Consider the following 57,671-nt stretch of genomic DNA (forward strand, 5'->3'; position numbering starts at 1 on the left):
TACGCTTTTGGTTATCGGGCCACCAATGACAAAAGCCTGCAACATACGGACGCGCCGTCCGTGCAGATCAAAGTGGATCGAGCCGCTCCTGGCGCCACGCTGCTGGCACCCTTGATGTTCCTGGGCATCAATTTCGGCGACGTACTGACAGCCCAGGTGCCGGGCTATGCCGACATGGCCGAGGGTGACACGGTGCAGACGCTGTGCAATGGGACTCAAGGCCCTGCACACAGGGTCAGCCATGACGACCTGAATACCCGGCCGATGCAGATCGACTTCAGCCGAGAGTTTCTGCAAGGCCTGAACAGTGCCGAAATCGAATTCACCTATCACGTCACTGACCGTGCCGGTAATCAGTCGCGACTGGCCCGGCCTGCAAGGCTTACAGCGAAGTTCGAGAATATTCCTACACTCACTTGAATACAGCCTTATAGACTCCCGCACTCTTTTGAGTGCGGGACATTGCGTAAACTGCCTGTACGAATTCTCTGGTATTTCAGCAGCGTCAACCACAGAGGATTTTCCAATTTAAACTAAGCCTGCCTGCGACCCCGCAGGTGACACGCCTTAAATCCAGCGATTGACAGGAGCATTAGGCTTTTGACCGAAAAACACCTTTACACGGGCCTGCCTGCATTCAAGCCACCCGACGCTCAAGCCAGCACACTTAAAAGCATTGACTGACGTTTTTGCACGAACAATCACTTTAATGAAAAAGTCTTTGATAGTTACAAGGTGAGCCAACCATGGAAGAAACACCCCCGGCAGACGAGCCAACCAACAATCCAAAACCTGAAATAAAACCCGAAAACGAAAACGAAAACGAAGGTAAAGAAGAGGAAGAAGCGAAAGGTGAAGGTGAAGGTGAAGGTGAAGGTGAAGAAAAGCAGACATTTGAATATGAGGACGAGGACGAGGAAGAAGAAAAACCCGTCGACCTCTACCTTCAGCGCTATCTGGACGCCCCTCGCTCACTGCTGAATCTGCCGGAGATCTCTATCAGCCTCAAGCCACCACGTCTCGCTAACGCCAATCCCGAATCGGTCAGCCAGGCGCAGGTCCAGGCCGGCGTCACCGTATTGATTCCCGGCTCGCCGATGATGCGCCGCGAAGATGTCATCGTCATGCATTGGGGCGCTCACACGTGCTCGAACACCCTGTTTCATGACACGATCGCTCACCACGCCGTCTGGTCACCCTGTATTGACTACAGAGCCATCGGCCTTGAGCAGCACGGCCGGCTGGAAATGTACTATGAGGTCTGGCGTGCCGAAGAGCTGATCGGTACATCGCCCTTTGTGCAGGTGCTTGTCGAACCCCAAAAGACCCCCTAAAGGCATCTGTTAAACCCATAAAAAGCCCCCGGTGATCGCTCGCCGGGGGCTTTTTTCACTCAGTCACCTCAGAAAGCCAGGCGCAGCCCGACATTGGTCCCCCAAGGCTGCTTCACCTGCTTGCCATTCATGTAGTCGAAATCGGCATGCAGTTGCAGACGCTCGGACAGCGAGACCGACACGCCAGCCCCCACCTCAGCCCGCGTGCCGGACAGATCATTGTCAAAGCGGCTGTCATTGACCCTGACATCGTTGTGGCGCGAGAACTCCTGAGCCAGCGCCACGCGCACATAAGGCTGCAACACCCCGCCGTCCTTGAGCGCAATGTCGCGACCCACCGACGTACCCACCTTGCCCAGGATCGAACGCGTCTGGCTGTTGCTGGCTTGCAGGCCATTGTCCATCCGATAGCGCTCGCCCTTGAGGGTTACGGCGGCCAGTTGCGCATAAGGCTCGACAAACCAGTCGTCCGCCAGCTTGATATGCCGCCCCAGCTCTACCGAGCCACCAAAACCGGTGTTGTCATAGTCGCCCTTGGCCTTGGTGCTGTCGCTCATCGCCACTTTGGCCTTGTTGCGCAAGCGGTTGAGCTTGAGCACCGCATCCAGGTAATACCCCTGATCCGACAGCCAGGTGGCATAGGTGCCGACATAGACGCTGCCCACCTCACCACGGGTGCCAGCGCTCAGGTCCAGATCCGATTGGCTGTGACCGACCATGACCCCCAGCGACAGTTGCCCGTTGCTGACCGGCACCGGTGCATCCGCCCCCAGGCTGAAGCCCTGTTGCTTCTGCTTGTAATCGATGCCGTCGCCGGTGGTGGCCTGAAAGCGATTGCCATAGCTGCGCATCCAGCCGCCGCCCAGCCCTGTGGTGCGCACCTCGCCCATGCGGCTGCGCAAAGTCGAAAGTTCGCTCATCCAGATAGTCGGCCCGGCATTGAACAGCGCCAGCGCGCTGGCCGTCGAGGGGCTGATCGTGCGGTTTTCACCCACGATGAACCAGTCATTGCCTTGTTGCTCCAGCTGGTAGGAATAGGTGCCCAGGTCCACCCGGCCGCCGACCAGGTTGAATTGCGCATTTCCGCCTTCGGTGTGCACCAGCAGCAATGGTTCAAGTTCAGGCGAGATGACTTCCGTACCGGTATTGCGCATGCGCAGCCCGAACTGACCGTAGGCCTGCCCCTGTACATCAAGCAGGTCGCCATCGCCCTGGTCCAGGTCGATGCGCATGGCAAAGGTGCCGCTGCCGGTCAGGTGATCCAGCGATAAGGTCTTGAAGTCCCCGCCGCCAAAATCCACGGTTCCCCGGTCCAGGGTCAAAGACTTGATGGCATTGTCATCCACCATTGTCCAATGCCCCCCGGAATGGATGGAAAGCTCGTTGCCGTTGACGATATTGCCTGTCAGACGCGCCTGGTTCTGCAGCGTGACATTCAGGGTGCTGGTGTCATCGGCGACCAGGTGGCCGGTGAGAATGCTGTTGTCGACCCTGAACTGGGTCGTGGTATTGCTCAGACTCTCCAGCAGGTTGCCATTGCCCGTCAGCAGTGTTGACTGGTTCTGAATATCTATCTCGGCGCTATGCGTAAACCCATCTCGACCTTCAACCCTGATTGTTGCACCGCCCAAGGCTTCAAGACGAGAAGCATCGACAAGCAGATGGCTGTCAGCTTTCGCAGGATCAAAATCAGGCTGTGTAATATGCACGCTGTAGGTATCACCCAAAATATGACTGCCCGACCTGACTTCCACATTTGCGCCAATCACTCCCAGCCCCCAGCCCAACCAGTTGTCATCGTTATCTTTACGACCAATTGCTTTGACATTAACCAGTACTGCCGAACTTTTATCAGCCGCCAACCCTGCCCCAAGTCCTGCCAGCTCACTGTCTGAAATACTGGCTTTAGCGACATTAAGAATCGCCAACCCCACAATTCCATCATTTCGAACAAAAGACCTTGCTACCTGCAATTCACGCGCGCTCTCTACGCTTGCGCCTTTTAGAACGACCGTCCCCTCAGTCAGTAGGACAGTTGAATCAACCGCCACTAACCTAGTGATCGTCGCCTGACTGGCCAAAAAGCGAGAATTATTGTTTACCCGGTAGGAATAAGCTGGATCAGACGCACCAATTACAACTTCCTCATTATCGATAATCTTCTGTTCTTCTTTCTGCTGCGCCAATACGGGAATGCACACCAGGCCTGCCACAGCCCCTATACCCACTTGACACTTCCAACCCAAAAAACCAAAACCTTTACGCCCCAACATGCACTCACCTCCACGCTAACGAGCCCCTATTCTGCTCATCAGAAACCCCCTACAGACGGTCCTACAAAACAGAATTATGTAGTCCATTTCCTAAGAAACGCATGCAAATGTCCTACAGCAAAAAACCGTCTTACAGACCGACTGCTCAATCTTTAGTCAGCGCTTCAAAAAAATAGTTATTTTCACACCATCCCCATTGACATCGAAGGAGCAGTGCTATTACGTAATTAGCAGATGAGAGCCATTGCACTCCATCCTTCACAGGCGCTGTATTGCAACATCAAGCCTTTACTTAATGGACGCCTGAGCCCTATATTTTTTAAAACTATCATTCGGAAACACAATGAAAACACTACAAACCGAACGCATTGCTCGCAGCCCTCGAACCAACCAAGATAACAACTTGACCCTACCCACTGTCTCGGTTGCCGACCCTGGCGACGGCCTGATCAAGACCATTGATCTTGAGACTGATGTGGTTGTGGAGTTTGCACTCTGGGAAGGTGCACGACCAAAAGACAGTTATCAACTACGCCTCAACGGAAAATTAGTAGGCATTAAAGAGATTTTCGAAACTGTGCCTCCCGTAGGCACTATTCTGCAATTGCACATCCCCGTCGACAGCGAATTGAAAGAAGACGGGCCTTATACGCTAGATTATGAAGTCATCGGCTTTCCGGGTGGCATCCCCTCTCATTCTCCTTCCATGACTATCGTGGTTGATCGGACGCCTCCAGGCACCCATCAATTGGGTTACATGGATTTTCCGGAACAAGCCAAAGACGGCCTGACGGCTGAAGAACTGCGTGATATGGGCGATGTCCTGACGGGTCGTATTTTCGGCTACTCCGGCCTGAAAAAAGGCGACGTCATCAAGACTTATTGGGGCGGCGTAGCAGGCCCCGAGATTACGCTGACCGGTGAAGAAGATGAAAACCAGTCGATTGATGTTGTTTTCACCAAGGCCTTTCTGACCAGCCTGCCAAGTCCGGCAGGCGCCACCTATTACACGGTAACCGACCGGGCAGGCAATATTTCTGCTGACTCGGGAAAAGTGACCATTCCGCTGTTTCTGACCGAAATCACGCCTGACCTGCCTCCTCCGGTGATTGATAACTACGATGGCCTCATCGACCATGCCGACGCCCGTGCTGGTGTCGAGGTCAAGATTCCTGTCTCCGATCTGGTGACAGAAGGTGATCAGATTCTGCTGCATTGGGGGACCGAGTCTCTCGGGCCAGTACCCGTTGCACCAGAGGATCTGGAAGAACCTTTTATTCTTTTTTTCGATGTGCCGTACGCCACCATCGAAGCCGCCAGAGACGGCATTCGCTCACTCAAATACAACGTTATCAGAGGCGGCCAGGTCGTCGGTGTATCCATTGAGCTTGAAGTCAATGTCAACATTGAACTGCCTGTGCCCGGCATGCCGGACACACCAACTGTTCGAGGTGGCAGCAGCACACCGAGCAATGCCGACAACTTTATTGACGTCAATGACTTTGAATTGAACGCCACGATTCTGATCAATTGGAATCCCTCCTTTAAGGCCTCACACATCATTACCGTTTACTGGGGTGGCGCCGAAGTACTCGAACAACCCTACGTCATTACCAATACGGATGTGATTGCGGGCCGCCCTCTGCTTCTGACCGCGCTGAACACGCTGTTCAAACCGGTCGGCACTGGCAATGATATTCGGGTGTACTACACGGTGACGGCCACTGGCAATCCAAACACCTCCACCTCATTGGAGCAAGGCATTGTCGTTCAATCCAAAGATGAACTTCCGGGCGGCCCCGATGGTCCGGACGCACCGGAGTTCACAAACCTTAATGCGGGCGGAGCCATTGACCGTGAAAACGGTGCTCAAGGCACACCGATTTACATCAAACCGTATATCAACATCGAAGAAGGGCATGTCATTGTCTTCAACTATGAAGCGTATGACAGTCTCGTAGGCGGCACCAAGAAGTTTGAGTGGTCGCACACCTCGGCAAGCCTGACTCAAAATGAAGTCGACAACGGTTATAACCTGGTTGTGCCTCGCGACATTCTGGCACGGCATTGCTTTGGCCATATCGAAGCCAGCTTCCAGGTTCGAAGTGATAACGGTCAAGGAAACTCCAAGCGTGTCAATATTTTCATTGACATGCGTCATGGCGGCGTCTGCAACCTTTAACTTTCTAGAGAGGGGATAAGCGCTCCCCTCTTTCCCATCAAGGAACTCATAAAATGAATGCGTTGGTGCCTTCAACCCTACTGCCTGCCCCCCATATTCTCAGCCATTACTCCGAGGGTATCGGCGATGTTGACATAGCGGATCCGTCAAAACCTCTTGAAGTCCTGATTGGTCCTTTGCTTCTAAGCCAACGAGATCGTCTCGATCTTTACTGGGGCGACAATGAAGAAATTATTGACTCTTATACACACTCCCCGGACGCTCCGGACACCAACGGTATGTTTTCGCTCTATGTCGATACCCGCTGGCTGACGCCAGGCACGCCTGCCGTTCGGTATGTCTATACGCCTTTTCCGGGCGGCATTCCCGAACACTCCCCCAGCACCACCGTCACCGTCAAACTCTCCATCCCCGGTGGCCGTGACCCTGACCCGGGCACGCCTTATGAAAACGAAAACCTGGCGCTGCCCATCGTTAACCCTCCAGGCCTGATCACTTCTCCGGAGGGTGTCTCGGTCACGGTTCAGGCTTACGAGAATATGGTCGAAGGCGATGTGCTTTCGGTGTACTGGCATGGCATCAAAATCGAGGTGCCACCCTTGCGCGCCGAACAGGTCGGGCGCGCGGTGGTGGTTGATATCCCGAGGGAAACGGTGATCGAAGCCGGCGACTCGGAAAACATCGTGGTGCGTTATGACCTGCGCGATGTGGTCAACAACTGGTCGCGGTTTTCCTTCCCGACGTATGTCGAGGTCGAGGCCGGCAACTCCACCCTGCCGGCACCGATTGCACCGCAAGCGCCCAATATGGAGCTGGACCTGGACAAACTGGCCGGTGCCGATGTGCAGACCCTGGTGCTGTCGCATCGTGATATCGAGATCGGCGACACCATCAACTTCATTGCCGAACGCAATACAGCCGAGGGGATACCGCTGGCACCCTACACAGCGTCCAAGGCCGTCAGCATCCCGGGCAGTTTCATCGAGTTCCTGATTCCGAACGCGCAGTTTCAGCCCATCGCCCAGGGCCGCGCCCGCTTTAAATACACAGTCAGCAAGGCCTCGGGTGCGCAATTGCGTTCCAAAAGCCTGCCATTGAGCATTCTGGGCGAGGTTCAGCAACTGGCGTTGCCCATCGTGCCTGCAGCTGTGGACGGTTTGCTCGACCCGACCCAACGCAATGTCCAGGTGCAAATACCGCCTTACTACTTCATGGCCGACGGGCATGACGTCACCCTGGTGTGGATGGGCAAGACCGCCAGCGGCACCACTGTCACGCATGAGGAACTCAAGAACCTCAATCAGGATGATGTCGGCAAGACTCTCGCTTTCGTGGTCCCCGATGACAAGGTCGTTGCATTGGCCGGCGGGACACTGGAAGTGCATTACACAGTGACCACTCATGAGCGGGATTTCTTCAAGTCGCCGGTACTCAATCTGCTGGTGGATATCGACAGTAATAATCCCTTGCCAGCCCCGAACGTGGACAAGGTCGATGAAAACGGCGTACTGGACCCGGACGATGTAGTGCTTGAAGCCGTGGTGCGCGTGCTGCCTTACCCGGCCATGGCCGTGGGCGACAAGGTCACCGTGCGCTGGGATGGACGCACCGCCCAAGGCTCCTACAGCACCTATACTGTGATCAATGGCGGTACGGTCAACAAAGAGGTGATTTTCAGAGTCCCGAAAAACTTTGTAGTAGCCAATCTCAATGGCACGGTCGAGGTCTGGTACGACGTGCAACGCGAGGGTCGTACAGCGGTGTCTATCAAAAAGACCCTCACTGTCAGGTCAAAGGCCTTGCCGCCGCTCCCACCCCCCCGCATCAAGGAAGCCCAGGGCAACGTCCTCGACCCCGCCCAGGCCACCCGTGGCGCCACCGGCGTAGTCGACGCCAGTGCCCAGTTGCGCGCCGGCGATCGGGTCACCTTGCAGTGGGAAGGCCCCAAGGGCAGTGACCGTCAGGAAAAACTGATCACCGAGGCCGAGGCCGGCAAGGCGCTGGAACTGGTGTTCGCGTATGCCCTGGTGATTGCCAATGCCGGGCAGACGGTGGCGATCAGCTATACGGTCAACCGGGTCGACGGCCAGGTCCAGACCTCGGACACCTTGCAGTTACAGATTCGTCAGGGCCTGGACAGCCTGCCGGCCCCCGGCATGGACACCGTCGGTGCCGACGGGGTGCTGGTGCCTGCGCAGATCCCCGAGTCCGGCGCAACGGTCCGCGTACGCTACCCCGGCATGGGCCCGCAAGACCGAGTGGTGGTGAAATGGCGTGGCGCGTCGAACCACGACACGGTGGAACAAGTGGTGGGCAGCGCTGCCGAGTTGCTGTTCAACGTGCCCAAGGCCCTGATCGTGGCCAGCAGTGGCCAGTCTGCCACCGTGCTCTACACCGTGTCGCGCGCAGGCCGGCAGGTCGAGTCGGCGCCCTTGTGGTTGTCGGTGTATCAGGGGCTGATCCTGAATACCACGCCTGTGACCCTGAGCGGCAAGGTGTATCTGATCCCGGGTCACCCGGACCTGCTACCGACCCTGCCGGCCGGAACCACAGTGCAACGCATTGCTCAAGGAGGCCAGGCGCCTTACACCTATCGAGCCCTGGACACCCAGGTGGCCAGGGTCGATGGCAACGGGCTGGTCACGGTGCGCGGCAAAGGCACGACCCGTATCGAGGTCAGTGACAGCCGTGGCGAAACCCTGAGCTACGAGGTCAGCGTCACCGGTGTTATCCATTGCATAGGCCTGGGCAGCGGCAGCTTTACCGCGATGTCGAATGCGGCAGCCAGTCAGGGTGCACGCCTGTGCTCGCTCAACGAGCTGCGCGAGATCCATGCCGCCTATGGCAATCGCTGGCCGATGGGCAATGCCATCTACTGGTCCTCGACCGTGGCCACCCAGAACCTGGTCGGCTGGAAATGGTACGCGGTGAAAAACCTGGTCGTAGGTGTGGAGTCCAAGCTGCTGCACAACAAGGCCACCCTGGCTGTCGCGATCCGCTAGAAACAACAGGTTGACCCATGATTTCAGGGGCGCTGCCGTTGTGGCAGCGCCTTTCTCACCATCGCATCCAATCAAGATTTACGCCATGTCAGATCTCGTCCCCATCTCAGGCCAAGCGTTACCCACCCCACAGGCGGGTGATCATTTTCGGGCCTTCATCAATGGCCAGCCCCTGCAGGTCAGTTCCCTGACTGGACGGTTGATGCTGCGGCCCGAGCTTTCGCAGGTTGCCGACCACTGGATCTGGAAAATCATCGCCGAAGGCAAGGTCGGCCAACGGCGCACCAGTATCGGTCTGTTCTTTGATCGCGACCTTGCGCCGGGCACCTACCCGCTGGTGGGCGACTCACCGATCAGGGTGGTCTATAACGAGGCACCGCATTCGAAAAGCGTGATTTACCATTCAGCCCACTTGCAGAGCGGCAGCTTGACCTTGCTGGCGGTCGATCCTCGGCATGGGCGCGTGCAAGGCCGCTTCGACTTCGGCATTTCGGCGGTTGACTTCGAGGTCAACCGGGGTCGTTTTTCGGTGCAGTGCGAATCATGACGCTTCAAGGCTGCAAACAGTGGGCGATGCACTCAGCGGCCTGCGCCAGGCATTGCTCATGGCTCAGGCCGGAAGCCTTCAACGGTTTGAGATCATGGTCGGCGGTGGGCAGCCAGTGCAGTTCGATGCAGGGCGACAGCGTGTAGCCCTGCACCGTCTCTCGGTTGCCCAGCGCGTCACGCTCACCCTGCACGATCAATGTCCTGCACTGCAGCCCGGCCAGGTGCGCCACCCGGGGCTTTTCCGGTTTGCCGGCGGCATAGAATGGATACCCCAGGCACACCAGCGCATCGACCAAAATCTCATCAGCCAGCAAGCTGGCCATGCGTCCGCCCATCGACTTGCCACCGATGGCCAGCCGTCCCGGCACATGGGCGCGCACCAACGCATGCACCTGACGCCAGTGCTCAAGCAACTGGGCCTGCGGATTGGGCGGGCGCTTGCTGCCTCCGGTGCGCCGCTGCGCCATGTAGGGAAACTCGAAACGCAGCACGTTGATGCCCTGTTGCGCCAGCAGGTCGGCCATGGTGTTCATGAAGCCGCTGTCCATCGGCGCACCGGCGCCGTGTGCCAGGATCAGGGTCACGGGTGACTGCGCCTGCGGCGCGACGGCTGCCGTCCATAGCCAGCCGTTGGCGTGCGCCCATGCGGTGTGTTGGCTGTTACTCATGCCTGCCTCTTTATTGATGATGACTCGTCTGGCCTATCGCCTTGCCGATCGGCACAGCCTGACAGCAAGACAACGGCTCGCCCATCGTTCGCGCACAAAAAAGCCCGCATCGCTGCGGGCAAGGTCTCGCATGAAGCCTGGGGGTCAGTCGTTCAGCAACGGCCAGAGGTTGAGGCCGCGCACTTGATGAACGAGCTGGGTGGTCCTGAAGACCGATTTCATTTCCATCGCCTGCAGACTGAAGGTCCGTAATGATTTATCGAGCGTGTCGTGCGTACGCCGGGTACGCAGTAACGTGAAGGTGTTCTTGCGCATGGCAGGCTCCTTATAAAGACTCGTCCGGGGTCTTGCCCTGCACCAGGCCACTGCCCAGTTCGGCGCCGGTCAGCGGCAGGCTGGCCGGGTCGGATCGGGTGCGCAGCTTCATGTTCATCAGCGTCTGTTCGTCTTCGGCACTCAGGTTCACGGTGGCCAGGCCATCGCCGCCGTCGACCGCCGGCTGTGGATTCTCGACATAGTCGAACTCCTCGCCGTTCCAGGGGCCGCGCACAGTGGGCTCGCCCTGGGAAAGATTGAAATAGGTGCGGCTGAATTCCGGCTTGCCTGGCAACTTGCCCTGCGGGAAGTTCGGCTGGATGGCGTGCAGGGCTTTTTCGAACGACAACTGGTGGGCGATTTCCCGTGTCATCAGAAAGCCCAGTGCATCCTTGATGCCCGGATCTTCAGTCACGTTCATCAGCCGCTCATAGACAATCTTGGCCCGCGCTTCGGCGGCGATGTTGGAGCGAAAATCTGCCGTAGGCTCGCCAATGGTGTCGATGTACGCGGCCGTCCAGGGCACGCCGGCCGAGTTGACCAGCGGCGCCCCACCGCCATACAGCAGGGTGGTGATATGGGAGTCGTTACCGGCGCCATTGAGCGAGCGATACAGTTCGCCTTCCTGCTCGACGCCTTCGGCGATCTTGCCCTTGGCTCCGCGATTGAGCATCACGATGATCGACCCGATGACTTCCAGGTGGCTCAGTTCTTCGGTGGCAATGTCAAGCAGCAGATCCTTGCGGCCCGGATCTTCTTCGCTCAGGCCCTGGGTAAAGTAGCGGGCGGCAGCCGCCAGCTCGCCCTGGGCACCGCCGAACTGTTCGAGCAGCAAATTGGCCAGGCCCGGATTGGGTTCAGCCACGCGAACCGTGTATTGCAGACGCTTGTTATGAATGAACATGCTCTTTCCTCATTCTCGTCATCAGGTATCGGTCAGTGTTCAAGCGTGGCCGGGAATCACCGCCTGGTTGCCGCGTTGCCCGGTGCTGTGGACATTCGAAAGTGTGTGAATGAAAAGACCGTGAAGCGGGGTGCGCGGTGACGTGGCCATGCTTGATTTCTCCATGAAAAGCGTGGATTTCAAATCGTCCTGCGTGCAATGGACGCAATAGTTGAGGGGCAGAAGCGCGATGATGTTCAGCAATCTTTCATCAAAAGCCGACGAACGTAACAGGTGGCTATTAGCTGCCATCGCCTGACAACGACGGCGAAAAGCACGCTACCGCTTCGCTTGTAAGCGCTGTGGCGCTATGTCACTGGCCGATAACTTCCCTCGCCGAGGGTTCGGCATTAAGCTTGCGTGCCCCAGGCAATGAGTCCACTGTCTGCACCCGACCCAGAGGGGGGAAAACCTGCTGCGCCTGGCCATCGGCGTTGAAAAAAGCCCGGGCCGGACGCGAGCAAAATTTCCATAGCGCCCATTCGTCACTGTCGGGTGCGGGGGCCACCGAGCGGCAAGCACACCCCATCACCTGCCAAGAAGTCCGGAACCGGTATCAATGACTACAGCAATCAGCCCGACCGCCTACAACTACAAGGTGGTCCGCCAGTTCGTCATCATGACGGTGGTCTGGGGCATCGTGGGCATGGGGCTTGGCGTGTTCATCGCCGCGCAACTGGTGTGGCCCGAACTGAACTTCGGCCTGGAGTGGACCACCTTCGGCCGCCTGCGCCCGCTGCACACCAACCTGGTGATCTTTGCCTTCGGCGGCTGTGCCTTGATGGCCACTTCTTATTACGTGGTGCAGCGCACCTGCCAAGTGCGACTGTTCAGCGACCGGCTGGCCGCGTTCACCTTCTGGGGCTGGCAGGCGGTGATCGCCTCGGCCATTGTCAGCCTGCCGCTGGGCTACACCACCACCAAGGAATACGCCGAGCTGGAATGGCCCATCGCAATCTGGCTGGCCATCGTCTGGGTCGCCTATGCCACAGTGTTCTTCGGCACCCTGGCGCAACGGCGCACCTCGCACATCTATGTCGCCAACTGGTTCTACGGCGCGTTCATCCTGGTCACCGGCATGCTGCATGTGGTCAATCACCTGGCGCTGCCGGTCAGCCTGTTCAAGTCGTACTCCATCTATGCCGGTGCCACCGACGCGATGGTGCAGTGGTGGTACGGGCACAATGCCGTGGGCTTTTTCCTGACCACGGGTTTTCTGGGCATGATGTATTACTTCGTGCCCAAGCAGGCCGAGCGGCCGGTGTACTCCTATCGCCTGTCGATCGTGCATTTCTGGGCACTGATCACCCTGTACATCTGGGCCGGCCCCCACCACTTGCACTACACCGCGCTGCCGGACTGGGCGCAGTCGCTGGGCATGGTGATGTCGATCATTCTGCTGGTGCCCAGCTGGGGCGGAATGATCAACGGCATGATGACCCTGTCGGGCGCCTGGCATAAATTGCGCAGCGACCCGATCCTGCGCTTTCTGGTGGTGGCCCTGGCGTTCTACGGCATGTCGACCTTCGAAGGCCCGATGATGGCGATCAAGACGGTCAATGCCCTGTCGCACTACACCGACTGGACCATCGGCCACGTGCATGCCGGCGCCCTGGGCTGGGTGGCGATGATCACCATTGGCGCCACCTACCACATGATCCCGCCGCTGTTCGGCCGCCAGGCCATGCACAGCATCACGCTGATCCATGCGCATTTCTGGTTGGCGACCGTCGGCACGGTGCTGTACATCGCCGCCATGTGGGTCAACGGCATTACCCAAGGGTTGATGTGGCGGGCGGTGGATGCCGACGGCACCCTCACCTACAGCTTCGTCGCCACCCTGGTGGCCAGCCACAACGGTTATGTGGTGCGGCTGATCGGCGGCGCTTTATTTGCCAGCGGCATGCTGCTGATGGCCTGGAATACCTGGCGCACGATTCGCGTTGGCGACCCGCACGTGGCGGCGCAAACGGCGCTTATCAGCGTGCCGGGAGCGCCGCGATGAGGCACGACATCGTCGAGAAGAATATCGGCCTGCTGACCCTGCTGATGGTCGTGGCGGTGAGCATCGGCGGGCTGACGCAGATCGTGCCGCTGTTTTTCCAGGACGTTGCCCACACGCCGGTCGAGGGCATGAAGCCCTACACCGCGCTGCAACTCGAAGGCCGCGACGTGTACATCGCCAACGGCTGTGTCGGCTGCCACTCGCAGATGATCCGCCCGTTCCGGGCCGAGACCGAGCGTTACGGCCATTATTCGGTGGCCGGCGAAAGCGTCTGGGATCATCCATTCCTGTGGGGTTCCAAACGCACCGGACCCGACCTCGCACGCATCGGCGGGCGCTACTCGGATGAATGGCACCGCATCCACCTGATCAACCCCCGGGACCTGGTGCGCGAATCGAAGATGCCGGCCTACCCCTTCCTGGCCCACAAGCCCGTCGACGCCACCCAGACCGCGACCAAGATGCAGGCGTTGCGCACACTGGGCGTGCCCTACACCGATGCCGACATTGCCGGCGCCGAGAAGGCCGTGCAGGGCAAGACCGAACTGGATGCGCTGGTGGCCTACCTGCAAGGCCTGGGCGTGCACATCAAGAGCAAACGGTGACGAACATGGACATCGGAACGATTCGCGGCCTGGGCACGCTGGTGGTGCTGCTGGCTTTCGTGGGCCTGGCGCTGTGGGTGTTCAGCCCGAGGCGCAAACAGGCATTCGACGAGGCCACCCTGCTGCCGTTTGCCGATGAGCCGGTGCCAGCGCGCAAACCGCAAGGCCCGCAGGCACCCGACGCATGAGCAGCGGCTGGAGCCTGTACATCACCGTCCTGACCCTGGGCACGCTGGCGGGCCTGACCTGGCTGTTGCTGGCCACTCGCAAGGGCGAGCGCAAGGAGCCCGGCGAGCAGACCACCGGCCATGTCTACGACGGCATCGAGGAATACGACAATCCGCTGCCGGCATGGTGGTTCAAGCTGTTCATTGCAACGATTGTGTTCTCGCTCGGGTATCTGTTGCTGTACCCGGGGCTGGGCAACTGGCGCGGCCTGCTCCCAGGTTATGCCTGGCTCGACGCCGGCAGCCAGACACGCTTTGCTGATGGCCAGCAGGGCTGGAGCGCTGTGCATGAATGGGAAAAGGAAATGGCCCGTAGCGACGCACAGTACGCACCGATCTTTGCGCGCTTTGCAGCCATGCCGGTGGAGGCTGTGGCCCGGGACCCTGAAGCCTTGCAGATGGGCGCCCGGTTGTTTGCTGCCAATTGTTCGGTGTGCCACGGCTCGGATGCCAAGGGCGCCTACGGTTTTCCGAACCTGACCGACGAGCATTGGCGCTGGGGCGGCGATGCCCAGTCGATCAAGACCAGCATTCTCAATGGGCGCCGCGCCGTGATGCCCGGCTGGGGGCCGGTGCTGGGCGAGCAAGGCGTCAACGACCTCGCCGCCTGGCTGCTCACCCGCCTCGGCCGGCCGCTGCCCGAGGGCCTCAAGCTCGACCCGGTGGCCGGCCAGCAACGCTACGCCGCCACCTGCATCGCCTGCCATGGCGCCGAAGGCAAGGGCAATCCGCTGCTCGGCGCCCCCGACCTGACCCAGCCCGGGGCCTATATGTACGGCACCGGCTTTGCGCAATTGCAGGAAAGCATCGCCAAGGGCCGCATGGGCCAGATGCCGGCGCAAAAAGCCATTCAGGGCGATGACCGCGTGCATGTGCTGGCCGGCTATATCTACAGCCTGTCGCGCCAGGACAAGACGGTTGAAGTGCCGTGATCATTAAACCGTGTGAAAGGCACTGATCCCATCACGCGACCCCGTGTCGCAGGTCAATCCTACAGGCCCGGCGTATCCTTGCTGTCACCGGCCTTTTCGAACAGCCGCAGGACGTTGCGATGAGCCGTCGAATCCCGCTACACGACATCACCCCGCCAGCCGCTGACGACCCTGGCAGCGTCGACCTGTATGCGGCCCGCCAGAAAATCCACACCAAGGCCTTCAATGGTTTTTTCCGCAACGTGCGCATGATCGGCGGAGCGCTGCTGTTGCTGCTGTACTTCGGCACCGTGTGGCTGGACTGGAACAGCCGCCAGGCGGTGTGGTGGAACCTGCCCGAGCGCCAGTTTCATGTTTTCGGCGCCACGTTCTGGCCGCAGGACTTCATCCTGTTGTCGGGCCTGTTGATCGTGGCCGCCTTTGGCCTGTTTTTTATCACCGTGTATGCCGGTCGCGTATGGTGTGGCTACACCTGCCCGCAAAGCGTGTGGACGTGGATCTTCATGTGGTGCGAGAAGATCACCGAAGGTGACCGCCACCAGCGTATCCGGCTCGACAACGCCTCCGCCAGCGCCAACAAGCTGCTGCGCAAGACCGCCAAACACAGCCTGTGGCTGCTGATCGGACTGGTCACCGGTATCACCTTCGTCGGCTACTTTTCACCCATTCGCGAGTTGTGCCTGGCGCTGGTCACCGGTGCGGCCGATGGCTGGGCGTATTTCTGGGTCGGGTTTTTTACCCTGGCCACCTACATCAATGCCGGCTGGCTGCGTGAACAGGTGTGCGTGTACATGTGCCCGTATGCGCGCTTTCAGAGCGTGATGTTCGACCAGGACACCTTGATCGTCTCCTACGACCCGCGCCGGGGCGAACCACGCGGGGCGCGGCGCAAGGACACTGACAAGTCTGTTCAGGACCTGGGCGACTGCATCGACTGTACCCTGTGCGTGCAGGTATGCCCCACCGGCATCGACATTCGCGACGGCTTGCAGATCGAATGCATCGGCTGCGCGGCGTGCATCGATGCCTGCGACAGCGTGATGGACAAGATGGACTACCCGCGCGGCTTGATCAGCTACACCACCGAACACAACCTGGCCGGGCACACTACCCGGACCTTGCGCCCGCGCCTGATCGGCTATGCCGCCGTGCTGTTGCTGATGATCGGCCTGCTGGCCGGTGCCTTCGTGCTGCGCCCGCTGACCGACCTGGATGTCAGCAAGGACCGCATGCTGTACCGTGAAACCCTCCAGGGGCACATCGAGAACGTCTACAGCCTCAAAGTGCTGAACAAGGATCAGGTGGCCCACACCTATCTATTGCAGGCCACCGGCCTGCCGGCCCTGGAATGGCACGGCACGCGAGAACTCCATGTACCGGCCGGCGCCAGCCAGACCCTGGTGGTCAGCCTGTCCAGCGCCCCGCAGGCGGTGCCGGCCAGCAGCAACGAGGTGACCTTTGTTGCCCGGGACATCGATGACTCCACGCAGCGTGTCGAGGTCCGCAGTCGCTTCACCGGCCCCCAGGTTCGTCAGTAAGGATCGTGCATGAGTGTTTCTCCCTGGTATCGGCATCGCTGGCCCTGGTTCATCCTCGGTCTGCTGGGCGGCTCGGTGACCCTGAGCCTGAGCCTGGTGGTGATTGCCGTGAACAACCCGGTCAATCTGGTCAGCGACAACTATTACGAGGCCGGCAAGGGCATCAACCGCTCGCTGGACCGCGAACTGCTGGCCCGTCGATTGAACCTTCAGGCCCGCTTGCATCTGGATGAGCTGACCGGCGAGGTCGAGCTGCGCCTGAGCGGCGACAGCCTGCCGCCCCAGGTCGACCTGAACCTGCTGTCGCCGACCCAGCCGGCCAGGGACCGGCGCCTGGTGCTCAACCGCAGCCTCGGTGATACCGGGCGGTATGTCGGCCAGCTCGACGACCGCCTGGCAGGGCGGCGTTTTGTCGAAGTGCTGGGCCAGGACGCTCAAGGCACCTGGCGGCTGTTCGAGGAAGAGATGATCGAACCGGGACAGGCGTTGATCCTGGGCGACGAACCGTTGCAGGCTGCTCCTTGATTGCCAGGTCTGTCGCAGGAGCGACCCTCGGTCGCGAAGGCTGCACGTCGAACCCGACGGATGGTTCGATCATGCCGGCCCTTTCGCGACCGCGTAGCATCGAGGCAGGGGCTTCATGATCTCGTCCTGTTATCACTGCGCCCTGCCCGTTTCGTCAGGCAGCCGCTTTAGCGCGGTGGTCCTTGGTGAACCCCGCCTGTTCTGCTGCCCCGGCTGCCAGGCGGTGGCCGAGGCTATCGTCGCCGGCGGGCTGGAGGCCTATTACCGCCACCGCAGTATCGCCTCGAGCAACCCGCAGGACCTGCCCGCGCCGTTACCCGACGAGCTGCCACTCTATGACCGCCTCGACGTCCAGCAGGGTTTCGTGCGTCAGGACGGCACACTCAGTGACACCACCCTGCTGATCGAAGGCATCAGTTGCGCCGCGTGTGGCTGGCTGATCGAACGCCAACTGCGCGCCCTGCCCGAGGTGATCGAAGCGCGCCTGAACCTCAGCACCCATCGCCTGCACCTGCGCTGGCAGTCCGGGGCGTTGCCGCTGAGCCAGGTGATCGAGCGGCTACGGCGCATCGGCTATGTCGCCCATCCGTGGCAGCCGGACCCGGCGTGCGAGCAACTGGAGCGGGAAAACCGCCAGGCCCTGCGGCGCCTCGGGGTCGCCGGGTTGCTGTGGTTCCAGGCCATGATGGCAACCATGGCCACCTGGCCCGAATTCAACCGTGACCTGAGCCCGGAGCTGCATACCATCCTGCGCTGGGTGGCGATGTTCCTGACCACCCCCATCGTCTTCTACAGCTGCGCGCCCTTGTTTCGCGGCGCCTGGCGCGACCTGCGCCACCGGCGGCCGGGCATGGACGTCTCGGTGTCGCTGGCCATCGGCGCCGCCTATGGCGCCGGGGTCTGGACGGCGGTGACCGGCAGTGGCGAGCTGTATTTCGATGCCGTGGGCATGTTTGCCCTGCTGCTGCTCAGCGGTCGCTACCTGGAGCGTCGGGCCCGGCAGCGCACAGCCACCGCCACCCAACGCTTGATCAAGCTGCTGCCAGTCTCCTGCCTGCGCCTGGACCGCGACGGCCAGCCGCAACGCATCCTGCTCAGCGAACTGCACCTCAACGATCGCGTCCTGGTGCTGCCCGGCGCGGTCGTGCCCGCCGACGGGCAGATCATCGCAGGCCATTCCAGCCTCGATGAATCGCTGCTGACCGGCGAATACCTGCCACAACCCCGCAGCCCCTCGGATGCCGTCACCGCCGGCACACTGAATGGCGACAGCCCGCTGACCGTCGAGGTGCAGGCCCTGGGTGGCGAAACGCGGCTTTCGGCCATCGTACGCCTGCTCGAACGCGCCCAGACCGACAAGCCGCGCCTGGCCTTGCTGGCTGACCGCGCCGCGCAACAGTTTCTGCTGGTGTCGTTGCTGGCCACCGTCTTGATCGGCGCGCTCTGGTGGCAGCTCGATGACAGCCGCGCCTTCTGGATCGTCCTGGCCATGCTGGTCGCCACCTGCCCCTGCGCCCTGTCGCTGGCCACGCCCACGGCTCTGACCACTGCCACCGGCAGCCTGCACAGCCTGGGCCTGTTGCTGACCCGTGGCCATGTACTCGAAGGCCTGGCGCAGATCGACACAGTGATCTTCGACAAGACCGGCACGCTCACCGAAGGTCGCCTGCAATTGCGCCGTATCCTGCCGCTGGCCGACGTCGACGCCGAGGCCTGCCTGGCGCTGGCCGCCGCGCTGGAAAATCGCTCCGAGCACCCCATCGCCCGCGCGTTCGGCCCGGCACCGCAGGCCGCCGAACAGGTCGACAGTCATCCAGGCCTTGGCCTGCAAGGTTTTGTCGACGGCCACTGCCTGCGCATCGGCCAGCCGGCCTTTGTCTGCGCCTTGAGTGCCAGCAGGCTGCCGGCGCCACCCGAAACCGGTGGGCAATGGCTTCTGCTGGGCAATCAGCAAGGGCCGCTGGCCTGGCTGGTGCTCGATGACCGTCTGCGCAGCGATGCCCACGCCCTGCTTGCGGCCTGCCGCGCACGCGGCTGGCACACGCTGTTATTGTCTGGCGACAGCTCGCCGAGGGTGACCGAGGTCTCTGCCGAACTGGGCATCGACCAGTCCCTGGGCGGCCTGAGCCCGAGCGACAAACTGGCAAAACTGCAACAGTTGCAGCAGGCCGGGCGCAAGGTGCTGATGCTGGGCGACGGGGTCAACGATGTACCGGTGCTGGCCGCTGCCGATATCAGCGTGGCCATGGGCTCGGCCACCGACCTGGCCAAGACCTGCGCCGACGCCGTGCTGCTCTCCAACCGCCTGCAGACACTGGTTGACGCCCTGGCGCTGGCCCGGCGCACGCGGCGGGTCATCCTGCAGAACCTGTTCTGGGCCGGGCTGTACAACGGCCTGATGCTGCCCTTTGCCGCGCTCGGCTGGATCACCCCGGTGTGGGCCGCCCTCGGCATGTCGGCCAGCTCCCTGGCCGTGGTGCTCAATGCCCTGCGCCTGGGCCGCGTGCCGGCCACTGCCCCATCAACGTCTGTCACGGAGCCGACATGCCTGCGCTCTACATCATGATTCCCGCCGCCTTGCTGCTGGTGGCCATCGCCATTTACGTGTTTTTCTGGGCCGTCGACAGCGGTCAGTACGATGACCTGGACAGCCCGGCGCACAGCATTCTGTTCGACGACCAGGACCCCGGGCACCAGGCCGCGCTGCAGGAAACACCGCCATCCAAGGAGCCGGACCCTCATGCCTGAACTGCTGGCCCTGCTGGGCTCGGCCGTGATGTTCGGCCTGCTGGGCGGCGGGCATTGCATCGGCATGTGCGGCGGCCTGATGGGCGCCATGAGCCTGGGCATCCAGGCGCCGGCCCGGCGCACCCGCTTGCTGCTGGCCTACAACCTGGGCCGGGTGGCCAGCTATGGCGTCGCCGGACTGCTCACCGGCCTGCTCGGCCATGCGGTGGCCAACGGCCCGGGCGCCACGGTGCTACGGATCATCGCCGCGCTGCTGCTGATCGCCATGGGCCTGTACCTGGCCGGCTGGTGGCACGGCCTGACCCATATCGAACGCCTGGGCCGCGGCCTGTGGCGTCGCATCCAGCCGCTGGCCGGTCGCCTGCTGCCGATCACCAGCGTGCCCCGCGCCTTGCTGGTCGGGGCGCTCTGGGGCTGGCTGCCGTGCGGGCTGGTGTACAGCATCCTGTTATGGGCGGCCCTGCAGGGCAATGCACTGATCAGCGCCGCGCTGATGCTGGCCTTCGGCCTGGGCACGATGCCGGTGCTGTTGCTGACCGGGCTGGGTGCCGAACGCGCCCGCAGCCTGCTGCGCCAGCGTGGCCTGCGGGTGGCCGGTGGCATGCTGGTGATGCTGTTCGGGGTGTGGAGCCTGCCGGGGCCGCATCAGCGATGGCTGATGGGGCATTGAGACGTGCCGATTCAGCGCGACTCGCTTCGGTAGGCACTCGGGGTGATGCCCATCTGCTTCTTGAACGTCTTGGAGAAGTGCGCCGAGTCGGCAAACCCCCAATAGGTGCCGATGTCGGTGATCGAGCGGTTTGCGCACGCCGGATCGCGCAGGTCCTGGGCGGCCTTCAGCAGCCGCTCACGCAGGATATAGCGGCAGACACTGTCACCGCGCGCCTCGAACAACCGGTACAACTGGCGGCTGGAAATACCCAGCTCCTCAGCCAGTGATGCCGGGGTCAGGCGCGGTGAGTCGAGCCGTTGCAGGATGATCGATTGCACTTCATGCAGTTGCAGGCCCGGCGAGTGATCACTGACCCGATACTCCAGCACCGACTCGAGCAACGACACCAGCGCCCCTTGCAGGCCATCGCCGTCTTGCGGGCAAGACCAGTGCGCCAGCTCGCCGGCGGCCACCTGGCGCACCAGGGTACCCAGCAACTGACCACAGACGCCCGCGGTCGACAGCTTGCCATAGCGCGGGCGGTCCAGGCCTTTGAACAGCTCGCGCGGCAGGTGAATCGACACATGCGAGAACAAGCCCTTGGGCATCATTTTCACGGCCTGGGCCGAGTCGAGCAGGGCCAGGTCGCCGGCGCGCAGGTCCAGGAAACGGTCGCCCGTCTCGATGGTCATTTCGCCCTGCCGCTGTAGCACAAGGAAACAGTTTTCGGCCGAGTCGCAGGCGGTTGTTCCGCCCGCCTTGGCGATCACGTTGGCATTACTGCGAATGTGGGCGACCGGCGTGCTGCCCACCCGCGTGGTGCTTATTTCACCGATGAAAAGGCTCTGGCAGTGGTCATAGCGGGTTTCGAAACGCCCACAGGCCGCATGCACATTTTCGTTCCAGGCCGACAGCGCTTGACCACTCATGCATCTTTTCTCCAGAACACGCCCTTAAAAAAGGCAATTATTCACGTGAATAGGTAACAAAATTACCTGTGCAGAATGGACAAGCATGGAGCGCGCCAACTCGCGGGTAGACCGGTCAGAAACAGTCATCCTTACTGCAACACACGTCAAAACCTCGACAGCACGGCCGCTTCAGGATCTTGCACATGCTTTAGCGTGCGCTGTACTTTCAACACCGCAACGCCATAGACCGCCAGCACCACCACCGAACAGGCGCCGGAGAACACCAGCACCGCCGGATAGCCGAACTGCTCGATCAGGAAGCCGCCGATGGCCGGACCGAATGCCGCGCCCAGCGACAGGCACAGCGCGCCCAGTGCGACCAGCTTGCCCGAGAGGTCGAACTCGGCCATGACCCCGAAGGTGTAGGCCAGCACGAAACTGATCGAGAACAAAAAGCACAGTGCCCCGACCACATAGGCCGTAAGGGACGAAAACTGGGCGAGCGCCACCAGGCCCAGCAGTTCGGCCAGGACGACGACCGCCACCGGCATGAAGCGCCCGGCCTTGAGCCCCAGCGCCGAGGCAATGAAGCCACCGCCGGCGTTGATCAGAAAGCCCAGCGCCAGCACCGCCCCGATGGTGTCGGCCGACAGCCCGGTCTTTTTGCCCATCAACTCAAGAAAGGCCCATACCGACATGATCCCGGTCAAAAAGACCAGGCTGGCCACCAGGCTCAACCACACGATGGCGCGGCTTTGCGGACAGTCGACGGGGGCAGCACCACTCTCGACCTCACGTTGCCGTTCGCTGCGACGCGGCACCCAGGGCAGCGGCACGATGCCCATCACCACCATGGCCAGCGCGATGGTGATCAACATGCCCTCGAAGCCCCAGACAGGCGCAATCGCCACGGGCAGGACAATGAGCAAAAAAGCCCCCGGAATGGTTTCGATGCCCAGCTTGAAGCCGAACGCCCGCTCGGGCTGCGAGCTGTCACCGAAGATCGTCATGGCCAGCGCGTACAAGGCCCCTGTGCCGGCCCCCGCCAGGGCCATGATCACCAACAGCGCTTCATAAGACGGATCACGCAGCACAGACAGGACCGCGCCAATCACCAGGACCGATGAAAGCACCGAGATGATTCGCCAGCTGAGCCGGTGAATCCACAGCAACGACGCCAGGCCCAGGGCGCCAAAGCCCAGGTTCATGGCCAGGGCAAGATTGCCGAGCTGGTGCTCGCCCAGCCCGAAGCGCTCGGCAAAGGCGCCGAACAGCACCGGCAGCACGTTCAGCAACAGTGCACCGGCGCCCGAGACCAGGCCGGCACAGACATAAACAGAGGTTTTATCGATCGGGTTGGATTTTATAGTTTTCATTCAGGTATCCCGGCTTGTTAGACAAAGGCTTGCCAGCAACCAGTGTGCAGCGGCCTGACCTGAGCGGCATGTGCAGCATTGCCGGGCTTTTGGTCGAGGCTGCCAAGGTGTGCCACTGGTCAAGCGACAGGCCGCATGCCGGCGCCTTGACCCATATCAACACCTTGCGCACGCCCCGCCCCTACACTCGCGCCTTGCCAGCTCTCCAGGGGAATGCCCGCATGCTCGATGTCATTCGTTGGGATTCTGACCTGATCCGTCGTTACGATCTGGCCGGCCCGCGCTACACCTCCTACCCCACGGCCGTGCAGTTCGACACCCGGACCGGCGCCTTCGACCTGTTGCATGCGCTGCGCGACAGCCGCAAGGCGCACCGACCCTTGTCGCTGTATGTGCACATTCCGTTCTGCGCCAACATTTGCTACTACTGCGCCTGCAACAAGGTCATCACCAAGGATCGCAGCCGGGCGCAGGCCTACCTGCAGCGCCTGGGCAATGAGATCGAGATGCTCGGCTGTCACCTGGCGCCCGACCAGGTGGTCGAGCAGTTGCACCTGGGCGGCGGCACACCGACCTTCCTCAACCATGATGAGCTGCGCCAGCTGATGACCCGCCTGCGGGCCAATTTCCACCTGCTCGATGACGACTCGGGTGACTACGGCATCGAAATCGACCCGCGCGAGGCTGACTGGTCGTCCATGGGCCTGCTGCGCGAACTGGGATTCAATCGGGTCAGCCTGGGGGTGCAGGACCTGGACCCGGCGGTGCAACGAGCGGTCAATCGCCTGCAAAGCCTGGAGCAGACCCGCGCCATCGTCGAAGCGGCGCGCACCCTGCAGTTTCGTTCGGTCAACATCGACTTGATCTACGGCCTGCCCTTGCAGACGCCGCAAGGCTTTGCCCGCACCGTGGACGAGATCATCGCCTTGCAGCCGGATCGGCTGTCGGTGTTCAACTACGCTCACCTGCCGGAGCGCTTCATGCCCCAGCGGCGCATCGAACAACACGACCTGCCGGCCCCCGAGCAGAAGCTGCACATGCTGCAGGGCACCATCGAACAACTGACCCGCGCCGGTTACCGTTACATCGGCATGGACCACTTTGCCCTGCCCGACGACGAGCTGGCCATCGCCCAGGAAGAAGGCACACTGCAGCGCAACTTCCAGGGCTACACCACCCACGGGCATTGCGACCTGCTGGGCCTGGGGGTGTCGGCCATCAGCCAGATCGGTGACCTGTACTGCCAGAACAGCAGCGACCTGAACGACTACCAGACCTTACTGGCCAGCGACCAACTGGCCACCAAGCGCGGGCTGGTCTGCCACGAAGACGACCGCATCCGCCAGGCTGTCATTCAGCAACTGATCTGCCATTTCGAGCTGGATTTCAGCCAGATCGAAGCGGCCTTCATGATCGAGTTTCGCGGGTATTTCAGCGAGGCCTGGCCGCGCCTGGTCGAGATGCACCACGATGGCCTGATCGTGCTGGATGACCGGGGAATACGGGTGTTGCCTGCGGGGCGACTGCTGGTGCGCGCGGTGTGCATGCTGTTTGACCGCTACCTCAGCCCGCAGACTATTCAACGCTTTTCCCGGGTCATTTGAGAACGACAGGTCACTTGCATGACATTTCCTACGCTGGTCGAAGCTACTAACCCTGAGTTACCCTACATCCTGTGTGTGCTTATCCCACAAGGAATAGAGTGATGTCCGAGCCAGTCAAATTGCGTGCTCATAATCAGGCTCATTGCAAGGATTGCAGTCTGGCGCCGTTGTGCCTGCCCCTGTCGCTGAACCTGGAAGACATGGACGCGCTGGACCAGATCGTCAAGCGTGGCCGCCCGTTGAGAAAAGGTGAGTTTCTGTTTCGCCAGGGTGACACCTTCGAATCAGTGTACGCCGTGCGCTCCGGCGCCCTGAAGACTTTCAATATCAGCGACGGTGGCACCGAGCAGCTCACCGGTTTCCACCTGCCCAGCGAGCTGGTCGGCATGTCCGGGATGGACGCCGAAGCCTATCCGGTTTCGGCCCAGGCGCTGGAAACCACGTCGGTGTGTGAAATCCCGTTCGAGCGCCTGGACGAACTGTCGGTGCAACTGCCCCAGTTGCGGCGCCAGTTGATGCGCGTCATGAGCCGTGAGATCCGCGACGATCAGCAGATGATGCTGTTGCTGTCGAAGAAAACCGCCGACGAGCGTATCGCGACCTTTCTGGTCAATCTGTCGGCGCGTTTTCGGGCGCGGGGCTTTTCAGCCAATCATTTCCGCCTGAGCATGTCGCGCAACGAGATCGGCAATCACCTGGGCCTGGCGGTCGAGACGGTGTCACGGGTATTCACCCGCTTCCAGCAGAACGCGCTGATTGCCGCCGAGGGCAAGGACATCCAGATCCTTGACCCGATCCAGCTCTGCGCGCTGGCGGGCGGTGCCATGGAAAGCTGAAACGTGCGATCCAGGGCTGGCCGGCCTACACTGTCGGCCTACCTTGCCCTGGATTGCCCGTATGACTTTTGACGACATCCACATCAAATCCCTGATCCGCCCTGTCGTGGACTTTCCCAAGCCTGGCGTAGTGTTTCGCGACATCACCCCGCTGTTTCAGTCGCCCAAGGCCATGCGTCAGGTTATCGACCATTTCGTGCATCGCTATATCGACGCCGACTTCAACCAGATCGGCGTGATGGACGCGCGCGGTTTCCTGATCGGTTCGGTGGTGGCCTATGAACTGAACAAGCCGCTGGTACTGTTTCGCAAACAGGGCAAGCTGCCCGCCGACGTGCTGTCGCAGGCGTACCAGACCGAATATGGCCAGGCGTTTCTGGAAGTGCATTCCGACAGCCTGTGCGATGGCGATAGCGTAGTGCTGTTCGATGACCTGATTGCCACCGGCGGTACGCTGATTGCGGCGGTCAACCTGATTCGCCGCATGGGCGCCCGGGTGCATGAGGCAGCGGCCATTATCGACCTGCCGGAACTGGGCGGTTCCAGGCGGCTGGAGGACCTGCAAGTACCGACCTTCAGCCTGACCCGCTTTGCCCTGGATGAACTGTAGGAGCGCGCTCTGCCCGCGACAGAGTGCGCAGCGCTCGCAAAAATCGATTAAACGCTGAAAATTTACGACTGAAACATCTGCGAAACGCCACAAATTTACGACTGCTAACGCAGCCGGTCGCGGGCAAGCGCGCTCCTACAGCGCGATAGCTTTGCGGCCGGCAAACGAGTGCGCCAGGGTGCCTCCGTCGACCAGATCCAGCTCGCCACCCAGTGGAATGGCTATGGGCTGTAGGGGATCGCGCAACATCAGAGCTGTAGGAGCGCGCTCTGCCCGCGACCGAGTGCGCAGCGCTCGCAAAAATCGATTAAACGCTGAAAATTTACGACTGAAACATCTGCGAAACGCCACAAATTTACGACTGCTAACGCAGCCGGTCGCGGGCAAGCGCGCTCCTACAGCGCGATAGCTTTGCGGCCGGTAAGGGCGTTACAGCGCGATAGGCTTGCGGCCGGCAAACGAGTGCGCCAGGGTGCCGCCGTCGACCAGGTCCAGCTCGCCGCCCAATGGAATACCGTGGGCAATGCGCGAGGCGATCAGGCCCTTGTCGTGCAGCAACTGGGCAATGTAGTGCGCGGTGGCTTCGCCTTCCACGGTCGGGTTGGTGGCCAGGATCACTTCCGTGAAGCTGCCTTGCGCGGCGATGCGCTCCAGCAACTGCGGAATGCCAATGGCCTCCGGGCCCAGGCCGTCCAGCGGCGACAGGTGCCCCTTGAGTACGAAGTAACGTCCACGATAGCCAGTCTGCTCGACCGCATAGACGTCGGTGGGCCCTTCGACCACACACAACAAGGTGTCGTCGCGGCGCGGGTCGGCGCATTGCGGGCACAGTTCTTCTTCGGTCAGTGTGCGGCAACTCTTGCAGTGACCGACCCCGTCCATGGCCTGGCTCAATGCCAAAGCCAGCCGCGAGCCACCGCTGCGATCACGCTCCAGCAACTGCAAGGCCATGCGCTGGGCGGTCTTTTGCCCGACGCCGGGCAGCACCCGGAAGGCATCGATCAGTTGGCGAATCAGGGGGCTGAAGCTCATGAAGAAAAGTCCCAAATAATCGAAAGACGCGGTTTATACCCGCGCCTTGTCGTCAGCGTCAATCAAAGCGTCGAAACCTCGACCACCAGCTTGCCGAAGTTGCGCCCTTCCAGCAGCCCGATAAAGGCCTCAGGTGCCGCCTCGAGGCCCTGTACCACATCTTCGCGGAATTTGATCTGTCCGGAGGTGACCAGCGGGGTCATGGCGTCGATGAATTCCTGGCGGCGCGAGCCATATTCCTCGAACACGATAAAGCCCTGGATACGGGCCCGCTTGGTCAGCAAGGTGCGCATCAGCAACGGCAGTTTGTCCGGCCCTTGCGACTCACCCTGGGCGTTGTACTGGGCGATAACGCCACACAGCGGGATACGCGCCCGGGCATTGAGCAGCGGCACCACGGCTTCGAACACCTTGCCGCCCACCAGTTCGTAATAGATGTCGATGCCCTTGGGGCAGGCCTCGGCCAGTTCAGCGGCAAAGTTGTCGCCGCGATGGTCAATGCAGGCATCAAAACCCAGTTCTTCGACCACGTAGCGGCACTTTTCCGGGCCACCCGCCACACCGACCACCCGCAGCCCGTGCAGCTTGGCGACTTGACCGACCACCGAGCCGACCGCGCCGGAAGCGGCAGCCACCACCAGGGTTTCACCGGCCTTGGGCTTGCCGATGTCCATCAGGCCCATATAGGCCGTCATACCGGGCATGCCCAGCACACCCACAGCCATCGACGGGCTGGGCAGGTCCCTGGGCAGCTTCACCAGGCCTGAGCCATCATGGATGCTGTGAGTCTGCCAGCCGGTCTGGCCCACGACCAGATCGCCAGGCTCGAAATTGGAATTGAGCGATTGCTCGACCACGCTGACCGCCCCGCCTTCCATCACCGCGTCGATTTCCACCGGGTCGGCATAGGACGGCGCGTCACTCATGCGCCCGCGCATGTAAGGATCAAGCGACAGGTACAGGGTGCGCAATTGCACCTGGCCACCCTTGAGTTCCGGCAAGGCTTCGCGTTCCAGGCGGAAGTTCTCCGGGGTCGGCCGGCCTTTTGGTCGCGAGGCCAGAACGATGCGCTGGTTGAGGATCATCTCTTGAGTCATGACGCGCTCTCTTGAAGGTTAAGGTCTATAAGGCAGACCCTGCCTGAGCGCTGGCGTTCGATCCCGCTCAATCAAAGTGCCCGCATTTGTGGCAGGCAAAAAAATGCCAGGACATTCGCCTGGCATTTTCAACCGCACAAAAAGCGCCGTCAGAACGGCAGCTTCATGCCCGGTGGCAGCTGCATGCCAGCGGTCATGCTGGCAGTCTTTTCCGAGCTGGCCTGTTCGATCTTGCGCACGGCGTCGTTGACGGCGGCGGCAATCAGGTCTTCCAGCACTTCCTTGTCTTCCTGCATCAGGCTGTCATCCAGCGAGATGCGCTTGACGTCGTGACGACCGGTCATCACCACGCTCACCAGGCCTGCGCCCGATTGACCGGTGACTTCCGCGTTGGCCAGTTCTTCCTGCATCTTGGCCATTTTTTCCTGCATTTGCTGGGCCTGCTTCATCAGGCCAGCCATGCCACCTTTCATCATGGGGTGTCTCCTTCAAGGGATGGTAAGTGCGCGCACCCGTTCAGTGTGCACGCTCTGTCAGTGAGATTGCGCCTCGGCATCGACAGGCTTGATCGTATCCTCCCGGATCACGGCGCCAAACTGCTGCATCATCTGCTGGACGAACGGATCGCCCTGGATCGACGCTATCGCCTGGCGCTGGCGTTCGGCCCGCAGGCGGGAAGCTGCCTGGGCCGGGGTTTCCTGCTCGGGGCGGATCAGCTCGATAGTCAGTTGGATCGGGCGTTCATGGTACTGGTTCAATGCGTCACTGAGGCGACGTTGCTGGGTGGCGTTGAACAGTGCACTGTGCGCCGGGTCCAGGTGCAGCAGCCAGCGGTCGCCCTCGACGCTGATCAGGGTGCAGTTGGCGGCAATGCTGCCGGTCATGCCCGAGATCTGCAGCTTCGGGAAAATCTCCAGCCATTGCAGCGCCAGCCCCGTGGCGGGCATCGCGGCCGGCTCCGGTTCGGGCTCCGGGGCTTCCTGGTGCTGCACGCTTTCGTGGGCCAGCTCATCAAGGTAGCTGAACGAGGCCGGGTCGATGTCGACCTCGGGCTCGACATAATCGTCGTCCGGTGGCGGCTCGTCATCGTGCGCCATGGCCGAAGACAGGTAGGCGCTGTCCGGAATGTCTTCAAGGCCGCCGGCGCCACGGTCCGGGGTCGGGGCTGCCACCGCAGCCGGCTCGACCACCTGGGGTGCATCGGGCACCGGGCTGGCAGGCGTCGGGGCCGGCATCGGGGTCAGCTCGGGCGGCTCGGCGACGGTTTCCAGCACCGGCTCCGCTGCCACTGGCGCGGCGACTGGTGCGGCGACTGGTGCGGGAGCAGGAGCAGGAGCCTTGGGCTCGTTCCACGGCAGGTCGACGTCCTCGACCGGCTCGGGTTCAGGCACCGGTGCAGGCCGGGGGTCAGCCGCCGCCACCGGGGCCGGCTGCAGCGCGGGAGCAACGGGCTGGGCAGTGTTGTCTTGTGTTGCAGCGTGGTTCTGTGCCGGGGCTACCGCTGGGCGGGAATCAGCCTTGGCCTGGCTGATCCCCACTGGCTTTAGTGGCTGGCTCGGGGCATCGCTGCTGTCGGCCGGGCGGAACGCCAGCATGCGCAGCAGGACCATTTCGAACCCGCCGCGCGGGTCGGGCGCCAGCGGCAGGTCGCGGCGGCCGATCAGGCCCATCTGGTAGTAGAACTGCACGTCTTCGCCGGGCAACGCCTGGGCCAGGGCCAGCACCCGCTCGCGGTCGCCATGGCCGTTGTCGAGCGCTTCGGGCAAGGCCTGGGCGATTGCCACGCGGTGCAACACATTGAGGATTTCAGCCAGTACACCGCTCCAGTCCGGGCCTTGCTCGGCCAGGTGGCGCACGGCTTCGAGCACACCACGGGCGTCGCCTTCGAGCAAGGCGGTCAGCACATCGAACACCTGCCCGTGATCCAGCGTCCCGAGCATGGCGCGTACATCGGCGGCCATGACCTTGCCTTCGCCAAAGGCAATGGCCTGGTCGGTCAGGCTCATGGCGTCGCGCATCGAGCCATCGGCGGCGCGACCCAGCAGCCACAGGGCATCGTCTTCGAACGGAATGTTCTCGGCGCCCAGTACATGGCTCAGGTGCTCCACCACCCGCTCGGGGGTCATGTTCTTCAGTGAAAACTGCAGGCAGCGCGACAGGATGGTCGCCGGCAGCTTTTGCGGGTCGGTGGTCGCCAGGATGAACTTGACGTAGGGCGGTGGCTCTTCGAGGGTCTTGAGCAAGGCATTGAACGAGTGACTGGAGAGCATGTGCACTTCGTCGATCAGGTAGACCTTGAAGCGTCCACGGCTGGGCGCGTATTGCACGTTGTCCAGCAGCTCGCGGGTGTCCTCGACCTTGGTGCGGCTCGCGGCGTCGATCTCGATCAGATCAACGAAGCGGCCTTCGTCGATCTCCTGGCACACCGAACAGGTGCCGCACGGCGTCGAGGTGATGCCGGTCTCGCAGTTCAGGCACTTGGCGATGATGCGCGCAATAGTGGTCTTGCCGACCCCGCGCGTGCCGGTAAACAGGTAGGCATGGTGCAGCCGCTGGCTGTCCAGGGCATTGATCAGAGCCTTGAGCACATGGGTCTGGCCGACCATTTCGCGGAACGAGCGCGGACGCCATTTACGTGCAAGAACCTGATAACTCATCGAAAACCGTCGCGAAGGGGGAGACAAAGACCGCTAATGCTAGCGGAGCAAGGCTGAAATTGCATCTGCTGGACACTCAAGCTGCGTCCGTGCACGATTCTGCCTTTACAGGAACAGGTACGGACATGCGCTTTAATCCACTGCACACAGGCGTCATAGCGCTGAAAAGCCTGCTGCTGAGCCTGTTGCTGGCAGGTCTGCCCGTCCGTGCCGCCAACGAGCCGCCGCTGCGGTTTTCGGTGTCCGAGAGTTGGTCGATGCCCTTGATCCACATCGAAGGCCATCAGCCGACCACCGGTATCCTGTTTGACATCATGCACAGCCTGGCGCGCCAGGTCGGGCGCACGCCTGAGTTTCATGTGCTACCACGCCTGCGTGTACAGACTGCCCTGGCACTGGGAGAGATCGACATACGCTGCTACACCTCGCCTGCCTGGCTGAGCAGCCTGTCGGGCGACTATTTCTGGAGCCTGCCGATCCTGACCCAGCGCGACATGCTGCTGGCCTCGCCGGAAACTGCAGGCCCTTACCCCGAGCAGTTCGACAATGAAGTGGTCGGCACCGTGCTGGGCTACACCTACCCGGAACTGCAGCACCTGTTCGACAACCATAACCTGCTGCGTGAAGACGCCCGCAATGAAGAGCAAGTGCTGAGAAAACTGGTAGCCGGGCGCTACAACTATGCGGTGGGCAGCCAGTTGGCGATGGACTGGGTCAACCGTGAGCTGCCGGCCAGGCGGCGCCTGAAGATCGTGTCGCTGATCAGTGAACAACCGGCCGGCTGCATGATCCGCAACGACCCGGCCCTGCCGGCACAGAAAATCCTGCGCACCTTGTTGCGGATGAAGATGTCCGGAGAACTCCAGCAGATCGTCGACCGCTACACCGCCCTGCCGGGCAATGAGACGCCGTAGACGCAAGGCCGATCAGGCTGGCGTCGCGGACAGAGCCCGCTCTCACCAAAAAAATAACTGACTCATTATATTGAGTTTAAAAAATCACTTGTGCTTGCTGCGCGACAGCGTGCCGCCTTGGCGCGCCAAGGCAGGGGATGATCTCCTTTGGTAATCGTTTCGCCCTTTATTGCAGAATTGCCTGACAGACACAGGCTCAGGCTTTCTATTCAGTCAGGGCTTCCTCTCACTCCAAGGAAGCCCGTTCATGACCTTTCCAACCTTCACCACCCCGCTCGACACCCCGCGCCTGCCAGACCGCGAAGGCACCGACCTGCTGGTCGTGCACTGCTCGGCCACTGCCCCGACACTCGATATCGGCGTAGCAGACATTGATCGCTGGCACCGGCAACGCGGCTTTGATGCGGTGGGTTATCACTATGTCGTCTGCCGCGATGGCCGCCTGCAACAGGGCCGGCGCGAAAGCGAGACCGGCGCCCATGTCAAAGGCTATAACAGCCGCTCCATCGGCATCTGCCTGGCCGGTGGCGTGGATGCTGCCAACCGGCCGCAAAACAACTTCACGGCCTTGCAGTTCGACACGCTGGCCCGATTGCTCAGCGCCTTGCAGGCCCGCTACCCGCAGGCACGCCTGCTTGGCCATCGCGACCTGTCGCCGGACCGCAATGGCGACGGGCAGATTACGCCCGACGAGTTCATCAAGGCCTGCCCGTGCTTCGATGTGAATGCGTGGTGGGCCGAGCGTCTACACCAGGCGTAACGGGCGCTGGGCGGGGGCCAGGGCGCCCTCGCCCAAGCGTTCGACCACCAGCGCATCGGCCTGGCGCGCCAGGCGGTCCAGGTGCCGGTCGCGGTTCTTCTCGGCGTCGCTCATCGCCCGCCGGCCCTGCTGGTTGAGCAGGTAGGTGTGGATCTGCATGACTTCCTCGCTGCGGTAGATCGGCTCGACATCCAGCACTGCCAGGCGCCCGTTCGAGGCGTGGTCGCGGGTGTTCATCAGCACTTGCGGGCCGCGTGCGCCCAATACCTGGAAGCCCAAGGCCTCGAAGCACGGCACCTTGCTGGCAAAGCAGGCCAGTTCTGCATGCGGATAGCGCGCCAGCATGGCCGTCAACATGCCCCGCGCCACACCCTGGCGACGCCGGTTGGCCAGCACGGCCATGTAGGCCACCGCGCAGGCATCGGGATCGTCTTCATAGGGCAGGTACAACAGAAAGCCGATCACCGTGGCCGGGTCTTCGGCGTCCAGCGCCAGGATCAACTCCACCGACAACCCCAGCGAGCCGTCCATGGCTTCCTGGTAGCGATTGACCTCGAAGCCGACGCCGTACTGGTAAAGCGGGTACAGGGGGTTGCTCGGCACAATGCCGACCATGCCAATGTCGGTCACATAATCGATGACCATCTGCATGATCTGGCTTTTGATCGACTCGGGCGGGGGATTTTCCAGGCGGGTGATGGTGAACATGGATAAAGGCAGGCTCGCGGTGGACAGGCCTGCATGATACCCGCTGAGGCGCGGTTGCGCGCGGCGGCGCCGTGAAGACGGCTTGCCCGCCTCCACGCCTGCCTGCTGATCTGGCGGGCCGGATCAGACGCTGACCGGGTCGATCTTTTCAGCGTTGATGCCCAGGTCGACCAAGGCCTGGGCCACCACCTGGCGTTCGATCACGCCGTCATCGGCCAGGGCCTTGAGCGCGGCCAGCACGATGAACTGCCGGTCGACCTCGAAGTGCCGGCGCAGGGCTTCGCGGGTGTCGGACTGGCCGAAGCCGTCGGTGCCCAGCCCGACAAAACGTCGATCACCCAGCCAGGGCCGGATCTGGTCGGCATGAATCTTCATGTAGTCGGTGGCCACCACCACCGGCCCCGGATGACCCTCAAGCACCTGGCGCACATACGGCACCTGCGGCGCCTCCAGCGGGTGCAGCAGGTTCCAGCGCTCTGCCGCCTGCGCCTCGCGGCGGACCTCGGTCAGGCTGGTGGCACTCCACAGTTCGCTGCTGACGCCGTAGTCCTGCGCCAGGATTTCGCCGGCAGCAATCACCTCGGGCAGAATCGCCCCGCTGCCCATCAGTTGCACATGCCGCGCGCCATTGACCGCACGCTCGACCGGCAGGCGATACAGCCCCTTGATGATGCCCGCCTCTACGCCCTCGGGCATGTCGGGGTGGGCGTAGTTTTCGTTGAGCACCGTGATGTAGTAATAGACATCCTGTTGCTCGACGAACATGCGCCGCATGCCGTCGTGCACGATCACCGCCAGCTCGTAGCTGTAGGTCGGGTCGTAAGAGAGGCAGCACGGCACGGTGGCCGACATCACGTGGCTGTGGCCGTCATCATGCTGCAGGCCTTCGCCCATCAATGTGGTGCGCCCCGACGTGGCGCCCAGCAGAAAGCCCCGCACACGGGCATCGCCGGCCGCCCAGAGCAGGTCGCCCACGCGCTGGAAGCCGAACATCGAATAGAAGATATAGAACGGCAGGGTCATGACGCCGTGGTTGGCGTATGCAGTGCCAGCCGCGATCCACGAGGAGGTGGCGCCCGACTCGTTCAGGCCCTCCTGCAGGATCTGGCCGTCGGTGCTCTCCTTGTAGTACGACAGCGTACCGGCGTCTTGCGGGGTGTAGAGCTGGCCGACATGGGAATGAATGCCGATCTGGCGGAACAGGCTTTCCATGCCGAAGGTACGCGACTCATCAGGCACGATAGGCACCACCAGGCGACCGATATTCGGGTCCTTGAGCAAGGTGCCGAGGATGCGCACGAAGGCCATGGTGGTGGAAATGGCCCGTTCACCAGTGCCCTTGAGCTGGCCGGCCAGGGCCGACAATGGCGGGATGCGCAGCGGCTCGACCTGTGCCTGGCGCGCCGGCACATGCCCGCCCAGGCTGTCGCGCCGCGCTTGCAGGTAACGCGCCTCGGGGCTGTCGGGCGCCGGGCGCAGGTACGGCATTTCACCCAACTGCGCTTCAGACAGCTCCAGGCCGAAACGGTCGCTGAACGCCTTGACCGCCTCAGCGCCCATTTTCTTGAGCTGATGGTTGATATTCTGCCCTTCGCCGGCCTCGCCCATGCCGAAGCCCTTGACCGTCTTGGCCAGGATCACCGTAGGCCGGCCTTTCTGGCGCATGGCGGCGCTGTAGGCGTTATAGACCTTGAGCGGGTCGTGGCCGCCACGCGACAGCTTCCAGATCTGTTCGTCGCTCAGGTCGCTGACCAGTTCCAGCAACTCGGGGTATTTGCCGAAGAAGTGCTCGCGCACATAGGCGCCGTTCTGCGACTTGTAGGTCTGGTAGTCGCCGTCCACGCATTCCATCATGCGCTGGCGCAGCAGGCCGCTCTTGTCCTTTTCAAGCAAGGCATCCCAGCCGCCGCCCCAGATGACCTTGATCACATTCCAGCCGGCGGCGCGGTACAGGCTTTCGAACTCCTGGATCACCTTGGCATTGCCGCGCACCGGGCCGTCCAGGCGCTGCAGGTTGCAGTTGACCACGAAGATCAGGTTGTCGAGTTTCTCGCGCCCGGCCAAAGAGATGGCCGCCAGCGATTCGGGCTGGTCCATCTCGCCATCGCCCAGAAAGGCCCAGACCTTACGGCCCTGATGCGCCTTGAGCTCGCGGTTTTCGAGGTAGCGCATGAAGCGTGCCTGATACGCCGCCGTGATCGGGCCCAGCCCCATGGACACAGTGGGGAATTGCCAGAAATCGGGCATCAACCGTGGATGCGGATAGGACGAAATGCCCGCGCCGTCGGTCTCGCGGCGAAAGTTGTCGAGCTGCGTTTCGTCCAGCCGCCTTTCAAGGTAAGCCCGCCCATAGATGCCCGGTGACGAATGGCCCTGGATATAAACCATGTCGCCGCCGAAGGCCTCGGTGCGGCCACGGAAAAAATGCTCGAAGCCGACGTCGTACAGCACCGCCGCCGAGGCATAGGTCGCAATGTGCCCGCCCACGCCGGAGTGCTTGCCGGCGCGCAGCACCATGGCCAGCGCGTTCCAGCGAATGTAGGCATTCAGGCGCTTCTCCATTGCCAGGTCGCCCGGATAAGGCTGCTCACGCTCAGGGCTGATGCTGTTGACGTAGGGCGTGGTGACCCGACCATGAAAGTCACCATGCAACGACACATCGAAGTCCAGCAACTGGTCGATGAGAAAATGCGCACGCGGACGGCCTTCGGCCTCGACCACCGAGGCGATCGAGTCGAGCCACTCGCGGGTTTCCTGGGGGTCGGCATCACGGGGTAGGTAGCTTTGCGCCATCGGACATCCTCCTGGACAGGCAGCGGCCAGCGTCGATGCGTCCGGCCATTTGATTGCAGTTGCAATTGAATCTATCGCTAACGCCGGTATGATTGCAACTGCAATTACTGACCCATCCTTTCTGGAGCCTGCATGGCCGTCCTCCCCACTGCCGACCTTTGGTTCAATTTCGTGCGTGCCCACCGCAGTCTGATCCGTGAAATCGAGCGGCGCCTGGCCGATGAAAAACTCCCGCCATACGCCTGGTACGACGCCTTGTGGGGTATAGAGAGCGGCCCGGATGGCTGCCGACGCATGCACGAGCTGGCCGACGTCATGGCCATCGAGCGCTACAACCTGACCCGCTTGGTCGACCGGCTCGAAAAGGACGGGCTGGTGCAGCGCATCAAGGCAGTCGAAGACGGCCGTGGCGCCACGGCCTGCATCACCGACCGCGGGCGCAGCCTGCGCAAACGTATGTGGGCGGTGTACGAACAGGCAGTCAACGAGCTGTTTCTGTCGGCTTTCGATGACGAGCAGCAACAAACTTTTGCCGCCGCTCTGGAAACGACCATCGGCAAGGCCCGCCAGCACCTTCAGAACAAACGGTAGCGTTGCCGGGCCTGCTCCGGCCTTTCCGCGTCTGACGGCCCTTCACGCCCCAGCAGTTGCAGGGCACTGAACACCAGCCAATGCCGATCAAGGCGCTGGCCGGGCGCCAGGCTATCAGCGCCCAGGGCACTGAACGGTGCTTGCAGATGGGCGCCGATCTGCGCGGCCACAAACCCGGCATAACCGGTCACCGCCAGCACCGGCGCATGGCTGGCCGCCAGGCAATCGTGCAAATGGCTGCGACGTGGCGTCTGGTCGCGATGACGACGGTTCCAGTGCTGCGCCGCCTCGGCCTCGCGCGCCAACCGGGTGTAGCTGGGCGCACTCCAGACCTCGCAGGCCACGTCCCAGTCCTGCTCAAGCAAACGTGCGGCAGCCCGCACTTCACGCAGCATTCGCCCGGCACCCAGCAGGCGGATCCGCGCGCCGCTCGTTGCTGCGGTCGACGACAAGCGATACAAACCCTGCCAGGCCTGACGACGGTCACATACCGCGCCCTCGCCCGGCTCATCGTGCAGGGTCATGTAGCACACGACCGGCTGCGCCTCGATATACAGGGCCTGCAGGGCACCACCCAGGATGGCCAGCGCTTCGGCGCCACAGGCCGGGTCGTAGGGCAGGCAATCGCGATTGGCCGCCAGCCACAGCGGCAGCCAGGGATGCGCGCCCTTGGCCCAGCGCGAAGGCGAAGACTCGATGTCGTTGAGCAGGATGCCGCGCTCACCCAACTGGCTGGCCAGCATCGATACCTGCGCCGAGGTGGCCGAGCGGGTCTGGTAGAACACCGGCTGCTGTTGGCTGGCCTGATCGCTGAACCAGCGCGGCCAGAGGCTGGCGAGTGCATCGGTGCCAGGGTTTTCGCTGCGGTCGTCGACTACGTGCAAGCGACCACGGGTGGGCGGCTCGTGCCTGAGGCGGTGCAGGGCGCTGGCAATGCTCGACAAAGGCGAGTGGGTGCTGCCGACACTGTCCAGATGCCATTGATCGATTCGCTGAATGCACACTTGGGTAGCCAGGGCCGGTGGTGCCGTGGTTTGTGAAGACGGGATATCCATTGCGGCAGATTCCTTGCGCACGGGTCAGAGGCGTACAGGAATAAGCCAATATAATTGCAAATGCAACCATAAGCTTTCCAGCATGACAGGGCCGTCATGCACAGAATCCAGGTTGAAAAACAGCCCGGTGCTACTATTGCGCAACCGCAGAACCTCACATTCAAAAGGACTTCTTTGATGCTTTATCTTCGCCTGCTTCTGGTTTCAGCCTTTATCGCTCTTTGTACGGGATGCGCCTCGCCAGCCCAGATTTCGGGCATGTCAGTACCGACCGATCAGGCCAGGACAAATGCCTACGACCCGACATTGCAAAACAATGTCAACCTGACCGAGGTCAATGGTGGGGATAAGACCAACCCGATGTGGACTTCGGAGATCGACGCACCGGATTTTGGCGCGGCATTGAAGCAATCGCTCGCCAATGCCAATTTGCTTGGTACAAGCTCAGCCCCTTACGCCCTGCGTGCCAACCTGTTGCGCGTCGAGCAGCCTATATTCGGACTGGATTTTCAAGTGACCAGCGAAGTTGAATACACCTTGATAGAGTCGAGCACCGACAAAGTGATCATGCGCGAAATCATTCGTACCCCTTTCACGGCCGGCGTGGGTGACTCGTTCATAGGCGTCAAGCGTCTGCGCCTGGCTAACGAAGGATCCGCGCGTGCGAACATCATGGACTTGCTCAAGCGCCTTAGCCTTCTGAAAATCGACGCAAGGCAGGTTTCATTGAAGAACTGAGCCTTGACACACCAGATCCTTGCTGCTCGCTCCCTTGGGCTTCACCCAGATGTGAACATCCAGGGGACGAGCCATGCACTGAATAGCTCCGCTTCTTGAACGCGTGATCGACGGCGATAGCCAAGGGGTCATAGCGTGAGGTATTGGATACGCAATAAACGAGATGGCACGGCGCTTGCGCTGCACGGCCTGGCGTCTCTGGACGCTGTCACACTTATGGGTATTTGACGCGAGTTCTGGCAGAACCAAGACTTAGAGAAAGGTGGCAACCCCACCAGCCACACCCCGGCACACAATGTTCCCGCTATGGCTGCTTCCTTCCGGATCTGACCAGGTTCACGGGTAATCGTTGCGAGGGGACCGATGGGGCCACCATAACGACACTTGCCAGTGGCAAGCCGCGCCATTGTACCGGTCTGGCGCGAAGTTACAACCTCTGGCGCGATTAAAATTTCGAAGAGGGTCAAGTACTTGTGAACATTGTAGGACCGGCTTCAGCAGCGAAGGGCTCGGCCGCAGGGTCTGCGTCGTCGGCTTCCCGGCTGAAGCCGGTTCTACACAGCGCGGATCAAGCCGCTTGCAGCACCTCATCGGCCTTGCCGCCGGCTTCCTGGATCACCAAGTGGATAAAGTGCAGCTTGGCGATGACGGCCGGCGGCAGGACAAACGGGTAGAAGTCCGGCTGACCCATGCTGCGTGACAGTTCGTTGAGCATGCCGGCCAGTTCGATCCAGGCGTTGACGAACGACAGGAATGCAGGACCGCTGGGGTGCTGCGGGTCGTACAGAGTGTCGAGCGGGAACGGCTGGTAATCGAGTTCCATTTCCCGGGCGCTCATGCCAAAGCCCAGGGCGGTGTCGACAGCGTCCATCATGTGCAGGTAGTGCGCCCAGGTTTCGGCCCAGTCTTCCCACGGGTGCATGGTGGCGTAGGCACTGACCGAGTGTGCCTGCCAGTCGGCCGGCGCACCTTGCTCGTAATGGCGATCCAGCGCTTCGGCGTAGCTGGCGCGCTCGTCGCCGAACAGGCCGCGAAAGCCCTCTTCCCAATGCGTATTGGCGATCAATTGATCCCAGTAGTAGTGGCCTACTTCGTGACGGAAGTGGCCCAGCAAGGTGCGATAGGGCTCGCGCATCTGCACGCGCACCGCTTCGCGGTGGGCGTCGTCGGCTTCCTTGATGTCCAGGGTAATCAGGCCGTTGGCGTGGCCGGTGGTGGGCTTGCGGCCCTCGATGTCGACGCCAATGAAGTCGAACGCCAGACCGCGCTCTTCGTCCACCGACTTGGGGATAACCTTCAGGCCCAGCGAGATCAATTGCGCCACCATACGTCGCTTGGCGGTCTCGACCTTGCGCCAGCGCTCGTGGTTTTCAACGTCCGCAAGGTCGGGAATGGTACGGTTGAGGCTGCACGCCACACAGAACTCGCCCAGATCATGCGCCGGGAACAACCAGTTGCATGCTGCAGGTGTCTGCAGGTTGGCACAGCGCCGGTACAGGCCGATGCCTGGCTCGTCACTCAGCCGCCAGGTGTCCGGCTCGCCGGCCGGCTCCAGCGCCACCACCCGGCTCTGCTGGGGCAGATACCCCAGTGCGGCCTCGCAGGCCAGGCACCGGGTATTGGGAAAAAACACCGACTGGCCGCAACGGCATGACCAGACCTTGCTGTTGCGCCGTGTTTCACCGATGAATGGCGCAGCGATACGCGAACTCAATTGCTCGAAAAATTGAAACATGGCGGATTTCCCCTAGTGGCCTGCATGACTAGATCATGGCCACTTACAGGGGTTCCGTCGATACAAGACTGGCAAGCCAAGCGGTTTATAAATCGATGCCCTGCCCGGCCAGGAACTCGATGAACGCGTCCTCGTCGAGCACCTTGACCCCCAATTCATTGGCTTTGGTCAGCTTTGAACCGGCACCGGGGCCGGCCACCACGGTGTGGGTCTTGCCAGACACCGAGCCGGACACCTTGGCGCCCAGGCTTTCGAGCTTGTCCTTGGCAGTGTCGCGGCTCATGCGCTCCAGGCTGCCGGTCAATACCCAGCTCTGGCCGGCCAGCGGCAGGCCTTCGACGGTCTTTTTCTCGCTCTGCCAGTGCATGCCGAAAGTCTTGAGCTGGGCCTCAAGGGTCCTGGCCAGCTCGGCATTGGCCGGCACATCGAAGAACTCGCGCACCGATTTCGCCTGTTTTTCCGCCAGGGCCTGGCGCATGTCCAGCCAGTCGGCCTCGATCACGTTGTCCAGCGTGCCGAAGCGCTCGGCCAGCTTCAGCGCCCCGCCCGGCCCGACCGAAGGGATGTGCAGTTTGTCGAGCAGGCTGTCGAGGGTCGCGCTGGCGGCAAACTCGGCGCCCAGCTCACCCTCTTCCTGCAATTGCAGGCCACGCTCACCCAGCAACGCATCGATCACGTTGCGGTTGTGCTCGTCCTCGAAGAAGTTATGGATTTCATGCGCCACTTCCAGACCGACATCCGGCAGGTAGGTGAGCACCTGCGGCAAGGCCTGCTTGACCCTTTCGAGCGAACCCAGCGCGCGGGCCAGGCCCTTGGCGGTGCCCTCGCCCACATCGGGAATGCCCAGCGCATAGATAAAGCGCTCCAGCGAAGGCTGCCGGCTGTCGTCGATGGCCTTGAGCAGCTTTTTGCTGGACACCTCGGCAAACCCTTCCAGGTCGATGATCTGCTCGTACTGCAGGGCATACAGGTCGGCAGGCGAGCCGATGAGCTTTTCATCGACCAGTTGTTCGATGGTCTTGTCGCCCAGGCCTTCGATGTCCATGGCCCGGCGCGACACGTAGTGGATGATTGCCTGCTTGAGCTGCGCGCCGCAGGCCAGCCGGCCGATGCAACGATACACCGCGCCCTCGCTGAGGGTCTGCTTGCCCTTGCTGCGCTTGATCAACTGCGTACGCTCGACATGCGAGCCGCACACCGGGCAGGTTTGCGGCACCTGCACCGGGCGGGCATCAGCCGGACGGCGCTCGGTCACCACCTGCACGACCTGCGGAATCACATCGCCGGCCCGGCGAATGATCACCGTGTCGCCGATCATGACATCCAGGCGCGCCACTTCATCCATGTTGTGCAAGGTTGCGTTGGAGACGATCACGCCGGCCACCTTGACCGGCTTGAGCCGCGCCACCGGCGTCACCGCGCCGGTGCGGCCTACCTGAAACTCAACGTCCAGCAGTTCGGTGAGTTCTTCGAGTGCCGGAAACTTGTGAGCGATCGCCCAGCGTGGCTCGCGCGAGCGGAAGCCCAGTTCGCGCTGGGAGGCCAGGGTATTGACCTTGAACACCACGCCATCGATCTCGTAGGCCAGGCTCAGGCGCCGCTCGCCGATGTCGCGGTAATAGGCCAGGCACTCTTCGACGCCGTTGGCCAGGCGCAATTCGCGACTGATCGGCAGGCCCCACTCCTTGAGCTGGTTGAGCAGGCCGACGTGGGTGTCGGCAATGTCTGCCGACACCTGGCCCAGGCCGTAGCAGCAGAACTCCAGGGGGCGGCTGGCGGTGATTTTCGAGTCCAGCTGGCGCAGGCTGCCGGCCGCCGCATTGCGCGGGTTGGCAAAGACCTTGCCACCCGCTTCAAGCTGGCTGGCATTGAGTTTTTCAAAGCCGGCCTTGGACATGAACACTTCGCCGCGCACTTCCAGCAACGGCGGCCAGCCGCTGCCATGCAGCTTGAGCGGCACATTGCGGATGGTGCGCACATTGACGCTGATGTCTTCACCGGTGGTGCCGTCGCCACGGGTCGCGCCCCGTACCAGCGCACCGTCGCGATACAACAGGCTCACGGCCAGGCCGTCGAGCTTGGGCTCGCAGCTGTACTGCACCGTGGCACCGGCGCCGAACAGGTCACCCGCCGGCAGGTCCAGCCCCTCGCCCACGCGGCGATCGAAGTCGCGCAGGTCATCGTCCTCGAAGGCGTTGCCCAGGCTGAGCATCGGCACTTCGTGGCGCACCTGGGTAAACGCTGTCAGGGCCGCGCTGCCGACCCGCTGGGTCGGCGAGTCAGGGGTTACCAGGTGCGGGTTCTCGGCTTCCAGCGCCTTGAGCTCATGAAACAGGCGGTCGTACTCGACATCCGGAATGCTGGGCTCGTCGAGCACGTGATAACGGTAATTGTGCTGATCCAGTTCCGTGCGCAGTTCCAGGATTCGGGTTTCGGCGGCCTTCATGGTCGGGTTCTCTCAAAAAGCAAAAGAGCAGCCGGGGCTGCTCGATCAGTAGAAGAAGATGAGTGGACGCGGGCGCGGTTCATCCTGTCGCGCCCGGCCCAGGCACTCAGCGACGCTGAGTCAGTGCGCGACGCTCGAATTCGACAATACGCTGGCGGTAGTGTTCGATGGTCTGCGCCGTCAATACACTGCGCTGATCATCCTTGAGCTCGCCGTCGAGTTCGTGCGCCAGCTTGCGCGCGGCCGCGACCATGACATCGAATGCCTGCTTGGGATGGCGCGGACCTGGCAAGCCAAGGAAGAAGCTCACCGCACGGGTGCTGAAATGGTCGATATCGTCCAGGTCGAACACACCGGGCTTGACCGCATTGGCCATCGAAAACCAGATCTCGCCGTTGCCGGCCATGCTTTCGTGACGGTGGAAGATGTCCATTTCACCGAAACGCAGGCCGCTTTCAAGGATGTTCTGCAGCAATGCCGGCCCCCTGAAGCCGCCTTCGTCACGGGAGATGACACTGATGACCAGGACTTCTTCCAGAGGCACCTGGTCCTTGTCTTCAGTGGCTGCGGCACGCACCGCAGGCTTGTCCTCGACAACCTCGTCGTCACGGGCCGAGAACAGGCTCGGGCCGTCATCCACCAGGTCAAGATTGCCCGACGCCGGTTCGTCCTTGCGCTTTCGGGTGTCGTTGTAGCGACGTCGCGGCTCACGCGCCTCGCCACTGACCGAAGGCAGGTCGTGTTCGTCAAGCTGCGGCTCTTTATGGGTGTCCAGCACGCGGGGAGGACCCAGCAGATCGGCGGACGATGGCGTATCGTCCTCATCCGCGGTATGGGAGACGCTGCGGTCGAGCCTGAATTTCAATTTTCCCTTGCCGCCGCGCATGCGGCGCCAGCCGTCAAAGAGAATACCGGCGATGACAATGATGCCGATGACGATCAGCCACTCGCGCAGACCGATTTCCATGTAATCCCGTGCCTCTAATGAGAGATTCTGTAAACAAGGGCCTAAACCCCTTTAATACGCGGAGCCAAGTCTATGTTCTAACTGGCGTTTTGCCCACGATGACGATAAAAAAAGTGGTGATTAAACTAGCACGACCTCAAGCAACTTAACACCGTCTATTCCACCTGTGAGTCAAGAATCGGTAAGTAACGCACACCTGACGTCAAAAAACCCTCGGTGTTCCTGCATTGCAAACCCCCGTCAGGCCTCGACCATTGCCAGGGCTTCTTCCACATCGACTGCCACCAGCCGCGAACACCCCGGTTCGTGCATGGTCACACCCATCAGTTGATCGGCCATTTCCATGGCGATCTTGTTGTGCGTGATATAGATGAACTGCACCGTGGCAGACATCTCCTTTACCAGACGCGCATAGCGCCCCACGTTGGCGTCATCCAGCGGTGCATCGACTTCGTCGAGCATGCAGAACGGCGCCGGGTTGAGCTTGAAGATCGCAAAGACCAGGGCCAATGCCGTCAGGGCCTTCTCGCCGCCGGATAACAAATGGATGGTGCTGTTCTTCTTGCCCGGGGGACGCGCCATGATTGTCACCCCTGTATCGAGTAAATCTTCGCCCGTCAGTTCCAAATAAGCAGAGCCACCCCCGAAAACTTTTGGAAAAAGGGCCTGGATTCCACTGTTTATCTGATCGAAGGTGTCCTTGAAGCGGTTGCGGGTTTCCTTGTCGATCTTGCGGATGACGTTTTCCAGCGTGTCCAGGGCTTCGACCAGATCGGCATCCTGGGCATCCAGATAACGCTTGCGCTCCGATTGCTGCTGGTACTCGTCGATGGCCGCCAGGTTGATCGCGCCGAGGCGCTGGATACGCGCGCCGATATTTTCCAGTTCCTGCTCGGCCTCGCGTTCGCTGGCCTCGGGCGCCAGGGTGGCAATGACCCCGTCCAGGTCATAGCCGTCCTCGTGCAACTGCTCTTCAAGGGCCTTGCGTCGCACGCTCAGCGTTTGCCAGTCCAGGCGCTGCTGCTCCAGTTGCCCGCGCAACAGCTGTGACTGCTGCTCGGCCTGGGTGCGACGCTTTTCGACCTCGCGCAATTCACGGTCGGCGTCTTCGAGCGCATTCTTGGCCACGCGCATTTCTTCATCGACTGCCATGCGCCGTTCCAGCAATTCCTCAAGCTTCAGGCGCAGCTCTTCAAGCGGCGCGGCGCCCTCCTCCAGGTTCAGGCTCAGTTGCTCGCGGCGCTCATCGAGGCGTTCGGACTGCATGCGCAAGCGCGCAAGCGCCTGATGTGTCGAGTCGTACTGGGCCTTGAGCGAGCCCAGGCGCACGGCCAACTGATGGCTGCGATCCTTGTGCTGGCGTGCTTCCTGACGTACCCGATCAAGCCGCTCGCGCAGGCTGTCACGCAGGCCTTGCAGCACCTCGCGCTGTTCGGTGTCCAGGGCCATGGCGTCCAGCGCTTCCTGCAACTGCAGGCGCGAATCGCCCAGGTTTTCATGCTCCAGGGTGCGCTGCCCGGCCAGTTCGGCCAGCTCCTGCTCCAGCCGTACACGGCGCAGGGTCAACTGCTCGGCACGGGCCTTGGCCGCCGACAGGCGCGCCTTGAGCTCACCTTGCTGGCGGTGCTCATCCTGCAACTGCCGACGCAGTGTTTCGCGGTGTTCTTCCTGCTGCGCCTGCTGTTCACGCAGGGTCTGCAAACGCTCTTGCAGATCAGCCAGGGTCGCTTCACGGGCGTCACGCTCCACCACCAGCCGCTGGATTTCCTGGCCACGTGCCAACACGCCGCTCTGGGTCTCGTCGGCACGGCGCACCCGCAGGAAATCACGCCCCACCCAATAACCGTCACGGCTGATCAGGCTTTGCCCGGCCTGCAATGTACGGCGCAGGCGCAGGGCCTCATCGAGGTCGGGCACGGCCAGTATCGGCCCCAGCCAGCCTGACAGGTCCAGCGCGCTGTCGACCTTGTCCAGCAGGCTGCCGGCCGGGGGCAAACCCTTCGCCGCAGCGCGTGCCGGGCTTACCAGGCGCAGATCGCCCTGACTGAAGCCGGCCAGGTCCAGGCCGGCCAGGTCATCGACCAGCACCGCCTGCAGATCGGCCCCCAGCACGGTCTCGACCGCCAGCTCCCAGCCGGCCTCGACGCTCAGGCCCTCGGCCAGCCGCGGATGCTCGCTCAACTGCTGCTCACGCAGCCATTCGGCGGTGCCGGTGCCCGGGTCCAGCGCCGCCTGCTGCAAGGCTTCCAGCGAGGCCAGACGCCCTTGCAAGCGTTGCAGTTCACCCTGGGCCTGCTGTTGATCCTCGGTGGCGTGCTGCAAGGTGGCGCGCAATTGCTCAAGCCGCTCGACAGCCTGCTCTTCGCCCAGCTGCAGGTCTTCGAGGGTCAACTCGCGGATTGCCAGTTCTTCTTCCTGCCCCTGGATCGCGGCATCTTCGGGGTCTGCGGCCAACACCTGCAACTCTTCACCGAGCCTTCGCTGACGCTCGGCCAACCGTTCCAAAGTCTGCTCAAGCTGCTGGATGCGCGACTGCTGCACTTGGGCCTGGCGCTGTGGTTCGGCCGATTGCTGATTGAAACGGTCCCACTGCTCCTGCCAGCCGTGCATGGCGCTCTCGGCGTCTTCCAGGGCGATGGCCGACTCTTCGGCGGCAGCAGCGGTCATTTCCTGCTCGGGCTCGAGCATTTCCAGCTCTTCGTTCAGGGTCGCCAGCAAGGTGCTGTCATGGCCCAGGTGCGACTCGGTCTCCTGGCGTGCCTGTTCGGCTTCGCGCAGGTCGTCCTGCAACTGGCGCAGGCGTTGCTGGCCATGCTGGATGCTCTGCTCGATGCGGGCAATGTCGCCGCCCACCGAGTAGAACCGTGCCTGAACCAGGTTGAAGCGTTCCGACAGGTCGTGATGACCATCGCGCAGGCGCTCGATGCCGGCATCGGCATTGCGCTGCTCGGCCACAAGGGCCTCGAAGCCAACTTCCTGATCGCCGATCACCGCCTCGCGCTGGCGCACTTGCTCGTTCAGGGCCTGCCATCGCAGAGCCGACAGCTGCGCCTTGAGCTGACGCTCTTCGGTCTTGTACTGCTGGTATTTCTCGGCGGACTGGGCCTGGCGATGCAGGCGCTCAAGCTGGCGTTCGAGTTCTTCGCGCAGGTCGCTCAGGCGCGCCAGGTTGTCCTGGGTGCGGCGAATGCGGTTCTCGGTTTCGCGGCGGCGCTCCTTGTATTTGGAGATGCCGGCGGCTTCCTCGATAAAATTGCGCAGCTCTTCGGGCTTGGCTTCGATCAGCTTGGAGATCATGCCCTGCTCGATGATCGAGTAGCTGCGCGGGCCAAGGCCGGTGCCGAGGAAAATATCGGTAATGTCCTTGCGCCGGCACTTGGTGCCGTTGAGGAAATAGGTGTTCTGGCTGTCGCGCGTCACCTTGCGGCGAATGGAGATTTCGGCGTAGGCAGCATACTCGCCCACCAGCGTGCCATCGCTGTTGTCGAACACCAGCTCGATGCTCGCCTGGCTGACCGGCTTGCGACTGGTGGAGCCGTTGAAGATGACGTCGGTCATCGACTCGCCGCGCAGGTTCTTGGCCGAGCTTTCGCCCATGACCCAGCGCACCGCATCGATGATGTTGGATTTGCCGCAACCATTGGGACCGACCACGGCCGCCATGTTGCTGGGAAAATTCACCGTGGTCGGGTCGACGAAGGACTTGAACCCGGCGAGCTTGATGCATTTGAGGCGCATGCCGTCAGTCCGCCGCCAGGGCGGCCAGCACCAGTTGGCAGTTGCGCTGGCCATAAGCCTTGAGCACGCTGCGGATGCGCGCCTGGTCGCGGTCGATCACGGCATGCAGCAGTTGCGCGAACAGCTCGAGAAAGTCGCCCATCTCGGCCTTGCGCTGCTCCAGCGCCAGGTAATAGTTGCGGCTCATGGACGGTTGCAGGTTCTCGATGGTTTCTTGCAGGTACGGGTTATCGGCAAACGGAAACGCCGCACGCATCACGCTGAAGCTGTCTTCGACGAAGGCCTGCACGTCCTGGCGGTCATGGCTGGCCTGCAGGCGTTGCTGGATGATCACGAAGGCTTGCAGGTCGCTCTGCTGCTGCCAGCGCTCGGCCACCTCCAGCGCCAGCAGGATGTAAAGCTCGCTCATCAGCGTGCACAGGCTGGTGACGTGATGGGCATTGAGTGCGGTCACCTGGGCCCCGCGACGCGGCAGGATCACCACCAGGTGGCGGCGCTGCAGGATCAGCAGGGCTTCGCGCACCGAGCCGCGGCTGACATTCAATGACTGCGTGACCTTCTGCTCCTGGATGCGCTCACCAGGCTTGAGTTCGCCACGGATGATCCGTTCGGCCAAATGTTGGGCGATTTGCTCGGCCAGGCTGTCGGGAGCCTTGAACATCGTTTGATTCCTTCGCAACTACAGACTCGATACAAGCGGCGCAGTGTATCTCAAGCGTAGAAGCATTGGCGCAAACTCTTGCGAGGTTAGTGACCAACTGTTGCTGCGCCGCAAATGCCTGTGCGCAGGCCTTCGGGGGTCTGCGCACAGCGTCCGTCGGTACAGGGTTGCAAAGGACTGCCGGCCTACACGGTCTCGGCCGCGGCGGCATCAGGGGCCATTTGCGGCGGCTTGATCGAGCCTATGTACACCGCCACGATGGTCAACAGCGCCCCGCCGATCTGCACGGCCGAACTGGCCTTGCCCAACAACGTGATATCAATGAAATAAGTGATCACCGGCTCCAGCAGCAGGATCAGGCCGGCCAGACCCAGGCTCAGTGCGCCGATCGAGCGGTTGACCAGCAACCAGCCGACAAACTGCACCAGGACCCCGTAGATGATCAGCATCCACAAGGTCTGTGTGTCGACGATTGCCAGGCTTTCGTTATTCAGCAACGCATACACCAGCAACACCAGGGCTGCCCACAGGCTCAGGTTGAGCATCTGCGCAATCTTGTCGCCACCACCGTCCGGCAACTGGGTGTTGACCTTGAGGAAATACACGCAGATCGCATAGGCCAGTCCCGACAACACGCCATACACCACGCCCTTGATGCCCAGCGCACTGCGCATTTCCGGCATCAGCAGCAGGTACAGCCCCACGAACGCCAGACAGATGGAAATCACAAAGTAGATCGACGGCTTTTCCTTCAACAGGAAAAGCCCCAGCAAGGTCATGAAAAACACCTGGCAGTTGGTCAGGATCGAACCGATGCCGGGCCCCACGATATAGATGCTCTGGTGCCAGAGCACCAGGTCGATGGCCAGGAATACACCGGCCAGCGCCGTGTACATCTGGGCCCGCAGGCTGCTGAGCAGCACCGGAGTCTTGCGCACCTTGAGCAACAGGTAGAACAGGATCGATGCAAACAGCATGCGATAGAACCCTGCCCCGCCTGCGCCGATATTGGCAAAGGCCACGGCCAGCGCCGACAGGCTGAGCATCAGCCCGCCAAGGGTCAGTTCGATGATTGCCCGATTGTTGTTAGTTGACATCAGCGACCTCCCGGGTCGTACGCAGCGTGTCGAGATCATTGCCTGGCGCCTGGCTGCCCGTGCGGCCCAGCACCTGGTGCATGGCCGCGAAGAGACGCTCAAGCCCGGTGTGCAGGGTCGGTGTATCGATGGTCAGCGCCGGCATCAGCTTGAGCACCTGGTCCTCGGGGCCGCAGCGCTCGATGATCAGGTGGCGCTCGAAGCAGGCACGCATCACCTCGGCCGCCCGCGAGGCGTCGTGGAATTCGATGCCATAAAACAGCCCGCGACCGCGTATGGCCTTGATGTGCACCGCAAAGCGTTCGCTCACCTGGCCCAGCCAGCGTTGCAGGTGGGCTTCGCTGACCTTGATGTGCTCGACCAGCCGCTCGTCGCACCAGAATGTTTCCAGGGTCCGGGTCGCGGCCACGAACGCCAGGCTGTTGCCCCGGAAAGTGCCGTTGTCCTCGCCGGGCCGCCATTGATCCAGCTCCGGATGGTGCAGCAGCAGCGCGAACGGCAGCGCATAACCGCTCAAGGACTTCGACAGGCAGACCATGTCGGGTGTGATGCCGGACGGCTCGAAGCTGAAAAACGTCCCGGTGCGGCCGCAGCCGGCCTGGATATCGTCGACGATCAACAGAATGTCGTGTGCAGCGGTCAGCTGCCGCAGGCGTTGCAGCCACTCGGCCGAGGCCATGTTGATGCCACCTTCGCCCTGCACGGTTTCCAGGATCACGGCCGCCGGAAGGTCCAGCCCCGAGCTGTTGTCGTTGAGCAGGCGCTCGAAGTAGGCAATCGAATCCAGCCCCGGCAGATAGTGCTCATACGGCAGGCGAAACACATAAGGATCGACGCCGGGCTGGCGATTGTCGCGACTGCCGGTCAGCCCCAGGGACGTGCCGGACATGCCGTGAAAGCCATTGGTAAAGCTGACGACATGCCGGCGCCCGGTGACCTTGCGCGCCAGCTTGATCGCCGACTCGACCACACTGGTGCCGGTCGGCGACGTGAACTGCATCGTGTAGGCCAGCGCCCGCGGTTCGAGGATGATCCGCCGGAACGCCTGGATGAACGCCTGCTTGGCGCGGCTGTGCATGTCCAGCGCCCCCTGGATACCGTTGTCTTGCAGGTAATCGATAAGCGCCGCCTTCACCGGTTCCGGGTTATGGCCGTAGTTCACCGAACCTGCGCAGCTTAAAAAGTCGATGTACGCCTGGCCTTGCACGTCATACAGCAGACTGCCCTGGGCACGGTCGAATATCACCGGAAAGCTGCGGCAATAGCTGCGTGCCTGCGACTCGGCTTCGGCAAATACCTTGTGCCCATCCGTTACTGAACTATCCATCGCTTGCTTACTCATGAAAAAATCGAATCCGCTCAGGCGCTTTTCTGCGCCGCCGGCTCAAGCCCAAGGCGAGCATTGAGCGAGGTGAAAATATCCCGGGCGCGCAACGACAGCAGGCTGAAAGAGCCGGCATCGCCATAACCGTGGGAGGATTCGCACAAGCCGTTGAGGTAAAGCGCCGGCAGGCTGCAGCCTTCGCGGGCCGACAGGCTGTAGTCGCGCCCGATACGGATGACCCCATCCGCATCGCAAGCCAGGCACTCGGCCAGGTCCTTGAGCACGGCCGGAAAACGCTCGTCCTGCTCGCCGGTGCCCAGGTTGCGAAAGCCGGTGGCCAGGACAATCGCGTCCAGGTTGTCGAGCGCTTCGCAGGTCTGGTCGCGTGTGTCGAGCACATTCAGCGTGTAGCCGTGTGTGTCGGGCGTGCAGCTCTGGATTTCATGCAGACCCTTGATGGTGACCCGCTCCTTGCCCTTGAGACGGTCTTCGTACATGCCCACGTACAACTCGCCGATCACATCGGCATCGGCGGCCGAATAGTTGGTGTAGTGCAAGTGCCGATTGATGTGACGCTTGGCGTCGGCCGAGCTGTAGTAGTACTGGTCGACAAAGGCCGGGAAATACACATGCTCGCTGAACGGGCTGGTGTCCTTGAGACGAAAGCCATAGCCGCGCTGCACGTTGATGATCTCCAGCTGCGGCCAGGTATGACGCAGGTGCAGGATGATCTCGATGGCGCTCTGGCTGCCGCCCACCACCGCCACGCGCTTGAGCTCGCCCTGCCGGGACAGTTGCTCCAGGCGCCCCAGATACCGGGTCAGGTGAAACACCCGCTCCTCGGCACAGCCGGCAAAGGCCTTGGGGATTACCGGGGTACGGCCGGGCGCCAGCACCAGCGAACGGGCATAGAATCGGTCGCCGGCCTGGGTGGTCACGCAATACAACTGGCTGGCGGAGTCGGTCTGGATCGAGGTCACCGCCTGGTTGTAGGCCACCTCATGAGCAAAGAACCCGGCCACCCAGCGCACGTACTCGGCAAATTCGCTGCGCAGCGGAAACTCCAGGCCAAGGTTCAGGTGTTCGAACAACCGATCGTTTTCGAACAGGAAATTGGTGAAGGTGTAGCGGCTGCGCGGGTTGCGTGGCGTGACCAGGTCGCGGCTGGGATGGTTCTGGATATCGCTGCCCGCCAGCAACATTTCCGGTTGCCAGCGGGGGCCGGCATGGCGCTCGAGAAACAGCCGGGTGCCGCTGAATTGCAGCTCTTGCAATGCAATGGCCAGGGCAATGTTGGCCGGGCCGAAACCGATGCCGATCACATCGAACACCTGACCATGACGCCCGGCATCCCTGGCATTGACGGTATGAACACTCATCCTTGCTTTCCTTTATTACAGTCAGTCTGCTGGCTCGACACAGCGGAGCACCGCGCAGGGTGTCCGCCATCAAGCCCATCGGGGGAGACGCTTCAGCCTTCCTGCGCGGCCAGCTTTAACCATTGCTGCACCGGCGCACAGGCCAGCACCTGATCGACGTACCCTTGCAGCGATGCCGGCACCTCGATGCCGTAGCGACGAAAACGGAACACCACCGGCGCAAACATCGCATCGACAATGCCGAAGGCGCCGCACAGGAACGCGTGCGAACCGCTGCGCTCACGCAGTTGGGTCCAGATCGCGAAGATCCGCCGGATGTCTTCTTGCGTGTCCGGCGTCAACGGTTCCGGGGTCTCGCCGGTTTGCAGGCCAAACGACAGTTGCGTGCGCAGGTGGATGAAACCCGAATGCATTTCCGCTGCCGCAGCACGCGCCAGCGCCTTGAGCTGCGCGTCTTCGGGCCACAGGTTGGCGGCCGGGTAGGCGCTGGCGATGTATTCGCAGATCGCCAGGCTGTCATTGATGACGATGCCATCAAGCACCAGGGCCGGCACTTTGCCGGAGGGTGAATAGGCCAGGATGTTCTGGCGGGTGTCGCGCTGTTCCAGCCGGACCTGAACGGTATCGAAGGCCACATCGGCGGTCACCAGCGCCAGCCAGGCGCGAAACGACCATGAAGACTTATTGAAATCCCCGATAACCAGTTTTGTAGACATTGAACGCTCCGCACCGCGTGTGATATGAAATGGCCAGTCACTCTATAAGCCTTGCGCACCTCGGTATTGCACAAAACTGGACATTTCATGGAAGAGCCGCCACACATCGCCCCCCCTGGAAAGGGCAAGGACTTCGTCAATTTCTGGCGCATTCCGGAGGGCGACTGCGAGCTGTTATCGGCGCATTACAGCACCCAGTCCTTCGGACGGCACTCGCATGATCGCTATGCGGTCGGGGTGATCAGCGGCGGGGCCGAAAAGCTGTTCTATCGTGGCCGCTACGCACTCGGCGGGGCCGGCAGCGTGGTCACCATCAGCCCTGGCGAAATTCATGACGGCCTGCCGGGCAGCGAAGAAGGCTGGGCCTATCGCATGCTTTATCTCGACCCGCAATGGGTCAGCCGTACGGTGTTTCAAGGACGTTTTGGCGAAGATCACATTCATCTGTTCCAGACCGCGATCAACCAGACGCCTGACGTTTCCAGGGTGTTTCTGCATCGGCACCGGCTCATTGAACACACCCCTTCCGGCCTGGAGCGGGAAACCCTGCTGCTGGACCTGATTGCCCAGCTGTTCGAACGCAGCGGCGCGCCGGTCGTGACCCTCGATACCCGCGAGCCGCATGCGGTCAGACAGATCAGGCAAAAGCTGGAAGATGACTTTGACAAAGCGGTGTCGCTGGAAGAACTGGCGCAGATGGTCAACCTCGATGCCTTGTACCTGATCCGCGTGTTCAAGAAATGCGTGGGGGTGACGCCGCACAGCTACCAGATCCAGAAACGCATTGCGCATACCCAGAAGCTGCTGCGCCGCGGTGCCGGCCTGGCCGAAGCGTCATTCGCCTGCGGCTTCTTCGACCAGAGCCACATGAGCCGGGCATTCAAGAAAGTGGTCGGCATGACCCCCGGCAGCTTTCGCAGGCTCTGCAACTGACCCTGCTGCACAGCGGAACTTCATCCACCGGCCCGCATCACAGCTGCGACCCTTGCCTTGAGCCTGCTCACCGAGACCGATATGACCTGCGCTTCGCCCCGCCGCACCGCCCACCGCGCCGCCCTGCTCTACAGCGTTGCCGACCCTGCCGAGTGCGGCGTGCAGGCCAGCCACGTCTATATCGAAGACGGCCTGCTGCTGGTCGAAGAGGGTCATATCACCGCCGTGGGTCAGGCTGTCGAGCTGTTGCCGGGCCTTGATCCGCAGGTGCCCGTGATCGAGCACGCCAATGCGCTGATCACCCCAGGCTTCATCGACACCCATATCCATCTGCCCCAGGCCGGGATGATCGGCGCCTGGGGCGAGCAACTGCTCGACTGGCTCAACACCTACACCTTTCCGTGCGAGCGGCAGTTTGCCGACCCGGCGCATGCCGCTGACGCGGCCGAGCGGTTCATCCAGGAACTGCTGCGCAACGGCACCACCACCGCCATGGTCTTTGGCAGCGTGCACAAGGCGTCGGTAGATGCTTTTTTCGAGGCCGCCGAACGGCGCAACCTGCGCATGATCGCCGGCAAGGTGATGATGGACCGCAATGCCCCGGACGACCTGACCGACACGCCTGAATCGGGCTATGCCGACAGCAAGGCGTTGATCGAACGCTGGCATGGCAAGGGCCGTCTGAATTATGCCGTCACCCCGCGTTTTGCGCCCACCAGCACGCCTGAGCAACTGGCCATGGCCGGCCGCTTGCTGGGCGAATATCCGGGCCTGTACCTGCAGACGCACATCAGTGAAAGCCCGCAGGAAGTGGCCTGGGTCAAGGCGCTGTTTCCCGAGCGCAGCGGTTACCTGGATGTCTACGACCATTACCGTCTGCTGGGCGAGCGCTCGCTGCTGGCTCACGGCGTACACCTGTGCGAGGCCGAATGCGCACGCCTGGCCCAGACCGGCTCGGCGATTGCCTTTTGCCCCACCTCCAACCTGTTTCTGGGCAGCGGGCTGTTCAACCTGCCGATGGCCGAACGGCACAAGGTCAATGTGGGTCTTGGCACCGATGTCGGCGCCGGCACCAGCTTTTCGATCCTGCAGACACTCAATGAAGCCTACAAAGTGATGCAGTTGCAGGGCGCACAACTGCACCCGTTCAAGGCACTGTACCTGGCGACCCTGGGCGGCGCCCGCGCCCTGCGCCTGGACGACCGGATCGGCAGCCTGCGCGTGGGGCTTGAGGCCGACTTTGTAGTACTCGATTACCACGCCACGCCGCTGCTCAAATACCGGCTGGCGCAGGCCCGTTCGATCGAGGAAACGCTGTTCGTGCTCATGACCCTGGGCGACGACCGCGTGGTGCGCCAGACCTGGTCGGCCGGCCAGTGCGTGCACGCACGTACCTGATGTGCCTTGCGACAGCCGCCTTTAGCACCGTTTGTGTGGGCGGCGGCTTGCCGGCGATGAAGTTTCAACACTGCATCGCCCATCACAAAATGCATTTAAGACAAAAAAACGTAATCACTTAATGCATTTTTAAAATATTAGCTTATACCCAAAACGAATTTCCCTTCGCCTCGTATTGCCAATAATCTTATAAGCATTGGTGAGGCCACTGCGCCTTGCTTATAAGCAAAACCCTACCGTACACACGACTGGCCGCGATCGAAGGAGCGTCACATGAGCGTCGAAATCATCGGCATGATCACCGCCACCCCCAGTGCCGAGGTGGACCAGCCACTGGGCGACGCCGTGGATGCCGACTTTGTCCGGCGCTTTGCCCAGGCCCATGAACAGGCCGGCTTCGACAAGGCGCTGGTGGGTTATTTTTCCAATGGTGCCGAAGGCGCCGTGGTCAGTTCATTCATCGCCGCTGCCACCGAGCGCCTGGGTATTCTGCTGGCCTACCGGCCCGGCGTGATCGCCCCGCCGCTGGCCGCCCGGCAACTGGCCACACTGGACCAATTCAGCAACGGCCGCCTGTCGCTCAATGTCATCAGCGGTGGCAGCGACACCGACCAGCAGCGCGACGGCGACTGGCTGGATCATGACCAGCGCTATGCGCGCACCGAGGAATACCTGCAGGCCCTCAAGGCGATCTGGACCGCTGCCGGGCCGGTCGACCATGAAGGTCGCTTTTACCGTTTCAAGGGCGCGCTGCCTAATGTACGTCCCCGGCAGAAACCGCACATCCCTATCTATTTCAGCGGCTCGTCGCCAGCGGCGCTGGAGGTTGCAGCGCGCCATGCCGACACCTACATGCTCTGGGGCGAGCCACTGGCCGACTTTGCCGAGCATGTGCAGCACCTGCGGCGCATGGCCCAGCCGCAAGGCCGCAGCCCACGGATCTCGGTGTCGTTCCGGCCCATCGTGGCCGACACCGAGGAAGCGGCCTGGAAGCGCGCCGCCGAAATCCTCGAACGCATTCGCGACAACCGCGAGCGCTTCGGCCTGCCACTGCATGGCCATGCGCCAGGCAATGCCGGCTCACAACGGCTGCTGGCCGCCGCCCGGCGCGGCGAGGTGCTGGACGAACGGCTATGGACCGGCGTGGCACGGCTGACCGGCGCGCAATGGAATTCCACGGCCCTGGTCGGTACGCCCGAGCAGGTCGCCGCTGCCCTGGGACGCTATTGGGCGCATGGCGCCAGCACCTTTCTGATTCGCGGCTTCGACCCGCTGGCCGACGCCGAACTCTATGGCCGGGGCCTGATCCCGGCGATCCGTGAACACATCGCCCACCTGCAACCGCGCAAGGCCGGCTGACCTGGAGAAGTCCCATGAACCTGATTCAACTGTTGCGCCGCAGCCTGGTGGCGCTGGCCATCGCCGCGCCGGTGCTCAGCGCACAGGCCGCAGAGCCGACCGTACTGCGCGTCGGCGACCAGAACTACTACAACGTGCGCGCCTCGATGGAAGCCTCCGGCGTGCTCAAGGATGCACCTTATACCGTGGACTGGAAGCACTTCCAGTCGGCCGCGCCGGTGGCCGAAGGGCTGGAAGTCGGCGCGCTGGACCTGGGCTTTCTCGGCGACTCGGGCTTTATCTTCCTGGCCGCCAAGGGCGCGCAGGTCAAATTGATCGGTGTCTCGCGGCAAAACCCGGACACCATCGCCCTGCTGGTGCCCAAGGATTCGCCGGTCAAGACCATTCAGGACCTCAAGGGCAAGAAGGTCGCGTACTGGCCCGGCGCCTGGAGCCAGCAACTGACCCTGCGCGCCCTGGACAAGGCCGGCCTGCCGCATGACTACGTCGAGTTCGTCAAACTGATGCCGATCGACGCCGCCGCCGCCTTCCCGCGTGGCAGCATCGACGCCTTCCCGGTGTGGGAACCCTATATCTCCCAACAGGTGGTGTTCTCCGGCGCCAAGCCGATCATCACCGCCCGCGACCTGATGCCAGGGCTGTCGAGCATCGCCGCCAACGCCAATGCCATCGACCCCAAGCGTGAAGCCATTGCCGACTTCCTGGGCCGCCTGCAAAAGGCCCGCGCCTGGGTGGAGGCCAACAAGGACACCTACGCCGACCAGTGGGCGAAAAAAGCCAACCTTGATCCGGCCGTTTCACGCCACTGGATCGGTCAGGCCAATATGACCGTAGGCCCGGTGGACGAACAGGCCGCCAAGGACTACCAGGGCACCGCAGATTTTCTGCAACAGACCGGCGCATTGCCCAAGCCGTTTGACACCCGCACCATCATCGACACCTCGTTCAGCCAGGCATTTACCCGGTAGGACCGGCTTCAGCCGGGAACCGGGCACCGCCATTCGCTGCTAAAGCAGCGCCTACCAAACAGCATGCACCGTGCTGGTGCCTGCTTTTCAGGACAGACCTGCTACAGCGCACAAAGGTATGACTGGTCAGACCACATAAACAAACCCGACATCCCTTCAAGCCCCGTAAACCGGGGCTTTCTCATTGAAACCTCAAGGCAGGCAAACAAATTGCATAAGGTATTGCGTTCCGTCCACGCCCCTTTGCATAAGGTCCTGCCGAATGAAAGTCCACGCTGCCCCGTTCGAGAAATACGTCAACCTGGCCGATGCCCGTCTGGGCACGCGTATCCTGTCGGTGACCGATGACTGGTTTGCCGACGCCAACCGCCTGTTCCAGCCCCACGCAGCCGTGTGGAAAGAAGGCGTGTTCGATGACAACGGCAAGTGGATGGACGGCTGGGAATCGCGGCGCAAACGCTTCGAGGGCTACGACAGTGCAGTCATCCGCCTGGGCGTGGCGGGGGTGATCAAAGGCGTCGACATCGACACCTCCTGGTTCACCGGCAACTACCCGCCCTCGGCCTCGCTGCAAGCCTGCTTTCTGGCCGACGGTGATCCGGACGACAGTACCGACTGGCTCGAAGTGCTGCCCTCGGTCGACCTGCAGGGCAACAGTCACCATTACCACGCCATCGACGCCAGCCAGCCGTTCAGCCACCTGCGCCTGAACATCTACCCCGATGGCGGTGTTGCCCGCCTGCGGGTGCACGGCATTCCCTACCGTGACT

Annotated in this window: 49 protein-coding genes and 1 other RNA gene (2 of these 50 running past the window's edge); 26 read left to right on the forward strand and 24 right to left on the reverse strand. The window is 62.0% G+C overall.

Translation table 11 applies throughout. The features are described 5' to 3' along the window. Positions 1 to 420: the 3' portion of a hypothetical protein gene (locus DGA31_RS11920; RefSeq protein ID WP_152035025.1), read on the forward strand. 255 nt of this gene lie to the left of the window's left edge; 420 of the gene's 675 nt are visible here — the last part of the coding sequence; its start codon lies off the left edge, out of view; the stop codon is at positions 418 to 420. A gap of 326 nt (positions 421 to 746) precedes the next feature. Beyond that, positions 747 to 1,334: a hypothetical protein gene (locus DGA31_RS29995; protein ID WP_109512665.1), complete on the forward strand. Its 588-nt coding sequence runs from the start codon at positions 747 to 749 to the stop codon at positions 1,332 to 1,334. Between the two features lie 68 nt (positions 1,335 to 1,402). On the opposite strand, the gene DGA31_RS11930 is transcribed toward DGA31_RS29995, so the two are convergent. After that, positions 1,403 to 3,607 carry an autotransporter outer membrane beta-barrel domain-containing protein gene (locus tag DGA31_RS11930; RefSeq protein ID WP_109512666.1) on the reverse strand — a complete coding sequence of 735 codons (2,205 nt, stop codon included), beginning with the start codon at positions 3,605 to 3,607 and terminating at the stop codon, positions 1,403 to 1,405. Between the two features lie 343 nt (positions 3,608 to 3,950). On the opposite strand from DGA31_RS11930, the gene DGA31_RS11935 reads away from it, so the two are divergent. From DGA31_RS11935 to DGA31_RS11945, 3 genes are all read left to right on the forward strand, one after another. Further along, a complete protein-coding gene (locus DGA31_RS11935; RefSeq protein WP_109512667.1) occupies positions 3,951 to 5,789 on the forward strand; it encodes a hypothetical protein in 1,839 nt (612 codons plus the stop codon). 53 nt (positions 5,790 to 5,842) lie between these two features. Beyond that, positions 5,843 to 8,791, forward strand: a complete 2,949-nt coding sequence (locus DGA31_RS11940) for an Ig-like domain-containing protein (RefSeq protein WP_109512668.1) — start codon at positions 5,843 to 5,845, stop codon at positions 8,789 to 8,791. 85 nt (positions 8,792 to 8,876) lie between these two features. Continuing rightward, complete coding sequence (locus tag DGA31_RS11945; RefSeq protein WP_109512669.1) at positions 8,877 to 9,338, forward strand: hypothetical protein; 462 nt, start codon at positions 8,877 to 8,879, stop codon at positions 9,336 to 9,338. A gap of 4 nt (positions 9,339 to 9,342) precedes the next feature. On the opposite strand, the gene DGA31_RS11950 is transcribed toward DGA31_RS11945, so the two are convergent. The 3 genes from DGA31_RS11950 to DGA31_RS11955 form a co-directional block, all read right to left on the reverse strand. Beyond that, on the reverse strand, positions 9,343 to 10,008 hold the full coding sequence (locus tag DGA31_RS11950; protein WP_109512670.1) for an alpha/beta family hydrolase: 666 nt from the start codon (positions 10,006 to 10,008) through the stop codon (positions 9,343 to 9,345). A 144-nt stretch (positions 10,009 to 10,152) separates the two neighbouring features. Then, complete coding sequence (locus DGA31_RS29795; protein WP_153811673.1) at positions 10,153 to 10,323, reverse strand: hypothetical protein; 171 nt, start codon at positions 10,321 to 10,323, stop codon at positions 10,153 to 10,155. Positions 10,324 to 10,333: 10 nt separating this feature from the next. Further along, the gene (locus tag DGA31_RS11955) at positions 10,334 to 11,227 is read right to left on the reverse strand and encodes a manganese catalase family protein (protein WP_109512671.1); all 894 of its coding nucleotides are present in this window, start codon (positions 11,225 to 11,227) and stop codon (positions 10,334 to 10,336) included. 598 nt (positions 11,228 to 11,825) lie between these two features. Between DGA31_RS11955 and ccoN the strand changes: the two genes are divergently transcribed. The 9 genes from ccoN to DGA31_RS12000 all read left to right on the forward strand — a co-directional run bounded on the left by ccoN (position 11,826) and on the right by DGA31_RS12000 (position 20,516). Further along, on the forward strand, positions 11,826 to 13,271 hold the full coding sequence (ccoN, locus tag DGA31_RS11960; protein ID WP_056840272.1) for a cytochrome-c oxidase, cbb3-type subunit I: 1,446 nt from the start codon (positions 11,826 to 11,828) through the stop codon (positions 13,269 to 13,271). After that, complete coding sequence (gene ccoO / locus DGA31_RS11965; protein WP_109512672.1) at positions 13,268 to 13,876, forward strand: cytochrome-c oxidase, cbb3-type subunit II; 609 nt, start codon at positions 13,268 to 13,270, stop codon at positions 13,874 to 13,876. The genes ccoN and ccoO overlap by 4 nt, the downstream gene beginning before the upstream one ends. A 5-nt stretch (positions 13,877 to 13,881) precedes the next feature. Further along, positions 13,882 to 14,064: a cbb3-type cytochrome oxidase subunit 3 gene (locus tag DGA31_RS11970; RefSeq protein WP_109512811.1), complete on the forward strand. Its 183-nt coding sequence runs from the start codon at positions 13,882 to 13,884 to the stop codon at positions 14,062 to 14,064. Next, positions 14,061 to 15,035 (forward strand): cytochrome-c oxidase, cbb3-type subunit III, encoded by a 975-nt coding sequence (gene ccoP / locus DGA31_RS11975; protein ID WP_109512673.1) that lies wholly within the window; start codon positions 14,061 to 14,063, stop codon positions 15,033 to 15,035. Before DGA31_RS11970 ends, ccoP begins: the two co-directional genes overlap by 4 nt. 119 nt (positions 15,036 to 15,154) lie before the next feature. Then, positions 15,155 to 16,573 (forward strand): cytochrome c oxidase accessory protein CcoG, encoded by a 1,419-nt coding sequence (gene ccoG, locus DGA31_RS11980; RefSeq protein ID WP_109512674.1) that lies wholly within the window; start codon positions 15,155 to 15,157, stop codon positions 16,571 to 16,573. Between the two features lie 9 nt (positions 16,574 to 16,582). Further along, positions 16,583 to 17,098 (forward strand): FixH family protein, encoded by a 516-nt coding sequence (locus tag DGA31_RS11985; RefSeq protein ID WP_109512675.1) that lies wholly within the window; start codon positions 16,583 to 16,585, stop codon positions 17,096 to 17,098. A gap of 115 nt (positions 17,099 to 17,213) precedes the next feature. Then, on the forward strand, positions 17,214 to 19,664 hold the full coding sequence (locus DGA31_RS11990; protein WP_109512676.1) for a heavy metal translocating P-type ATPase: 2,451 nt from the start codon (positions 17,214 to 17,216) through the stop codon (positions 19,662 to 19,664). After that, positions 19,643 to 19,846 carry a cbb3-type cytochrome oxidase assembly protein CcoS gene (gene ccoS, locus DGA31_RS11995; RefSeq protein WP_109512677.1) on the forward strand — a complete coding sequence of 68 codons (204 nt, stop codon included), beginning with the start codon at positions 19,643 to 19,645 and terminating at the stop codon, positions 19,844 to 19,846. The genes DGA31_RS11990 and ccoS overlap by 22 nt, the downstream gene beginning before the upstream one ends. Beyond that, a complete protein-coding gene (locus tag DGA31_RS12000) occupies positions 19,839 to 20,516 on the forward strand; it encodes a sulfite exporter TauE/SafE family protein (protein WP_109512678.1) in 678 nt (225 codons plus the stop codon). The genes ccoS and DGA31_RS12000 overlap by 8 nt, the downstream gene beginning before the upstream one ends. 11 nt (positions 20,517 to 20,527) lie before the next feature. Here the strand turns inward: DGA31_RS12000 and feaR are convergent, their stop codons facing one another. Both feaR and DGA31_RS12010 read right to left on the reverse strand, forming a co-directional pair. Beyond that, positions 20,528 to 21,427, reverse strand: a complete 900-nt coding sequence (feaR, locus tag DGA31_RS12005) for a transcriptional regulator FeaR (protein WP_109512679.1) — start codon at positions 21,425 to 21,427, stop codon at positions 20,528 to 20,530. Between the two features lie 146 nt (positions 21,428 to 21,573). Next, a complete protein-coding gene (locus tag DGA31_RS12010) occupies positions 21,574 to 22,785 on the reverse strand; it encodes an MFS transporter (RefSeq protein ID WP_109512680.1) in 1,212 nt (403 codons plus the stop codon). 221 nt (positions 22,786 to 23,006) lie between these two features. Between DGA31_RS12010 and hemN the strand changes: the two genes are divergently transcribed. The 3 genes from hemN (at position 23,007) to DGA31_RS12025 (ending at position 25,835) form a co-directional block, all read left to right on the forward strand. Further along, on the forward strand, positions 23,007 to 24,389 hold the full coding sequence (gene hemN / locus DGA31_RS12015; RefSeq protein ID WP_109512812.1) for an oxygen-independent coproporphyrinogen III oxidase: 1,383 nt from the start codon (positions 23,007 to 23,009) through the stop codon (positions 24,387 to 24,389). 101 nt (positions 24,390 to 24,490) lie between these two features. Beyond that, positions 24,491 to 25,225, forward strand: coding sequence for a fumarate/nitrate reduction transcriptional regulator Fnr (gene fnr, locus DGA31_RS12020; RefSeq protein ID WP_056840282.1), 735 nt, complete (start codon positions 24,491 to 24,493; stop codon positions 25,223 to 25,225). A gap of 61 nt (positions 25,226 to 25,286) precedes the next feature. Further along, complete coding sequence (locus DGA31_RS12025) at positions 25,287 to 25,835, forward strand: adenine phosphoribosyltransferase (RefSeq protein ID WP_056840283.1); 549 nt, start codon at positions 25,287 to 25,289, stop codon at positions 25,833 to 25,835. 135 nt (positions 25,836 to 25,970) lie between these two features. Here DGA31_RS12025 and DGA31_RS12030 read toward each other — a convergent pair whose 3' ends face one another. The 5 genes from DGA31_RS12030 to dnaX all read right to left on the reverse strand — a co-directional run bounded on the left by DGA31_RS12030 (position 25,971) and on the right by dnaX (position 30,621). Beyond that, positions 25,971 to 26,084: a hypothetical protein gene (locus tag DGA31_RS12030; RefSeq protein WP_421957962.1), complete on the reverse strand. Its 114-nt coding sequence runs from the start codon at positions 26,082 to 26,084 to the stop codon at positions 25,971 to 25,973. Positions 26,085 to 26,264: 180 nt separating this feature from the next. Further along, positions 26,265 to 26,867, reverse strand: coding sequence for a recombination mediator RecR (gene recR / locus DGA31_RS12035; RefSeq protein ID WP_056840795.1), 603 nt, complete (start codon positions 26,865 to 26,867; stop codon positions 26,265 to 26,267). 62 nt (positions 26,868 to 26,929) lie between these two features. Beyond that, positions 26,930 to 27,964: an NADP-dependent oxidoreductase gene (locus DGA31_RS12040; protein ID WP_109512681.1), complete on the reverse strand. Its 1,035-nt coding sequence runs from the start codon at positions 27,962 to 27,964 to the stop codon at positions 26,930 to 26,932. A gap of 149 nt (positions 27,965 to 28,113) precedes the next feature. Then, complete coding sequence (locus DGA31_RS12045) at positions 28,114 to 28,440, reverse strand: YbaB/EbfC family nucleoid-associated protein (protein ID WP_056840285.1); 327 nt, start codon at positions 28,438 to 28,440, stop codon at positions 28,114 to 28,116. A 57-nt stretch (positions 28,441 to 28,497) separates the two neighbouring features. Beyond that, positions 28,498 to 30,621 carry a DNA polymerase III subunit gamma/tau gene (gene dnaX / locus DGA31_RS12050; protein ID WP_109512682.1) on the reverse strand — a complete coding sequence of 708 codons (2,124 nt, stop codon included), beginning with the start codon at positions 30,619 to 30,621 and terminating at the stop codon, positions 28,498 to 28,500. Between the two features lie 125 nt (positions 30,622 to 30,746). Between dnaX and DGA31_RS12055 the strand changes: the two genes are divergently transcribed. After that, positions 30,747 to 31,535, forward strand: coding sequence for a substrate-binding periplasmic protein (locus tag DGA31_RS12055; protein WP_109512683.1), 789 nt, complete (start codon positions 30,747 to 30,749; stop codon positions 31,533 to 31,535). A gap of 247 nt (positions 31,536 to 31,782) precedes the next feature. Further along, a complete protein-coding gene (locus tag DGA31_RS12060) occupies positions 31,783 to 32,295 on the forward strand; it encodes an N-acetylmuramoyl-L-alanine amidase (RefSeq protein ID WP_082481699.1) in 513 nt (170 codons plus the stop codon). On the opposite strand, the gene DGA31_RS12065 is transcribed toward DGA31_RS12060, so the two are convergent. Together DGA31_RS12065 and aceE are read right to left on the reverse strand one after the other, a co-directional pair. Beyond that, the gene (locus DGA31_RS12065; protein WP_109512684.1) at positions 32,281 to 33,003 is read right to left on the reverse strand and encodes a GNAT family N-acetyltransferase; all 723 of its coding nucleotides are present in this window, start codon (positions 33,001 to 33,003) and stop codon (positions 32,281 to 32,283) included. The two genes, DGA31_RS12060 and DGA31_RS12065, sit on opposite strands and share 15 nt — an antisense overlap. A 123-nt stretch (positions 33,004 to 33,126) precedes the next feature. Continuing rightward, complete coding sequence (gene aceE, locus DGA31_RS12070; RefSeq protein WP_109512685.1) at positions 33,127 to 35,796, reverse strand: pyruvate dehydrogenase (acetyl-transferring), homodimeric type; 2,670 nt, start codon at positions 35,794 to 35,796, stop codon at positions 33,127 to 33,129. Positions 35,797 to 35,928: 132 nt separating this feature from the next. Between aceE and DGA31_RS12075 the strand changes: the two genes are divergently transcribed. Continuing rightward, the gene (locus DGA31_RS12075; RefSeq protein WP_056840290.1) at positions 35,929 to 36,387 is read left to right on the forward strand and encodes a MarR family winged helix-turn-helix transcriptional regulator; all 459 of its coding nucleotides are present in this window, start codon (positions 35,929 to 35,931) and stop codon (positions 36,385 to 36,387) included. Here DGA31_RS12075 and DGA31_RS12080 read toward each other — a convergent pair. Further along, positions 36,372 to 37,442 (reverse strand): transketolase-like TK C-terminal-containing protein, encoded by a 1,071-nt coding sequence (locus DGA31_RS12080; RefSeq protein WP_109512686.1) that lies wholly within the window; start codon positions 37,440 to 37,442, stop codon positions 36,372 to 36,374. The two genes, DGA31_RS12075 and DGA31_RS12080, sit on opposite strands and share 16 nt — an antisense overlap. 177 nt (positions 37,443 to 37,619) lie before the next feature. Here DGA31_RS12080 and DGA31_RS12085 point away from each other — a divergent pair, with 177 nt between their 5' ends. Next, a complete protein-coding gene (locus DGA31_RS12085; protein WP_241509574.1) occupies positions 37,620 to 38,180 on the forward strand; it encodes a hypothetical protein in 561 nt (186 codons plus the stop codon). A gap of 269 nt (positions 38,181 to 38,449) precedes the next feature. Here DGA31_RS12085 and ffs read toward each other — a convergent pair. From ffs to DGA31_RS12135, 10 genes are all read right to left on the reverse strand, one after another. Further along, positions 38,450 to 38,546, reverse strand: an RNA gene (gene ffs / locus DGA31_RS12090) — signal recognition particle sRNA small type. A gap of 202 nt (positions 38,547 to 38,748) precedes the next feature. After that, positions 38,749 to 39,915: a zinc-binding metallopeptidase family protein gene (locus DGA31_RS12095; protein ID WP_109512687.1), complete on the reverse strand. Its 1,167-nt coding sequence runs from the start codon at positions 39,913 to 39,915 to the stop codon at positions 38,749 to 38,751. A gap of 85 nt (positions 39,916 to 40,000) precedes the next feature. Further along, entirely contained in the window at positions 40,001 to 42,361 is a 2,361-nt protein-coding gene (ligA, locus tag DGA31_RS12100) for an NAD-dependent DNA ligase LigA (RefSeq protein ID WP_109512688.1), read from the reverse strand. Positions 42,362 to 42,467: 106 nt separating this feature from the next. Then, a complete protein-coding gene (zipA, locus tag DGA31_RS12105; RefSeq protein WP_109512689.1) occupies positions 42,468 to 43,328 on the reverse strand; it encodes a cell division protein ZipA in 861 nt (286 codons plus the stop codon). A gap of 240 nt (positions 43,329 to 43,568) precedes the next feature. Beyond that, positions 43,569 to 47,066, reverse strand: a complete 3,498-nt coding sequence (smc, locus tag DGA31_RS12110; protein ID WP_109512814.1) for a chromosome segregation protein SMC — start codon at positions 47,064 to 47,066, stop codon at positions 43,569 to 43,571. A 4-nt stretch (positions 47,067 to 47,070) separates the two neighbouring features. Then, complete coding sequence (locus DGA31_RS12115) at positions 47,071 to 47,727, reverse strand: GntR family transcriptional regulator (RefSeq protein WP_109512690.1); 657 nt, start codon at positions 47,725 to 47,727, stop codon at positions 47,071 to 47,073. 185 nt (positions 47,728 to 47,912) lie between these two features. Then, the gene (locus DGA31_RS12120) at positions 47,913 to 48,824 is read right to left on the reverse strand and encodes a DMT family transporter (protein ID WP_109512691.1); all 912 of its coding nucleotides are present in this window, start codon (positions 48,822 to 48,824) and stop codon (positions 47,913 to 47,915) included. Then, a complete protein-coding gene (gene ectB, locus DGA31_RS12125; RefSeq protein ID WP_109512692.1) occupies positions 48,814 to 50,151 on the reverse strand; it encodes a diaminobutyrate--2-oxoglutarate transaminase in 1,338 nt (445 codons plus the stop codon). The genes DGA31_RS12120 and ectB overlap by 11 nt, the downstream gene beginning before the upstream one ends. 32 nt (positions 50,152 to 50,183) lie before the next feature. Continuing rightward, on the reverse strand, positions 50,184 to 51,527 hold the full coding sequence (locus tag DGA31_RS12130; protein ID WP_109512693.1) for a SidA/IucD/PvdA family monooxygenase: 1,344 nt from the start codon (positions 51,525 to 51,527) through the stop codon (positions 50,184 to 50,186). 92 nt (positions 51,528 to 51,619) lie between these two features. Further along, complete coding sequence (locus tag DGA31_RS12135; protein ID WP_109512694.1) at positions 51,620 to 52,243, reverse strand: glutathione S-transferase family protein; 624 nt, start codon at positions 52,241 to 52,243, stop codon at positions 51,620 to 51,622. Between the two features lie 87 nt (positions 52,244 to 52,330). Here DGA31_RS12135 and DGA31_RS12140 point away from each other — a divergent pair, with 87 nt between their 5' ends. From DGA31_RS12140 to alc, 5 genes are all read left to right on the forward strand, one after another. After that, complete coding sequence (locus tag DGA31_RS12140; RefSeq protein WP_109512695.1) at positions 52,331 to 53,176, forward strand: AraC family transcriptional regulator; 846 nt, start codon at positions 52,331 to 52,333, stop codon at positions 53,174 to 53,176. A gap of 81 nt (positions 53,177 to 53,257) precedes the next feature. Beyond that, positions 53,258 to 54,574, forward strand: coding sequence for a guanine deaminase (gene guaD, locus DGA31_RS12145; RefSeq protein ID WP_056840300.1), 1,317 nt, complete (start codon positions 53,258 to 53,260; stop codon positions 54,572 to 54,574). Positions 54,575 to 54,868: 294 nt separating this feature from the next. Beyond that, on the forward strand, positions 54,869 to 55,933 hold the full coding sequence (locus DGA31_RS12150) for an LLM class flavin-dependent oxidoreductase (protein ID WP_109512815.1): 1,065 nt from the start codon (positions 54,869 to 54,871) through the stop codon (positions 55,931 to 55,933). Positions 55,934 to 55,947: 14 nt separating this feature from the next. Continuing rightward, complete coding sequence (locus tag DGA31_RS12155; RefSeq protein WP_056840302.1) at positions 55,948 to 56,901, forward strand: ABC transporter substrate-binding protein; 954 nt, start codon at positions 55,948 to 55,950, stop codon at positions 56,899 to 56,901. Between the two features lie 262 nt (positions 56,902 to 57,163). Next, positions 57,164 to 57,671: the 5' portion of an allantoicase gene (gene alc / locus DGA31_RS12160; protein ID WP_109512696.1), read on the forward strand. The gene runs 494 nt beyond the window's last position; only the first 508 of its 1,002 coding nucleotides appear in the window; the start codon lies at positions 57,164 to 57,166; its stop codon lies beyond the right edge, outside the window.

The sequence above is a fragment of the Pseudomonas ovata genome (genome assembly GCF_003131185.1).
GTDB classification, from domain to species: domain Bacteria; phylum Pseudomonadota; class Gammaproteobacteria; order Pseudomonadales; family Pseudomonadaceae; genus Aquipseudomonas; species Aquipseudomonas ovata.

Coding starts and splice junctions, on each gene's coding strand:
- DGA31_RS29995 (WP_109512665.1), top strand. CDS start 747: ATGGAAGAAACACCCCCGGCAGACGAGCCAACCAACAATCCAAAACCT.
- DGA31_RS11930 (WP_109512666.1), bottom strand. CDS start 3,607: ATGTTGGGGCGTAAAGGTTTTGGTTTTTTGGGTTGGAAGTGTCAAGTG.
- DGA31_RS11935 (WP_109512667.1), top strand. CDS start 3,951: ATGAAAACACTACAAACCGAACGCATTGCTCGCAGCCCTCGAACCAAC.
- DGA31_RS11940 (WP_109512668.1), top strand. CDS start 5,843: ATGAATGCGTTGGTGCCTTCAACCCTACTGCCTGCCCCCCATATTCTC.
- DGA31_RS11945 (WP_109512669.1), top strand. CDS start 8,877: ATGTCAGATCTCGTCCCCATCTCAGGCCAAGCGTTACCCACCCCACAG.
- DGA31_RS11950 (WP_109512670.1), bottom strand. CDS start 10,008: ATGAGTAACAGCCAACACACCGCATGGGCGCACGCCAACGGCTGGCTA.
- DGA31_RS29795 (WP_153811673.1), bottom strand. CDS start 10,323: ATGCGCAAGAACACCTTCACGTTACTGCGTACCCGGCGTACGCACGAC.
- DGA31_RS11955 (WP_109512671.1), bottom strand. CDS start 11,227: ATGTTCATTCATAACAAGCGTCTGCAATACACGGTTCGCGTGGCTGAA.
- ccoN (WP_056840272.1), top strand. CDS start 11,826: ATGACTACAGCAATCAGCCCGACCGCCTACAACTACAAGGTGGTCCGC.
- ccoO (WP_109512672.1), top strand. CDS start 13,268: ATGAGGCACGACATCGTCGAGAAGAATATCGGCCTGCTGACCCTGCTG.
- DGA31_RS11970 (WP_109512811.1), top strand. CDS start 13,882: ATGGACATCGGAACGATTCGCGGCCTGGGCACGCTGGTGGTGCTGCTG.
- ccoP (WP_109512673.1), top strand. CDS start 14,061: ATGAGCAGCGGCTGGAGCCTGTACATCACCGTCCTGACCCTGGGCACG.
- ccoG (WP_109512674.1), top strand. CDS start 15,155: ATGAGCCGTCGAATCCCGCTACACGACATCACCCCGCCAGCCGCTGAC.
- DGA31_RS11985 (WP_109512675.1), top strand. CDS start 16,583: ATGAGTGTTTCTCCCTGGTATCGGCATCGCTGGCCCTGGTTCATCCTC.
- DGA31_RS11990 (WP_109512676.1), top strand. CDS start 17,214: ATGATCTCGTCCTGTTATCACTGCGCCCTGCCCGTTTCGTCAGGCAGC.
- ccoS (WP_109512677.1), top strand. CDS start 19,643: ATGCCTGCGCTCTACATCATGATTCCCGCCGCCTTGCTGCTGGTGGCC.
- DGA31_RS12000 (WP_109512678.1), top strand. CDS start 19,839: ATGCCTGAACTGCTGGCCCTGCTGGGCTCGGCCGTGATGTTCGGCCTG.
- feaR (WP_109512679.1), bottom strand. CDS start 21,427: ATGAGTGGTCAAGCGCTGTCGGCCTGGAACGAAAATGTGCATGCGGCC.
- DGA31_RS12010 (WP_109512680.1), bottom strand. CDS start 22,785: ATGAAAACTATAAAATCCAACCCGATCGATAAAACCTCTGTTTATGTC.
- hemN (WP_109512812.1), top strand. CDS start 23,007: ATGCTCGATGTCATTCGTTGGGATTCTGACCTGATCCGTCGTTACGAT.
- fnr (WP_056840282.1), top strand. CDS start 24,491: ATGTCCGAGCCAGTCAAATTGCGTGCTCATAATCAGGCTCATTGCAAG.
- DGA31_RS12025 (WP_056840283.1), top strand. CDS start 25,287: ATGACTTTTGACGACATCCACATCAAATCCCTGATCCGCCCTGTCGTG.
- DGA31_RS12030 (WP_421957962.1), bottom strand. CDS start 26,084: ATGTTGCGCGATCCCCTACAGCCCATAGCCATTCCACTGGGTGGCGAG.
- recR (WP_056840795.1), bottom strand. CDS start 26,867: ATGAGCTTCAGCCCCCTGATTCGCCAACTGATCGATGCCTTCCGGGTG.
- DGA31_RS12040 (WP_109512681.1), bottom strand. CDS start 27,964: ATGACTCAAGAGATGATCCTCAACCAGCGCATCGTTCTGGCCTCGCGA.
- DGA31_RS12045 (WP_056840285.1), bottom strand. CDS start 28,440: ATGATGAAAGGTGGCATGGCTGGCCTGATGAAGCAGGCCCAGCAAATG.
- dnaX (WP_109512682.1), bottom strand. CDS start 30,621: ATGAGTTATCAGGTTCTTGCACGTAAATGGCGTCCGCGCTCGTTCCGC.
- DGA31_RS12055 (WP_109512683.1), top strand. CDS start 30,747: ATGCGCTTTAATCCACTGCACACAGGCGTCATAGCGCTGAAAAGCCTG.
- DGA31_RS12060 (WP_082481699.1), top strand. CDS start 31,783: ATGACCTTTCCAACCTTCACCACCCCGCTCGACACCCCGCGCCTGCCA.
- DGA31_RS12065 (WP_109512684.1), bottom strand. CDS start 33,003: ATGTTCACCATCACCCGCCTGGAAAATCCCCCGCCCGAGTCGATCAAA.
- aceE (WP_109512685.1), bottom strand. CDS start 35,796: ATGGCGCAAAGCTACCTACCCCGTGATGCCGACCCCCAGGAAACCCGC.
- DGA31_RS12075 (WP_056840290.1), top strand. CDS start 35,929: ATGGCCGTCCTCCCCACTGCCGACCTTTGGTTCAATTTCGTGCGTGCC.
- DGA31_RS12080 (WP_109512686.1), bottom strand. CDS start 37,442: ATGGATATCCCGTCTTCACAAACCACGGCACCACCGGCCCTGGCTACC.
- DGA31_RS12085 (WP_241509574.1), top strand. CDS start 37,620: ATGCTTTATCTTCGCCTGCTTCTGGTTTCAGCCTTTATCGCTCTTTGT.
- DGA31_RS12095 (WP_109512687.1), bottom strand. CDS start 39,915: ATGTTTCAATTTTTCGAGCAATTGAGTTCGCGTATCGCTGCGCCATTC.
- ligA (WP_109512688.1), bottom strand. CDS start 42,361: ATGAAGGCCGCCGAAACCCGAATCCTGGAACTGCGCACGGAACTGGAT.
- zipA (WP_109512689.1), bottom strand. CDS start 43,328: ATGGAAATCGGTCTGCGCGAGTGGCTGATCGTCATCGGCATCATTGTC.
- smc (WP_109512814.1), bottom strand. CDS start 47,066: ATGCGCCTCAAATGCATCAAGCTCGCCGGGTTCAAGTCCTTCGTCGAC.
- DGA31_RS12115 (WP_109512690.1), bottom strand. CDS start 47,727: ATGTTCAAGGCTCCCGACAGCCTGGCCGAGCAAATCGCCCAACATTTG.
- DGA31_RS12120 (WP_109512691.1), bottom strand. CDS start 48,824: ATGTCAACTAACAACAATCGGGCAATCATCGAACTGACCCTTGGCGGG.
- ectB (WP_109512692.1), bottom strand. CDS start 50,151: ATGGATAGTTCAGTAACGGATGGGCACAAGGTATTTGCCGAAGCCGAG.
- DGA31_RS12130 (WP_109512693.1), bottom strand. CDS start 51,527: ATGAGTGTTCATACCGTCAATGCCAGGGATGCCGGGCGTCATGGTCAG.
- DGA31_RS12135 (WP_109512694.1), bottom strand. CDS start 52,243: ATGTCTACAAAACTGGTTATCGGGGATTTCAATAAGTCTTCATGGTCG.
- DGA31_RS12140 (WP_109512695.1), top strand. CDS start 52,331: ATGGAAGAGCCGCCACACATCGCCCCCCCTGGAAAGGGCAAGGACTTC.
- guaD (WP_056840300.1), top strand. CDS start 53,258: ATGACCTGCGCTTCGCCCCGCCGCACCGCCCACCGCGCCGCCCTGCTC.
- DGA31_RS12150 (WP_109512815.1), top strand. CDS start 54,869: ATGATCACCGCCACCCCCAGTGCCGAGGTGGACCAGCCACTGGGCGAC.
- DGA31_RS12155 (WP_056840302.1), top strand. CDS start 55,948: ATGAACCTGATTCAACTGTTGCGCCGCAGCCTGGTGGCGCTGGCCATC.